Source organism: Ruegeria sp. BB10, assembly GCF_056535725.1.
Genome location: NZ_JBQFIW010000001.1, coordinates 1,861,104 through 1,918,223, shown reverse-complemented (window position 1 = coordinate 1,918,223; position 57,120 = coordinate 1,861,104). Strand labels below are relative to the sequence as shown.

Annotated in this window: 53 protein-coding genes and 1 riboswitch (1 of these 54 cut by a window edge); of the genes, 30 read left to right on the top strand and 23 right to left on the bottom strand. The window is 58.3% G+C overall.

What is annotated here, in order from left to right; all coding sequences use genetic code 11:
* Positions 1-2,230, top strand: the 3' portion of a protein-coding gene (locus ACR3EP_RS09700; RefSeq protein WP_480637522.1) for a mechanosensitive ion channel domain-containing protein. It extends 137 nt beyond the left edge of the window; the window shows 2,230 of its 2,367 coding nt (coding positions 138-2,367); its start codon lies off the left edge, out of view; it ends in the stop codon at positions 2,228-2,230.
* 88 nt (positions 2,231-2,318) lie between these two features.
* On the opposite strand, the gene ACR3EP_RS09695 is transcribed toward ACR3EP_RS09700, so the two are convergent.
* The 5 genes from ACR3EP_RS09695 to ACR3EP_RS09675 are packed head-to-tail and all read right to left on the bottom strand — an operon-like array spanning position 2,319 to position 9,540.
* Positions 2,319-3,674 (bottom strand): CoA transferase, encoded by a 1,356-nt coding sequence (locus ACR3EP_RS09695; RefSeq protein ID WP_480637520.1) that lies wholly within the window; start codon positions 3,672-3,674, stop codon positions 2,319-2,321.
* On the bottom strand, positions 3,671-4,825 hold the full coding sequence (locus ACR3EP_RS09690; RefSeq protein WP_170362473.1) for an ABC transporter permease: 1,155 nt from the start codon (positions 4,823-4,825) through the stop codon (positions 3,671-3,673). The genes ACR3EP_RS09695 and ACR3EP_RS09690 overlap by 4 nt, the downstream gene beginning before the upstream one ends.
* Entirely contained in the window at positions 4,822-5,850 is a 1,029-nt protein-coding gene (locus ACR3EP_RS09685; protein WP_170351800.1) for an ABC transporter permease, read from the bottom strand. Before ACR3EP_RS09685 ends, ACR3EP_RS09690 begins: the two co-directional genes overlap by 4 nt.
* Before the next feature lie 14 nt (positions 5,851-5,864).
* Entirely contained in the window at positions 5,865-7,775 is a 1,911-nt protein-coding gene (locus ACR3EP_RS09680; protein WP_480637518.1) for an ABC transporter substrate-binding protein, read from the bottom strand.
* Positions 7,768-9,540, bottom strand: a complete 1,773-nt coding sequence (locus ACR3EP_RS09675; protein ID WP_170351798.1) for an ABC transporter ATP-binding protein — start codon at positions 9,538-9,540, stop codon at positions 7,768-7,770. Before ACR3EP_RS09675 ends, ACR3EP_RS09680 begins: the two co-directional genes overlap by 8 nt.
* Before the next feature lie 275 nt (positions 9,541-9,815).
* On the opposite strand from ACR3EP_RS09675, the gene ACR3EP_RS09670 reads away from it, so the two are divergent.
* The 7 genes from ACR3EP_RS09670 to ACR3EP_RS09640 all read left to right on the top strand — a co-directional run bounded on the left by ACR3EP_RS09670 (position 9,816) and on the right by ACR3EP_RS09640 (position 17,743).
* Entirely contained in the window at positions 9,816-10,271 is a 456-nt protein-coding gene (locus tag ACR3EP_RS09670; protein ID WP_254428615.1) for a class I SAM-dependent methyltransferase, read from the top strand.
* A gap of 16 nt (positions 10,272-10,287) precedes the next feature.
* Positions 10,288-10,917 carry a glutathione S-transferase family protein gene (locus ACR3EP_RS09665; protein ID WP_480637516.1) on the top strand — a complete coding sequence of 210 codons (630 nt, stop codon included), beginning with the start codon at positions 10,288-10,290 and terminating at the stop codon, positions 10,915-10,917.
* 110 nt (positions 10,918-11,027) lie between these two features.
* Positions 11,028-13,430, top strand: a complete 2,403-nt coding sequence (locus tag ACR3EP_RS09660) for a GcvT family protein (RefSeq protein ID WP_226688933.1) — start codon at positions 11,028-11,030, stop codon at positions 13,428-13,430.
* A complete protein-coding gene (locus ACR3EP_RS09655) occupies positions 13,430-14,983 on the top strand; it encodes a trimethylamine methyltransferase family protein (protein WP_480637514.1) in 1,554 nt (517 codons plus the stop codon). Before ACR3EP_RS09660 ends, ACR3EP_RS09655 begins: the two co-directional genes overlap by 1 nt.
* Positions 14,984-15,658 (top strand): TetR/AcrR family transcriptional regulator, encoded by a 675-nt coding sequence (locus tag ACR3EP_RS09650; protein ID WP_170351793.1) that lies wholly within the window; start codon positions 14,984-14,986, stop codon positions 15,656-15,658.
* Positions 15,655-16,959 (top strand): NAD(P)/FAD-dependent oxidoreductase, encoded by a 1,305-nt coding sequence (locus tag ACR3EP_RS09645; RefSeq protein ID WP_480637512.1) that lies wholly within the window; start codon positions 15,655-15,657, stop codon positions 16,957-16,959. Before ACR3EP_RS09650 ends, ACR3EP_RS09645 begins: the two co-directional genes overlap by 4 nt.
* 52 nt (positions 16,960-17,011) lie before the next feature.
* Positions 17,012-17,743 (top strand): hypothetical protein, encoded by a 732-nt coding sequence (locus ACR3EP_RS09640; RefSeq protein ID WP_480637510.1) that lies wholly within the window; start codon positions 17,012-17,014, stop codon positions 17,741-17,743.
* Between the two features lie 13 nt (positions 17,744-17,756).
* Here ACR3EP_RS09640 and ACR3EP_RS09635 read toward each other — a convergent pair whose 3' ends face one another.
* The gene (locus tag ACR3EP_RS09635; protein WP_437436841.1) at positions 17,757-18,116 is read right to left on the bottom strand and encodes a DUF3307 domain-containing protein; all 360 of its coding nucleotides are present in this window, start codon (positions 18,114-18,116) and stop codon (positions 17,757-17,759) included.
* A gap of 244 nt (positions 18,117-18,360) precedes the next feature.
* Between ACR3EP_RS09635 and ACR3EP_RS09630 the strand changes: the two genes are divergently transcribed.
* Entirely contained in the window at positions 18,361-21,357 is a 2,997-nt protein-coding gene (locus ACR3EP_RS09630; protein ID WP_226688973.1) for an ABC transporter transmembrane domain-containing protein, read from the top strand.
* Here ACR3EP_RS09630 and ACR3EP_RS09625 read toward each other — a convergent pair.
* From ACR3EP_RS09625 to ACR3EP_RS09585, 9 genes are all read right to left on the bottom strand, one after another.
* Positions 21,354-21,641: an ArsR/SmtB family transcription factor gene (locus ACR3EP_RS09625; protein WP_480639011.1), complete on the bottom strand. Its 288-nt coding sequence runs from the start codon at positions 21,639-21,641 to the stop codon at positions 21,354-21,356. The two genes, ACR3EP_RS09630 and ACR3EP_RS09625, sit on opposite strands and share 4 nt — an antisense overlap.
* Before the next feature lie 113 nt (positions 21,642-21,754).
* Positions 21,755-22,987, bottom strand: coding sequence for a mandelate racemase/muconate lactonizing enzyme family protein (locus tag ACR3EP_RS09620; RefSeq protein WP_480637508.1), 1,233 nt, complete (start codon positions 22,985-22,987; stop codon positions 21,755-21,757).
* A gap of 24 nt (positions 22,988-23,011) precedes the next feature.
* Entirely contained in the window at positions 23,012-24,106 is a 1,095-nt protein-coding gene (locus ACR3EP_RS09615) for a Zn-dependent alcohol dehydrogenase (protein WP_170351788.1), read from the bottom strand.
* Positions 24,107-24,187: 81 nt separating this feature from the next.
* Positions 24,188-25,387: a TCR/Tet family MFS transporter gene (locus tag ACR3EP_RS09610; RefSeq protein WP_480637506.1), complete on the bottom strand. Its 1,200-nt coding sequence runs from the start codon at positions 25,385-25,387 to the stop codon at positions 24,188-24,190.
* A 71-nt stretch (positions 25,388-25,458) separates the two neighbouring features.
* Complete coding sequence (locus ACR3EP_RS09605; protein ID WP_480637504.1) at positions 25,459-26,181, bottom strand: alpha/beta fold hydrolase; 723 nt, start codon at positions 26,179-26,181, stop codon at positions 25,459-25,461.
* 12 nt (positions 26,182-26,193) lie between these two features.
* Positions 26,194-26,982 carry a 3-oxoadipate enol-lactonase gene (gene pcaD / locus ACR3EP_RS09600; protein ID WP_425081441.1) on the bottom strand — a complete coding sequence of 263 codons (789 nt, stop codon included), beginning with the start codon at positions 26,980-26,982 and terminating at the stop codon, positions 26,194-26,196.
* Between the two features lie 59 nt (positions 26,983-27,041).
* The gene (locus ACR3EP_RS09595) at positions 27,042-28,016 is read right to left on the bottom strand and encodes a threonine ammonia-lyase (protein ID WP_480637502.1); all 975 of its coding nucleotides are present in this window, start codon (positions 28,014-28,016) and stop codon (positions 27,042-27,044) included.
* Entirely contained in the window at positions 28,013-28,840 is an 828-nt protein-coding gene (locus tag ACR3EP_RS09590; protein WP_480637500.1) for an alpha/beta fold hydrolase, read from the bottom strand. The genes ACR3EP_RS09595 and ACR3EP_RS09590 overlap by 4 nt, the downstream gene beginning before the upstream one ends.
* Entirely contained in the window at positions 28,840-29,526 is a 687-nt protein-coding gene (locus tag ACR3EP_RS09585; RefSeq protein ID WP_170399112.1) for a haloacid dehalogenase type II, read from the bottom strand. Before ACR3EP_RS09585 ends, ACR3EP_RS09590 begins: the two co-directional genes overlap by 1 nt.
* A 127-nt stretch (positions 29,527-29,653) precedes the next feature.
* Between ACR3EP_RS09585 and ACR3EP_RS09580 the strand changes: the two genes are divergently transcribed.
* Entirely contained in the window at positions 29,654-30,082 is a 429-nt protein-coding gene (locus ACR3EP_RS09580) for an FKBP-type peptidyl-prolyl cis-trans isomerase (RefSeq protein ID WP_170378947.1), read from the top strand.
* 23 nt (positions 30,083-30,105) lie between these two features.
* Here the strand turns inward: ACR3EP_RS09580 and ACR3EP_RS09575 are convergent, their stop codons facing one another.
* Genes ACR3EP_RS09575 through fabA form a run of 4 tightly spaced genes read right to left on the bottom strand, consistent with a single transcriptional unit; the run spans position 30,106 to position 32,918 of the window.
* The gene (locus ACR3EP_RS09575; protein WP_170351780.1) at positions 30,106-30,291 is read right to left on the bottom strand and encodes a hypothetical protein; all 186 of its coding nucleotides are present in this window, start codon (positions 30,289-30,291) and stop codon (positions 30,106-30,108) included.
* A gap of 59 nt (positions 30,292-30,350) precedes the next feature.
* A complete protein-coding gene (locus ACR3EP_RS09570) occupies positions 30,351-31,142 on the bottom strand; it encodes an enoyl-ACP reductase FabI (RefSeq protein ID WP_170351779.1) in 792 nt (263 codons plus the stop codon).
* 5 nt (positions 31,143-31,147) lie between these two features.
* Positions 31,148-32,377, bottom strand: a complete 1,230-nt coding sequence (gene fabB, locus ACR3EP_RS09565; RefSeq protein WP_170351778.1) for a beta-ketoacyl-ACP synthase I — start codon at positions 32,375-32,377, stop codon at positions 31,148-31,150.
* Between the two features lie 31 nt (positions 32,378-32,408).
* Positions 32,409-32,918, bottom strand: a complete 510-nt coding sequence (gene fabA, locus ACR3EP_RS09560; protein WP_058283235.1) for a bifunctional 3-hydroxydecanoyl-ACP dehydratase/trans-2-decenoyl-ACP isomerase — start codon at positions 32,916-32,918, stop codon at positions 32,409-32,411.
* Between the two features lie 188 nt (positions 32,919-33,106).
* Here fabA and irrA point away from each other — a divergent pair, with 188 nt between their 5' ends.
* Positions 33,107-33,523 carry an iron response transcriptional regulator IrrA gene (gene irrA / locus ACR3EP_RS09555; protein WP_170351777.1) on the top strand — a complete coding sequence of 139 codons (417 nt, stop codon included), beginning with the start codon at positions 33,107-33,109 and terminating at the stop codon, positions 33,521-33,523.
* A 2-nt stretch (positions 33,524-33,525) separates the two neighbouring features.
* On the opposite strand, the gene ACR3EP_RS09550 is transcribed toward irrA, so the two are convergent.
* Positions 33,526-34,416 (bottom strand): LysR family transcriptional regulator, encoded by an 891-nt coding sequence (locus tag ACR3EP_RS09550; RefSeq protein ID WP_480637497.1) that lies wholly within the window; start codon positions 34,414-34,416, stop codon positions 33,526-33,528.
* An 87-nt stretch (positions 34,417-34,503) separates the two neighbouring features.
* On the opposite strand from ACR3EP_RS09550, the gene ACR3EP_RS09545 reads away from it, so the two are divergent.
* Positions 34,504-35,301, top strand: a complete 798-nt coding sequence (locus ACR3EP_RS09545; RefSeq protein WP_480637495.1) for a phytanoyl-CoA dioxygenase family protein — start codon at positions 34,504-34,506, stop codon at positions 35,299-35,301.
* Between the two features lie 7 nt (positions 35,302-35,308).
* On the opposite strand, the gene ACR3EP_RS09540 is transcribed toward ACR3EP_RS09545, so the two are convergent.
* Positions 35,309-36,172: a hypothetical protein gene (locus ACR3EP_RS09540; protein ID WP_170378957.1), complete on the bottom strand. Its 864-nt coding sequence runs from the start codon at positions 36,170-36,172 to the stop codon at positions 35,309-35,311.
* A gap of 120 nt (positions 36,173-36,292) precedes the next feature.
* On the opposite strand from ACR3EP_RS09540, the gene miaB reads away from it, so the two are divergent.
* The 10 genes from miaB to ACR3EP_RS09490 all read left to right on the top strand — a co-directional run bounded on the left by miaB (position 36,293) and on the right by ACR3EP_RS09490 (position 46,823).
* A complete protein-coding gene (gene miaB, locus ACR3EP_RS09535) occupies positions 36,293-37,612 on the top strand; it encodes a tRNA (N6-isopentenyl adenosine(37)-C2)-methylthiotransferase MiaB (RefSeq protein WP_480637493.1) in 1,320 nt (439 codons plus the stop codon).
* Positions 37,613-37,794: 182 nt separating this feature from the next.
* Positions 37,795-38,559, top strand: coding sequence for an outer membrane protein (locus tag ACR3EP_RS09530; RefSeq protein ID WP_480637491.1), 765 nt, complete (start codon positions 37,795-37,797; stop codon positions 38,557-38,559).
* 144 nt (positions 38,560-38,703) lie between these two features.
* Positions 38,704-39,726, top strand: coding sequence for a PhoH family protein (locus ACR3EP_RS09525; RefSeq protein ID WP_170351771.1), 1,023 nt, complete (start codon positions 38,704-38,706; stop codon positions 39,724-39,726).
* 33 nt (positions 39,727-39,759) lie between these two features.
* Entirely contained in the window at positions 39,760-40,254 is a 495-nt protein-coding gene (ybeY, locus tag ACR3EP_RS09520) for an rRNA maturation RNase YbeY (protein WP_480637489.1), read from the top strand.
* Between the two features lie 35 nt (positions 40,255-40,289).
* Entirely contained in the window at positions 40,290-41,180 is an 891-nt protein-coding gene (locus tag ACR3EP_RS09515; RefSeq protein ID WP_170399141.1) for a hemolysin family protein, read from the top strand.
* Positions 41,177-42,673: an apolipoprotein N-acyltransferase gene (lnt, locus tag ACR3EP_RS09510; RefSeq protein ID WP_480637487.1), complete on the top strand. Its 1,497-nt coding sequence runs from the start codon at positions 41,177-41,179 to the stop codon at positions 42,671-42,673. Before ACR3EP_RS09515 ends, lnt begins: the two co-directional genes overlap by 4 nt.
* 42 nt (positions 42,674-42,715) lie before the next feature.
* A riboswitch (SAM-SAH riboswitch) is annotated at positions 42,716-42,764 on the top strand.
* A 5-nt stretch (positions 42,765-42,769) separates the two neighbouring features.
* Positions 42,770-43,951: a methionine adenosyltransferase gene (metK, locus tag ACR3EP_RS09505; protein WP_480637485.1), complete on the top strand. Its 1,182-nt coding sequence runs from the start codon at positions 42,770-42,772 to the stop codon at positions 43,949-43,951.
* 132 nt (positions 43,952-44,083) lie between these two features.
* Positions 44,084-44,794, top strand: coding sequence for a tRNA (guanine(46)-N(7))-methyltransferase TrmB (gene trmB / locus ACR3EP_RS09500; RefSeq protein WP_480637483.1), 711 nt, complete (start codon positions 44,084-44,086; stop codon positions 44,792-44,794).
* A gap of 68 nt (positions 44,795-44,862) precedes the next feature.
* A complete protein-coding gene (aroA, locus tag ACR3EP_RS09495; protein WP_425081432.1) occupies positions 44,863-46,209 on the top strand; it encodes a 3-phosphoshikimate 1-carboxyvinyltransferase in 1,347 nt (448 codons plus the stop codon).
* Positions 46,206-46,823 carry a (d)CMP kinase gene (locus tag ACR3EP_RS09490; protein WP_480637481.1) on the top strand — a complete coding sequence of 206 codons (618 nt, stop codon included), beginning with the start codon at positions 46,206-46,208 and terminating at the stop codon, positions 46,821-46,823. Before aroA ends, ACR3EP_RS09490 begins: the two co-directional genes overlap by 4 nt.
* 18 nt (positions 46,824-46,841) lie before the next feature.
* Here the strand turns inward: ACR3EP_RS09490 and ACR3EP_RS09485 are convergent, their stop codons facing one another.
* Positions 46,842-47,321: a YHS domain-containing (seleno)protein gene (locus ACR3EP_RS09485; protein ID WP_170351763.1), complete on the bottom strand. Its 480-nt coding sequence runs from the start codon at positions 47,319-47,321 to the stop codon at positions 46,842-46,844.
* A gap of 218 nt (positions 47,322-47,539) precedes the next feature.
* Between ACR3EP_RS09485 and ACR3EP_RS09480 the strand changes: the two genes are divergently transcribed.
* Entirely contained in the window at positions 47,540-48,064 is a 525-nt protein-coding gene (locus ACR3EP_RS09480; protein ID WP_170378974.1) for a hypothetical protein, read from the top strand.
* Between the two features lie 220 nt (positions 48,065-48,284).
* Positions 48,285-49,970 (top strand): tryptophan halogenase family protein, encoded by a 1,686-nt coding sequence (locus tag ACR3EP_RS09475; RefSeq protein ID WP_170414147.1) that lies wholly within the window; start codon positions 48,285-48,287, stop codon positions 49,968-49,970.
* Between the two features lie 186 nt (positions 49,971-50,156).
* On the opposite strand, the gene ACR3EP_RS09470 is transcribed toward ACR3EP_RS09475, so the two are convergent.
* Positions 50,157-51,620, bottom strand: a complete 1,464-nt coding sequence (locus ACR3EP_RS09470; RefSeq protein WP_480637479.1) for a sulfatase family protein — start codon at positions 51,618-51,620, stop codon at positions 50,157-50,159.
* A gap of 308 nt (positions 51,621-51,928) precedes the next feature.
* Between ACR3EP_RS09470 and rpsA the strand changes: the two genes are divergently transcribed.
* The 6 genes from rpsA (at position 51,929) to trpB (ending at position 56,867) form a co-directional block, all read left to right on the top strand.
* Entirely contained in the window at positions 51,929-53,605 is a 1,677-nt protein-coding gene (gene rpsA / locus ACR3EP_RS09465) for a 30S ribosomal protein S1 (protein WP_010438032.1), read from the top strand.
* Between the two features lie 271 nt (positions 53,606-53,876).
* Positions 53,877-54,161, top strand: a complete 285-nt coding sequence (gene ihfB / locus ACR3EP_RS09460) for an integration host factor subunit beta (RefSeq protein ID WP_037310872.1) — start codon at positions 53,877-53,879, stop codon at positions 54,159-54,161.
* Positions 54,162-54,164: 3 nt separating this feature from the next.
* Positions 54,165-54,518 (top strand): lipopolysaccharide assembly protein LapA domain-containing protein, encoded by a 354-nt coding sequence (locus tag ACR3EP_RS09455; RefSeq protein ID WP_170351760.1) that lies wholly within the window; start codon positions 54,165-54,167, stop codon positions 54,516-54,518.
* 9 nt (positions 54,519-54,527) lie between these two features.
* Positions 54,528-55,169 (top strand): phosphoribosylanthranilate isomerase, encoded by a 642-nt coding sequence (locus ACR3EP_RS09450; RefSeq protein ID WP_170351759.1) that lies wholly within the window; start codon positions 54,528-54,530, stop codon positions 55,167-55,169.
* Positions 55,170-55,216: 47 nt separating this feature from the next.
* Positions 55,217-55,552, top strand: coding sequence for a hypothetical protein (locus ACR3EP_RS09445; RefSeq protein ID WP_170351758.1), 336 nt, complete (start codon positions 55,217-55,219; stop codon positions 55,550-55,552).
* 67 nt (positions 55,553-55,619) lie between these two features.
* Positions 55,620-56,867, top strand: a complete 1,248-nt coding sequence (gene trpB, locus ACR3EP_RS09440; protein ID WP_480637476.1) for a tryptophan synthase subunit beta — start codon at positions 55,620-55,622, stop codon at positions 56,865-56,867.
* Positions 56,868-57,120: the final 253 nt, after the last annotated feature.

Genomic DNA, 57,120 nt, shown 5'->3' with positions numbered 1-57,120 from the left:
TGATCTGGCTGCCGCGATCAAGGCGGCAACCGAGGCCGGCGCCAGCGTAATTGTCATCGACAGCGCGGGGCAGGTTGTGTCTTCGGGCGGTCAGCCAGGTGCTGATGCCTCGGCCGAGGACGCGCATGGGCCGATGGGCGACGGATCGCAACTGATGAAAGCGCAGGAAAGGTTCTCAAAGTTCCGCGAGTCCATGGAATCGCGCCTAGAGGCTTTGCCCTATTCTATTTTCGAAGTTCAGTACGTCCTGCGGCAGACCAGCCCGGATGGCCGCATTCAGACCTATGTCGAGGTTCTGGCGTGGAACATTCTGTTTCTGCTGCTGGGGCGCTGGCTGTCCACCGAGATTTACGGCAAGCGCATGGCCAAAAAGCTGGTTGTGGCACGGTCCAAGGAAAACCCGCAGGGCTATCGGGAGAAAATGCCGTTTTTGGTGTTCCGGTTTTTCATGGGGATCGGGGGCACGATCTTTGCGATGCTGATGGCGCTGATCGTGGGGTACCTGTTCTTTGGTGAAGCCGAAGATATCTCGATTCAGTTTACGGTCACTGCGATCTTTACGGCGTTTTTCCTGTCGCGCACGATATCCGACCTGTGGCGGATGGTTCTGTCCCCTTATCTGAGCCAATACCGTTTGCCGCCCTTCTCGGATCGGGACGCAAAGCGGCTTTATTTCTGGGCGTCGGCGCTGGCGACCTACGACATCTCGGTTGTGTTGTTCGCCACTTGGGTGGCGGATTTTGGGTTGAACTACAATGTCTATGCCTTGGTCTATGGTGGCCTGACCATGTTGGGCGCGCTGGGCAATTTGTTGATGATAATGTTTAATGCGCGCGCCATTTCGAATGCCATTCGCGGCGGGCGCGCACCGGACCAAGTGTCGTGGATTTTACGGTTCATCTCATTCGCGTGGGCGCCTGTGCTGGTTGTCTATATCGTATTCAGCTGGTTCAAGCTGGCGGTGGATCTGGTGCTTGAGAATGAGAATTCTCTGCCGATCGTGGCCAGCAGCTATTTGATTTTCATGTCTGTGGTCGTGGCCTACGGCGCAATGAATTACCTGCTGGAGCGTTACTTTGACCGTAACCGCCAAATGGAAGACATGAATGCGGCGGCCATGGAAGAGGATGATGAAGCCGTTGAGACACCCGAGGCGGAACTGCGCCAACATTCGATCCTGACATATGAGGATTTGGCCCGTCGCGTGGCAGGGATTTTGGCCTTTGTGGTCGGGCTTTATGCGTTGGTGGTGATCTGGAATCCCGAAGCCAGCTGGAGCGAGGACTTGCCGGTCGAGCGTGCGCTGGATGTGATGGTCATCCTGTTCATCGGCTATATTCTCTTCCACTTCTTCCGCATCTGGATCGACTCGAAAATTGCTGAAGAAACCGATGATGGCGGCGAAGAGGCCGAGTTGGGCGATGAAGGCGGCGAAGGCGGGCAAAGCCGTCTGGCGACCCTGCTGCCCCTGTTCCGTGGGGCGATCCTGGCCGTTGTTGTCGTTACCATCGTTTTGATCGTGTTGATGGAGTTGGGGATTAATGTCAGCCCGCTGTTTGCCGGTGCCGGGGTGGTAGGTCTGGCTGTTGGGTTCGGCTCGCAAACGCTGGTGCGCGATATCTTTTCGGGGGCGTTCTTCCTGATGGATGATGCCTTTCGTAAAGGAGAATACATCGACATCGGGGATGTGAAGGGGACGGTTGAAAAAATCTCGGTTCGTTCATTCCAGTTGCGTCACCATCTGGGCGCGCTGAACACTATTCCCTTTGGTGAGATCAAGGTGCTGACCAACTATTCCCGCGATTGGGTGATAATGAAATTGCCGTTGCGTGTGACCTATGACACCGATGTTGAAAAGGTGCGCAAGCTGATCAAGAAGCTGGGGCAGCAATTGCTGAGCGACCCGGTGATCGGCGACAACTTTATCCAGCCGCTGAAATCGCAGGGCGTGATTGAGATGCAGGATTCCGCGATGATCATCCGGGTCAAGTTCATGACCAAGCCCGGTGACCAGTGGCTGGTGCGCAAGAGAGTCTATCAAGATATTCGCGAGCTATTCGCACGCGAAGGGATCAAGTTTGCTCATCGCGAAGTCACCGTGCGGCTGGCCGAAGGCAAAGAACCCGAGGATCTGACGCCGAAGCAGCGTGAAGCTGTAACCGGCGCGGTGCAGGCGGCGATTGATGAGGATTATCTGGACGATATCGGCCCCGGCGGGGATGATCGCTAGGGAAGGCTCCCGCCCCCTTGGGATGCGTCTCTGACGAGACGCCCCCCAAAGTGTTGGGTCGGGCCGCGCGTACAGCGCGGCGGTTGGTTCAGGTGGTCCGCGAAGGCCAGATGGGTTGGGATGTGCCCAGCTTCGCGGCTGGCAGAGGCCATGACATATGGGCCTGGCCAACGGACAAAGCCGGTTTCAGGCGACGCCCGGGACCCCAACCGGATGCTTCAATCTCTTGAGCGTAATCGGATGTTGTGGGGGTTGTGATCTCTTCGTCCTGCTCGGATTTCGCCAACGCAGCCAGTAGTTCCGCTGTGCGGGCCAGTGACAGCTGCGCCAGCATGATGGAGTTTGCAGACGCGGCCTCGGCCAGTGCCGACAGGACCGTTGCAGCCATCAGATAGCCTGTCGCGTGATCCAGCGCCTGAACCGGCAGAGGGGTGGGTTTATCGGCCTTGGCCCAAGCGCGACCCGCGTCTGCGATGCCTGCGCTCATCTGTACGAGGCTGTCAAAACCACGTCTGTTGGACCACGGCCCCTGCCAGCCATAAGCGTTCAGAGTGACCTCAATTCGGTTGGGAGCCAGTTCATCACGTTTTATCTTGGTCAGTCCAAGCGCATCCAGCGCACCCGGGCGGTAGCCATGAATGAAGACATCTGCTTGCGCCAGCAGGTCTTCCAGCTTCTTCAGACCGGCTGGCGATTTCAGATCTAGATAGGCGCAGTGTTTGCCCAGTGAAATACCCGGAATGACACCCGGCTCATCCCATCCAGGCGGGTCGATGCGCAGAACTTCGGCACCGAACCCCGCAAGCGTGCGAGTCGAGACCGGTCCGGCCAGAACACGCGTCAGGTCCAGAACGCGCAAGCCTGCCAGCGGACGTCGAGCCGTTGCCTCGGGACGGTCGCGCGGCGTGATATGCCGCGGGCTGTGCCATCCGATCAGCGGATCGCGCGACACCGCCCGCCCTTGCGGGTGTTCCAGCCATTCGGTCCGACCGCGCATCGCGGCGGCCGCGCCGCCCTCGGCCACAACCGAGGTTTCCAAATCGGCGATGGACCAGTCTTTCACAGCCTGTGCAACTGCGTCCCGGTTGGCTTGCGCCTCCAGCACCTTCAGCGCCGCTGCCCGGTGGGAGGGCAGATTGGTGTGCAGCCTGATCCAGCCATCCGACGCCTGATAATCCCCGGCGATTGGGTCCCAGAGGCTGGGCATCTCCCACCCGTCTGGTTTGAACGAAGACCCGTACCACAGCGAAGCCAAACGATGATTGACCGATATCTCAGGCGTTGTGGGGGCAAGGTTCATTGCTGTGATCAGGCGCGCCAACTCTTGACCAACGGCAGCGAAACTGGCGGTTGCCAGTTCGGATACAGCAAACGCGCTGGACCATGCGCCCTTCCCGGTCGACTTGTAGCTGTCTGCGGCGGGGAGGGCGGAAATCAGGCTCATTGCTGGTACGGGTCCAGACTGTCGCGCAATCCGTCGCCCAGGAAGTTGAACGCCAGTACAACGACAATGATTGGCAGCATTGGAATTGCCGTCCACGGATATATCTCGATCGAGGCCAGGTTCTGCGCGTCATTCAGCATCACCCCCCAGCTGACCGCAGGAGCGCGCAGCCCAAGGCCAAGGAAGCTGAGCGCCGTTTCTCCAAGGATCATCGCCGGGATCGACAAAGTGGCCGATGCGATCAGGTGGGACATGAAGTTGGGCAGCAGGTGTTTGCGGATCACGCGGCCCGAGCTTGCGCCCATCATCTCGGCGGCGCGCACGTATTCCTCTTCGCGCAGCGACAGGAATTTGGCGCGCACGGATCGGGCCAGACCGGGCCAATCGAGGATGCCGAGGATGATCGAGATGATGAAAAACACCGCCACCGGGCTCCAATTCGAAGGCACCGCGGCGGACAGGGCCAGCCACAAGGGTAGTTCAGGCAAAGAGCGCAGGATTTCAATGACCCGGTTGATCACCCAGTCGATCTTGCCGCCGAAATAGCCGGCCATTGAACCGAAGATAATTCCAAGGGTGAAAGACACCGAGATGCCGATTAAACCTACGGTCAGCGACAGCTGCGCGCCGTAGAGAATGCGACTGAACACATCCCGGCCCAGACGGTCCGACCCCCACAGGAACAGCGTGGCCCCTTCGGGCGCGCAGAACAGGTGAGTGTCGGATTTGATCAGGCCAGCCAGTTTGTATTCCGACCCTTCACAGAAAAACTTGATCGGGCGCGGATCTTCGAGGTCGGGTACGAATTTCCATTGGAAGGTTTCCAGATCGGCCTCGGCAACGATGGGAAAGACATGGGGGCCGATGAATTTGCCCTCATAGAACCAGTTGACGCTTTGCGGCGGCGCATAAAGATGCTCTCCGTTGCGTTCATTCGGACCATAAGGCGCGATGAACCCTGCGAAAGGCAGCATCAGATAACACAGCAGCAGGAAAATGCCCGAGATCAAGCCCAGCTTGTGAGTTTTGAACTTGCGCCAAACCAGCACCCAGTTTGGCGCGTCCAGATCGGCACGCTCAAGCTGTTGCAGGGCGGCGTCCGGGTCATAGGGGGCGTCGTCGACATAGCGACCATCGGGATGTTGGGTCATGCTTCACGCCCCTCGTACCGGATGCGCGGGTCAAGCATGACCAGCAGAATGTCAGATATCATGGTGCCGATGAGGGTCAGCAGGGCCACGAACATCAGAATAAAGGCGGACAGGAACTGATCCTGCGTTTTCAGTGCCGTCAGAAGGGTCGGGCCGATGGTTTGCAGGCCAAGAACAACCGAGACCAAAACCGAGCCGGACACCATCGAGGGTAGCAGGTTGCCGATATCCGCCACGAAGGGGTTGAACGCCACGCGCAGCGGGTATTTCGCCAGCATCCGCGACGGGGCCATCCCTTTGGCGATTGCGGTTTCCACATAGGGTTTCCCCAACTCGTCCAGCATGTTGGCCCGCAAGCGTTGCATCATGGCCGAAGCCCCCGAGGTGCCGATCACAAAGGTCGGGACGATCAGGTGGACAAGAATGGACTTCAACTTGTCCCAGCTCATCGGCTGGCCTTCAAAGGATGGGTCCATCAAGCCGCCGATGGGTAGGTTGAAGTAACGGTGGCCGTAATAGAACAGGATCAGCGCAAGCAGAAAGTTCGGCGTGGCCAGACCCAGATACCCCACAAAAGCCGACGTGTAGTCGATCCACGTCCGGGACTTGGCAGCAGCAAGGACACCAAGCGGCAGCGCGACGGCGTAGACGAACAGGATGGCGGCCAGATTGACCACTACGGTCAACCACAGGGTATCGCCTACAATCTCGGCCACGGGGCGGTCGAATTCGAAGGACCAACCATAGTTGCCCTGCAGAAGCCCCTCGAACCCGTGCGGGCCGGGCCAGAATCCCATCCAGATCAGATATTGTTCCCAGACGGGCCGGTCCAGCGCATATTCCGCACGCAGAAATTCTGCCTTGGCCACGCCGGCAGACTGGCCGGAAGCCTGCAACTCGGCGATCTGATTGCTCAGGTAATCTCCAGGCGGAAGGTTGATGATCACGAAGATCAGCACCGACACCACCAACAGAGTCAGCAGCATCGTGAAAAAGCGATACACCGCATAGCGCAGCATGACCATTTAGCTGCTCCTGATCAGTCGGCGAAGAAGAATTCGTCCGGCCGGTGAATGCCGAAATGGGCGCCGGGCTCCCATGCCCACATGGCCTGTTCGGGCACGTTGCGCAGGCGGTTCGACACCACCACAGGCTGCGGTGCGCCGTTCAGAATGCCGATGGCAAATAGCTGTTCGGCATGAATGTTCAACATCTCGGTCCAGATTGCCTTGCGATCGTCGTCGTTGGTGGCGACCTCCCAATCATGGGCCAGCTGCATCAGGCGTTCTGCCTCGGGCATGTCGGGAGCTTCGCCTGCGTCGCCGCCGGTTTGATAAAATTGACCCCATTTGGGCCAGGCCAGAAAGACCTGATCAGTCGGAGCCAGATAAGCGGGCGAGGTGTGGGCCTGCGGAATACCGTCATCCCAGCCAAACCAGACCGAAGCCATTGTGTTCCCAGCAAAAACGCGGTTGCGCAAGATGTCCCTATCCAGCGGTCGCATGACCAGAGCGACGCCAATCTCGCGCCAGGTGTCGGTGACGATCTGCAGCGCGTTCTCGACCTCCTGCCGTTCACCGGCAGTTTCGATGATCAGTTCCATCGGGCGGCCATCGGGCAGCATGCGGATGCCGTTCTTGTCGCGTTCGGTCAATCCGGCCTCATCCAGTAGGGCATTGGCCATTTCGATGTCATATTGCGCCCATGCCTGAGCGTTTTCCTCATCATAGAACGGCGACGCGGGCAGAACCGACATCGCGCCGGGCTGGGCCAGTTTGAAATACAGCGCCTGATTGATCGTCTTGCGGTCGATGGCAAGTGACAGGGCACGGCGCACGCGGACATCGCGCAGAACGTCGCGCCAACCGTCATCAGCAAAGTTCAGATTCGGATAGATTGCGATCTGCGACGCGACACCGGTTTTCCACAGCCGTGTCTTGTAGTTCCCGACCTCTTCGCCCTTTTTCAGGATCGACGCATCGCGGAACGCCAGCCCACGCCCCTGCAGGTCGGTTTCACCAGCGTTGGTTTTTGCTGCGACCAGACCGGGGGCGACAATCTCCATCTCGACCACGTCGATATAAGGCAATTGCACACCGTTGCTGTCGATGCGGTGGTAATAGGGGTTGCGTACAAAGTTATGTCGGATTTTCTTGCCCGAGCTGGCATTCAGCCATGGCTGCAGCGTGGGTAGTTCGTGGTTGTCGAATTTATAAAGGTTATCCAGCTTGTTGTGCAGTGCCGCCCAGCTTTTGACCCGGTTGTCTTCGACCAGCGCGGCCATTTCTTCGGGATCTGCATATTTCTCGTGATACGGCTTCAGAAATGCGGCAGGTCGGTAAATGAAGGGCGGACGCGCCTGTGCCAGTGATTGCAGGAAATCCGGGTTCGGGTCCTCCCATTCGAAAACAACCGTGGTTTCGTCGGGGTAACTCACCGTTGGCGTTTTGCCTTCGACGATCAGAAAATCGGGCGGGCCGGACGGGCTGAGCAGCTCGTTATTTGCGACATCTTCCCACCAGTACCTGAAATCCTCGGATGTAAACGGCGATCCGTCTGACCATTTATGCCCCTCGCGCAGGTTCAGGGTAAACCTGCGGTTGTCTTCGTTTTCGTAGGACTCGAGCAGGTCGGGTACAAGTTCGTAATTCTCATTGAAACCCACCAGCCGGGCATAGCCATAGACAACCATCTGGCGGATGTCCTTGGACCGGGTGACCATAGTGCGCAAAGTGCCGCCTGGCGTTCCAAATTCACGCCCCTTTGCCGCCAGATCGACAACCAGCGGTTCATCGGGAAGGCGATCCTGAACAGGTGGCAGATTGCCCGCGCTCACCTCACTTTCCCAAAATCCGCTTTCCTTTGGGGTGGGTGTTTCCGCCGAGGCGGGCAGCATCCACGCAGCCGTCAGCGTGGCAGCCAGAAGCAGGGGGCGAGTGGTCTTAAACATGGCATCGTACCTTATGGCCGGGTTCCATCTCTACCAGCGAAGGTATCACGGAGTCAGTAAATCGGAAGGCGTCATCCCAACTGTCCGGCGAACCTGCGCCCAAAGCAACCAATTTCAGGTCGATTGGGCGGTTGATGTCAGGTTCTGGCTGGGCGGCAATCAGCGCCTTGGTGTACGGGTGGCGGGGATTGTAGAAAAGGGTCTCGGGCGGGGCCTGTTCAACGACCAGCCCGCGGCGCATCACGGCAACCTCGTCGGCAATGCGCGCCACAACGGCAAGGTCGTGAGAGATAAAGAAGTAGGACAGGTTCAGACTGTCCTGCAAATCTTCCAGCAGGGTCAGGATTTGTTCCTGAACCGAGACATCCAAAGCCGATGTAGGTTCGTCGCACACGATCAGCTGCGGGTCCAGCATCATGGCGCGGGCAATGGACAGACGCTGTCGCTGACCACCAGAAAAGGCATGAGGGTAGCGTTTCAGCATGTCGGCGTTCAGCCCAACCCGCAGCAGCATCTCGGCGGCTTTGTCACGCTGTTCAGATGCGGTGCCGATCTTGTGAATCTCCAACGGCTCGGTCATCGCATCCTGAATGCGCATGCGCGGGCTGAGCGAGCTGTAGGGGTCTTGAAACACCATCTGCGCCTTGCGCTGAAACGCAGTGCGCTGGGCGCGGGTCATGTGGTGGACGGTAATAGGGTCTTCGGTTGGCGAGGTGCGGAACAGAACCTCGCCGCCGGGATCGGGAAGTTCGGCGCCCAACGCGATACGCGCAGCCGTGGTCTTGCCCGAGCCGCTTTCGCCGACCACGGCCAGCGTCTTGCCGCGTGCGAGCTTCATGTCAACGCCACGGCAGGCATGGATCAGTTGTTCACCCTTCCAACCCTTGCTGGATCGCAAGGTGTAAGTTTTTGAGACGTTCTTGATCTGTAGGATCAGATCCTCGTCGGGCATCGGTATCCCAACTGAGTCTTCGTCCGGAATCTCGGGTGCGGCGTTGAACAATTGCTGCGTGTAAGGATGCGCGGGTGAGGTCAGGATCGGGGCGGCGGCCCCGGATTCCATCACACGGCCCTTGTGCATGACGACGACCTGTTCTGCCATATTGGCGACCACGCCCAGATCATGGGTGACAAGGATCAGTGCCATGCCGGTTTCGCGCTGCAATTCCTTGATCAGGCCCAGAACCTGCGCCTGTGTCGTCACGTCAAGCGCGGTTGTCGGCTCGTCCGCGATCAACAATTCCGGCTTGGACACCATCGCCATCGCAATCATGGCGCGTTGGCGCATGCCACCCGACAATTCAAACGGGTAAGAATCATATGCACGTTGGGGATCGGGAAAGCCAACGCGCTCGAACTGAGTCAAAACTTCTTTGCGGGCCTGCGCCTCGGACGCGCCACGGTGCAGCCAGAGAACCTCGCTGACCTGATTGCCGATCTTGTGCAGCGGCGACAGGGATCGCATCGGTTCCTGAAAGATCATCGAAACGCGGTTGCCGCGAATGCCGCGCATCTGCTTTTCGCTAATCTTGGTCAGATCTTCTGTGCCTTTGGAATCATTCAGAATGATTGTCCCGCTGCGAATTTGCGCGGTGCGTGGCAAAATCCGCAGCGCTGCCCTGCACGAGATAGTCTTGCCAGAACCGGATTCGCCGACCAGCGCAAGTGTCTGCCCTGCCTCGACGTCAAAATTGACGCCTTTGACAACGGGGTTGCCCGCACCAAAACCGATGCTCAAATCGCGGACAGACAACAAAGCTGTCATGCGGGTATTCCACCCGTTGGGCCGTAGGTCGGCATCGGCTTGATCAACTCCCCGTGTTTTTTGACGCAGTCTCGCGCGGTTGGGGCGGGGTAGTCAAACCCGTTCTTGGGGTGAAATGTCGCGAAAACGTGAAACTGACACCAATTTGTCTACACAAAGTCTTGAGGATTTGCGATCACGGGCCACGTCGACCCCATCTGGCAAATCGACTGATATCAAGGAGAGATTTCCCCGTGCCCGACGATCAAAGCCGACTCGATCTGTTCATTGACCGCATGGTGTCGCAACGCGCCTGTCTGGATTTTGCCATTGCCGAATCGCGTGGCATGGCGGGGCCTGTCTTTGAATTGGGTTTGGGCAATGGGCGCACCTATCATCACATGGCGCAATATGTGAAAGACCGCCCCGTGTACGTGTTTGAACGCGCGGTGGCGTCCCACCCAGATTCAACGCCCCCCGAGGATCGGGTGATTCTGGGCGATGTGCGCGAAACGCTGCCCGCCGCGCTGACGCGTTTCGGTGCCACTGCAAGCCTGATCCACGCGGACCTTGGCGGGCATAACCGAGAAAAGAACGACGCCTTTGCCAGATTTGTTTCACCGTTGATCCAACCTCTGCTCGCAGAAGGTGGTTTGATGGTCTCCAGTGATCGGATGTATTTCGACGAACTGACTGAATTGCCTTTGCCGCCCGGTGCGGTTCAGGGCCGGTGCTTCGTCTATCGCCGCTGAGACACAGGAGCATCCCATGCTGTTCTACGATTGCAAGACCGCCCCGAACCCACGCCGGGCTCGTATGTTCATCGCGGAAAAAGGGTTGGAGGTCGAAACCCGCGAGGTCTCGATCGGCAAAGGCGAACAGCTGAGCGATGCGTTCAAAGCGATCAACCCGAACGCGACCCTTCCTGTGCTGATCACGGATGAGGGCACAGCACTGACCGAGAACCTTGGCATCGCGGCCTATCTCGAGGCCCGATTTCCCGAACCGCCTTTGATGGGGCGCACCCCGGATGAAAAAGGGCTGGTTTTGATGTGGAACAGTATCGTTGAACAGCAAGGCGGGGCGCCCATTGGCGAAACTTTACGCAACACGCATCCCGCCTTTGCCGACAGGGCGATTCCCGGTCCGGTGAATCACGCTCAGATTCCTGAACTGGCGCAACGAGGTGCCGCGCGGGTTGGATATTTTTTCGATCTGTTGGAATGGCGATTGGCGGAAAGTCCCTATATCGCCGGGTCTGAGTTTACGCTGGCTGACATCTCAACATTTGTCTTTGTTGACTTTGCCCGAGTGATCAAGACGCGAATACCGCAGGAAAATTCGGCCACGCTGGCGTGGTTCGAAAAGGTCAGCACACGGCCCAGCGCGCAGCTTTAAACCAGAGAAATCCGTCCAACAATCTAGTGCAGGTAGAACTGTACAGAAATGTCTAGACAGAAGTGAACAGTGGGTCTAGCGTTCTGCCCAAGCCATGTTGGGAGGGCAGGATGAAATCTCAGTACCGTGTTGTGGTTATCGGGGGCGGCGTTGTGGGCGCCTCGGTTCTGTATCACCTGGCCAAGTTCGGCTGGTCGGATGTGGTGATGCTGGAACGGCGGCGGTTGGCATCGGGGTCTTCCTGGCACGCTGCCGGAGGGGTTCATGCGTTGAATGCTGACCCAAATATGGCCTCGCTGCAGGCGTATACCATCGATCTGCTTAGTGAGATTGAAAAGGAATCGGGTCAGAATATCGGTATGCACATGACCGGTGGCCTGACGTTGGCTGGAACGCCCGAACGGTGGGAGTGGTTGCAGGCGAACTACCGTATTTTTCAGTCTATCGGCATTGAGGATTGCGAGTTGCTGTCTCCGGAAGAGGCGCAGCGCCGTTGCCCGATCATGTCCACCGACGGCGTGCTGGGTGCAATGTGGGCGGACCGCGAGGGCTATATCGACACGACCGGCACGGTGCAGGCTTATGCAACGGCGGCCAGAAAACGTGGTGCCGAGTATTACGAGGAAACCAAGGTTGAGGAGCTGATCCAAACCGCGGATGGTTGGAAGGTGGTGACCGACAAGGGCACGATCACTTGCGAACATGTGGTCAATGCGGCTGGGCTTTGGGCCAAACAGGTGGGCCGCATGGCTGGCATCGAACTGCCGGTCTCGCCGCTGAAACACCACTATCTGATTACCGACACGGTGCCTGAAGTGGCGCAGGCGGATTTCGAGATGCCGATGACCGTCGACCTCGAAGGGTTCACCTATATGCGGCAGGACCAGAAGGGCGTCCTTGTTGGTATCTACGAGATTGATCACGAACACTGGGCCATGGACGGCGCACCGTGGAATTACGGCGAAGAGCTGTTCCAAGAACAGCTGGATCGGATTGAAAACGAACTGACGCTGGGCTTTGAGCGATACCCGTCGATTCAGAACGTGGGGATCAAGACGTGGGTAAACGGGGCGTTTACTTTCTCGCCAGATGGTAACCCGTTGGTCGGACCCGTTCCGGGCAAGCGCGGTTATTGGTCGGCCTGCGCGGTGATGGCCGGGTTCTTGCAGGGCGGCGGCGTTGGCAAAACATTGGCCGAGTGGATGATCCATGGCGAGCCTGAGGCGGATGCATGGCCGATGGACGTGGCGCGGTATGGTGATTTCGCGCAGAACAAACGCTATATCCGCGAAACCACCGGGCAGTTCTATTCCCGCCGTTTCGTAATGACCTACCCGAATGAGCAACTGCCCGCGGGCCGTCCGCTGAAGATGGCGCCCGCCCATGACGCAATGACAGAGGCCGGCTGCAAATGGGGTGTTAGCTGGGATCTGGAAGTGCCGCTGTATTTCGCGCCGAAAGGGTTTGAGGAAACACCGACGCTCAAACGATCAAACGCTCACGACATCGTGGCCGAGGAATGCAAGGTGATCCGCGAAGGCGTCGGCCTGTTGGATATCTCGGGCTTTTCGCGGTTTGAGGTCAGCGGCCCCAATGCTGAGGTTTGGCTCGATAAGGTCATGGCATCGAAACTCCCCGCGCCGGGCCGTGCCAAATTGGCCCCGATGCTGGGCGAGGACGGGCGGCTCAAAGGGGATCTGACCGTTCTTAACTGGGGCGACGACACCTGGTGGATCATGGGCAGCTATTATCTGCGCGCCTGGCATATGCGCTGGTTCGACGATCACATGATCGACGGCGTCAATATCCGTGATCTGGGCGAAGAGTATTGCGGTTTCGCTGTGGTAGGGCCGAAATCGCAGGCAGTGGTCGAGAAACTGGCGGAACAGGATATCTCGGGTCTTGGGTTCATGGGCTGCGATGAATTTGATATCGGCCTCGTTCGCGCCCGCGTCGCGCGTATGTCGGTGACAGGCGAAAAAGGCTATGAGATCAACTGCCGTTATGGCGATCATATTGCGCTGCGCCGGATGCTGCTTGAGGCCGGGGCGGATGAAGGTATTCGCGAATGCGGCTTCAACGCGATGCTGTCGACGCGGCTGGAAAAAAGCTTTGGTATCTGGTCGGCGGAGTTCACCCAGGCCTACACGCCGGGGATGACAGGAATGGATCGCTGGATCGACTGGGATAAGGATTTCGTCGGCAAAGACGCCGCATTGGCCGAGCGTGACGGAAACGGCCCGGCGCAAGTGCAAGTAACGCTGGAAATAGACGCGCTGGACGCTGACGCCAGCGGGTACGAGCCGATCTGGTCGGGCGAAGACCGAGTGGGTTTCGTAACTTCGGGCGGCTATGGGCACTATACCGGAAAATCTCTGGCTATGGCTCTGGTCGAACGTGACAAGGCCGAACCGGGTACCGAGTTGACGGTTCATGTGGTTGGTGTTGAACGCCCCGCGTGTGTGATCGCAACGTCCCCATACGATCCGAACGGTAAGGCGATGAGGGGCTGATGGTGATCTCGCAAACATCCGAGCGCGGCAGGCGGCGTCGTGGACGCGGTGCAGACGCCGTGCCTGTGCCAAGCCGCGATGTAAATTACCGCCAGCTGCGGAACCCGTTCCCGGTGATGGAGGTGTTCCCGGCGGATCAGATCGCCGATATGCACGAAACCGCCCTGCGGACGCTTCAGGAGCTGGGGATTAAGGTTCTGCTGCCTGAGGCGCGCCGAATATTCGACAAGGCAGGCGCACGGGTAGAGGAAGACAGTGAAATGGTCTTCATCGGTCGAGAGATCGTTGAGGCCGCCATAACGACAGCCCCCAAGTCCATCAATTGCCGTGCTGGCGCGCGCCGTCGTGATTTCACGCTGGAACTGGGCAGTCTTGTGTTTCAACCAGGGGCAGGGGCTCCGAATGCCACCGATCTGGAAAAGGGTCGTCGCCCCGCGACGGGGCAGGACTATCTGGATTTTTTAAAACTTACGCACCACTTTGATGTGTTCCAGATGATTTCGCCGCAGGTCGAACCACAGGACGTGCCGACCCACCTGCGCCACTATTTCACCACGCAGGCGCAGATGGAGCTGACTGACAAGTTCCCGTTCTTCTACTCTCGCGGAACGCCGCAGGTGATGGATTGTTTTGAGATGCTGACCACAGCGCGTGGCCTGCCGGACGATGAATTCCGCGCCACCCCGCACAGCTATACGATCATCAATACCAACAGTCCGCGGACGTTGGATATCCCCATGGCGCAAGGTCTAATCGACTTTGCCCGCCACGGTCAGATGTCGATTGTCACGCCGTTCACGCTAATGGGGGCGATGGCACCCATTACTGTGGCCGGGGCGATTACGCTGTCTCATGCCGAGGCTTTGGCAGCGGTTACCCTGACCCAGCTAACCAATCCCGGCGCGCCGGTGTGTTATGGGACCTTCACCAGCAACGTGGACATGAAATCGGGGGCTCCAGCGTTTGGGACGCCTTCGCATTTCCAGGCGTCTCTGGCGGCGGGGCAGTTGGCGCGACAACTGGGCCTTCCGTGGCGGTCCGCCGCCGGGTCGGCTTCGAATGTAAACGACGTTCAGGCCGCGAGTGAAAATCAGTTTGGCCTTTGGGGGTGTCTGATGGCCGGGGCCACGGTGATCATCCATTCGGCCGGGTGGCTTGAGGGTGGATTGACGGTCTCGTTCGAAAAGATGATCTGTGACGCCGAAGTGCTGAATATGGTGGCCGAGCTGTGTGCTGGCGCACAAGCGGGCACGGCCGAGATCGGTTATGACACTGCCCTGCGTGAGGTTGAACCCAGCGGCCATTTCTTTGCCTCCAGCCAGACGATGGAGCGCTACAATACCGAATTCTACGAGCCCCATGTGCATGACTATGCCAATTTCGGTACCTGGACCGAGCGCGGATCAATCGACGCCAATCACCGTGCAACGGACGTTTGGAAGACCATCCTGAACGATTTCAAAGCCCCTGCCGGGGACAGCGACAGGTTGGGTGACTTGCAGGACTTCATCGCACGCCGTACGGCTGAAGGCGGCGCACCGCCGGAGAGTTGAATGAACACAAAACCGATCCTGCATAGGGACGATCCCAAGGCCGAACCGCTGGTCGGCAACATCAAGGTCACGCGCGACGATTGGCTGAACGTGGCGATGGATGTGCTGATCTCGGACGGGGTGGACCAGATCAAGGTTCTGAACCTGGCCGAGCGGATGGCCGTGTCGCGATCATCTTTCTATTGGTATTTCAAGTCCCGGCAGGAATTGCTGGACGCGCTGCTGGCCCGCTGGCAGGCAACCAATACGGCGGCGCTGGTTGCGCAGGCCGAAGAACCTGCCGATACCATCACCGCTGCGGTTTGCAATGTGCATCGCTGCGTGGTGAACACGGACCTCTTCGATACGGCGCTGGATTTCGCCGTGCGCGACTGGGCACGCAAGTCAGGCAAGGTACGGCGGGCGCTGGACCAATCGGACGCGCGGCGGCTTGAGGCGTTGCACGCCATGTTTGCGCGGTATGGGTATCCCGAGATCGAGGCCGAAACCCGCGCGCGCGTGTTGTACTACATGCAAATCGGGTACGATCTGGCGCAGTTGAACGAGCCGATGGAAACGCGGCTGTCGCTGGTGTCGCATTACCTTTACGTCTTTACCGGAGTCGAACCCAGGCCCGAAGAAGTCGAAGAATTCAGCGCCTATTCAAAGCGCTATTGGGAGGGAGCAACAGAATGAGTCAACCAGACGCAATTATCATTGGCACGGGTGTCATCGGCGCGGCCATCGCGTTCGAGATGGCCAAGGCCGGGTGGAAAACTCTGTCGTTGGACCGCAATGCTCAGGTCGGTCACGGCTCGACTGCCGGGTCCTGCGCGATCATCCGGATGCATTATTCGACCTTTGATGGCACGGCCTTTGCGTGGGAAGGCTATCACTATTGGCGCGACTGGGCCGAATATCTGGGCCTGCCAGCAGATGCCAATCTGGCGCAGTTTCGTGAAACCGGATGTCTGGTGATGAAGACCGAAGCCAACGGGATGCTGGAAAAGCACATGAAAAACAGTGCGGATCTGGATTGCCCGTTCGAAGATTGGTCGCCTGAAAAAATCACGGAGCGTCTGCCGGTTTATTCATTGGACAGCTTCACCCCGCCCAAACGCATGGAGGACCCGGAATTTGGCCAGCCGAACGGGCGCAAGATGCAGGGCGGCGTGTTCTGGCCGCAGGCCGGATATGTCACCGACCCGGCCTTGTCGGCGCAGAACCTGATGGATGCCGCCAAACAGCATGGGGCAGAAGTGCGCACCGGGGCTGAAGTGATTGAAATTCTGGCGGAAGGTGGTCGCGTGGCCGGGGTCAAACTGGCCTCGGGCGAGGAAATCCGCGCCAAGGTCGTGGTAAATGTCGCTGGACCGGGATCAGCGATTATCAACAAGATGGCTGGCGTATTGGATGACATGACCATCGAAACCCGCCCTCTGCGACAGGAAGTGGTTCACGTCCCCGCGCCCGAGGGATTCGATTTCGAAAATGACGGTACTATTGTGTCGGACAGCGATATCGCGTGTTACTGCCGCCCTGAACATGGCAATCATATACTCGTGGGTTCAGAAGATCCCGAATGCGATCCGCATCAGTGGTGCGAGGATGACGTGCACTACAATCACGACTTCACCGACCAGTGGACCACACAGGCGATGCGCTATGCCCAGCGGGTGCCCAGCCTTGGCATCCCGTCCAAAACCCGTGGGGTGGTTGATCTGTATGATGCGTCGACCGATTGGATTCCGATCTATGACAAATCCAGCCTGCCGGGGTTCTACATGGCCTGCGGCACCAGTGGAAACCAGTACAAGAACGCGCCGATCGCAGGAAAGATGATGACGGCCCTGATCGACTATTGCGAGGGTGGGGCGGATCACGATGCGCAGCCACTGCAGTTCGAGCTGCCCTATATCAAGCGGATGATCGATGTTGGGTTCTACTCGCGTAAACGTCCGATCAACGAAGAAAGCAGTTTTTCGGTTCTGGGCTAGCCTGCCTGCAAAACAGCTCTAGTCTTTCCAGGAACCGTTTGTGGGGTCTTGGATGACTGAACCATCGAACCGAGTTCTGATACTGGGCAGCGCGCCCGGCGCCTTGGCCGCGCAAGGCTGGGCGCGCGATCCCTTTACCCATATTGTCGCGATCAATAACGCCTGGCGCATCCGGCCAGATTGGGACATTCTGATCCACCCCGAAGATTTCCCGATAACAAACCATCCAACTGGACTTGCCCCGCATCAGCGGATCATCACGGCGCAGGACTATGTACCGGCGCAAAATGGGTTTGGTGGGTTTGTCTACGCTGGCGGAACGATGGCGTTTACCGCGGGCTATTGGGCCTTGGCGGCGCTAAGGCCTGCGGTGCTGGCCTTTTTCGGCTGTGACATGATCTACCCGGATACCGGGAAGACGCATTTCTACGGAACCGGTCAGGCTGATCCTTTGCGTACGGATATCACTTTGCGGTCGCTCGAGGCTAAATCGGCGCGCCTGGCGCTGTTTGGTGCAGATCAGGGATGCCAGGTCGTCAGGCTGTCAAAAGGGGAGAGCCGCCTGCTGTTTCCGTCCGTCGGGATCGGTGATCTTGTAAGAGACGACTTACCCGAAACCGATGCGATGCAGGCCATTGTCCAGTCGGAAAATCAGCTGGGGTATCACGTGCCCTCGGGGCGGTATTGGGAAGTTGCGGACAGGTTCGACACTAGCAAGCTTGATGCGTTGGACCAGCAATGGCTGGCTGCCTATCGCGCGTCAGCCCTGAGAGATTTCGCCTGAAACGGTCAATAGATCAGGTGGCGAATTCGGCCCAGGCCCAGACCATCGCGATATAGGTCAGGTTGTGCATCAACTGGTCCAGACCCGCAGCGCGCCAAAAAGCAGCCTGTGTTGGCATCAGTTTTTTCTTGTCAGAATAACTGGCTTTGGCAAAATCGATGTTGAAATGTACGAACCATTCCAGGGCGGCAATTATAAGAATAAAAGCCCAAGGCGCACCGAACAGCACAAAGACAATAACGGATCCGATAACATGTACGCCGGCATGTTGCGCGCGACCCCAGTGAAGATACTCACCACGCCCCGATAGCATTTTGGGTGTCTGAAGGTAGAAATCCGCGAACATATGTTTGATCTGCAACAAGCAGAGCATCGACAACACTGCGCCCAAGCTGGCGGTCAAATTGTTTCTCCCGATATCGTCCTAAAGCGAACTCTAGGGGCTAAACTGGTGCGGCGCAAATAAACTAGATCACACATGGCGAATTTATGTGCAAACTGGAAACTATTTGCGTCAGTGGTCACGAATGCTGTAAATTCAGCGTGTTGGATGCGCCGCAATTTCTTTCAGATCGGATCGGTGATTCAAAACAGGGGCAGGATCCATAGAACGTTCGATTTTCCGGTTTATTTGGAAGTACTCAAAACGCGATCAGCTAATTCTGCTGGCCGTGACGTCTACGCTGTTCCCGCTGCTGTATCTGACACTGGAATTGCCCAAGCGCATTATCAACGATGCCATTGGTGCAGCCAGCCCGATTGTGGATGTTCTGGGGTATCAGGTACCGCAAACCACATTCCTGATTATTCTGTGCGGCGCGTTCTTACTGGCGGTGCTGGCGCATGGCCTGATGAAGATGCGTATCAACACCATGAAGGGTGTGCTGAGCGAACGGATGCTGCGCCGCTTCCGGTATCAGCTGATCAACCGCGCCCTGCGTTTCCCCCAACCGTATTTCGAGCGGGTCAGCCAGGGTGAAATGGTGTCGATGATCACCGCCGAAAGCGAGCCTATGGGTGGGCTTATGGGCGATGCGATCAGCCAGCCGGTCCTGCAAGCGGGACAGATGATCACGATCCTGTCGTTCCTGTTCCTGCAAAGCGTCTGGTTCGGGCTGGCCGCTGTGGCCTTGATACCGCTGCAGGCGTGGCTGATTCCCAAGCTGCAGCGTCAGATCAACTTACTGAACAAGAAACGCATTCAAGAAGTCCGCGTATTGGCCGCGCAAATTGGCGAGAATGCCGCCGGGGCCTCGACCCTGCGGGCCAATGGCGGCTGGCGTTATCGCCGGGCGATGATCTCGGAACAGTTGGGACGGCTATTCGGCATTCGGTTCGAGATCTACCAGAAAAAGTTCTTTATGAAGTTCATCAACAACTTCATCTCGCAGCTGACGCCGTTCATGTTCTATTTGATTGGCGGCCTTCTGGTATTGCAGGGGTCAGTCTCGCTGGGGGCGCTGGTGGCGGCGTTGGCGGCGTACAAGGACCTGAGTTCGCCGTGGAAAGAGCTGCTGACCTACTACAACCAGACGCAGGACATGTCGCTGCGCTGGGACGTGGTGATCGAACGTTTTGCCCCGCCGGGAATGCCCGATGAAAAACTGTTCGAAGGTGAGCCCGAAACGCGACCACATCTGAATGGGGATATCGCGCTGGATCGAGTCTCGGTTCGGGATATGGATGGCAATCAGGTTTTGGATGATCTGAACCTTACCTTTAAAGGCGGACAAACTGTTGGGATTGCGGCCCCCAGCGAAGAGGACCGGCGCGCCGTTGCTGAGTTGCTGACGCGGGAAATCCTGCCCAGCGCGGGTCGGGTCGAGATTGGTGGCGAAAACCTGTCGAACCTGCATCAGAGTGTGGTGGCCGCGCGCATCGGCTACGCCTCGTCACGCCCGGTCATGTTTCAGGGGACGTTGGGCGACAATGTGATGATGCCGATGCGTCAGAGGCCGCTGACAACGCAGTCCGACGACCCTGATTTTGCTGAGACACAGCGGGCAGGCAACAGCGCCGATCCATATGATGCCGAGTGGCTTGACCCGTCTCAGGCCGGGTTGGACAGCCCCGACGCGCTGCGCGATTGGTGGTTGCACCTGATCGATGGCATGGGGTCGGGGGCGGCTTTGTTCCAGCGTGGATCAGAGCAAGTGTTTGATCCGATTGAACACCCGGAATTGGCCAGCAAACTGGTCGAGCTGCGCCCCTTGGTCCAGCAGGCGGTGCAAAAGGCTGGGCTGGAGCAACAAGCTTTGGTGTTTGATCGCGACACTTACAACCCGGCCTTGCCGGTGGTGGAAAACCTGCTGTTCGCCACGCCGCGTGTGCCGGTCACGCAGGAATTGCTGGCGCGTCAAACCGTCTTTTTGGGACAACTGCGCGAGTTGGGGTTGGACGAAACACTGGTTGGTCTGACCCGCGATGTGATCGAGATGCTGCGTCAGATCTTTGGTCTGGACGGCACCGACCACCCGCTGTTCCGCAAGCTGGGACTTGAGGCGCAAACCTATGAGGCCGCGCTGGAACTGGTCGAGCGGACCAGGAATGAGGGCGTATCCGGTCTGGATGACGAACAACTGGCCAATCTGCTGGCGGTGCCATTCGTGATTTCGGCGGAACAGATTGGGCCTGCCTTTACCGATGAGTTAAAGAACCGAATCCTCGAACTACGTCACAGCCATTCCGAGAAATTGCTGGGGCGGTTGCATGACGTTTTCGTCTCGCTGGACAAAACGGCATTTGCGCCGGGTCTGACCGTTATGGAAAACGCCCTGTTCGGCAAAGTCAGTCAGATCGGGGGCGGTCGTTCGGACGAGGCGCGTAAGCTGATTGTCGATGTGCTGGACGAAAATGGCGCGCGCCCGCTGGTGGTCGAACTGATTTATGACGTCCCGGTCGCAATCGGTGGTCAGAACTTGCCTGCCGTTTTTGCCGAACCACTGGCCTTTACCCGCGCGACGATCAAAAAGCCGGACATCCTGATCCTGGAAAACGCGCTCGCCAGCTATGACATGGCGACACAAGTTGCTGTTTACAAAAACCTGCGTCAGTTGCTGCCCGACACGACAGTTATCTATCTGAACGACCAGTTCGAAAATCCGGATGTATTCGACATGTTTGTCGAAATCCGGCAAGGTCGTGTGGTCTCGGACGGAGGGTATGATGCCGTGGAAGAGGATAGCGCCGCCTCAGCCGATCTGGCGCGCAAGCTGCGCGCATTGGAACAGACGCCGCTGTTTTCCGGTCTTGACCGCAGGCAGTTGCGCCTGCTGGCCTTTGGTGCGCGCTGGTTCGATGCCAAGCCGGGCGAGGTTGTGTTTCTGAAAGATGACCAACCCACCGATGGGGCCTATGTGGTGCTTGAAGGCGAGGCCGGGCTGTACCTGCCGCAGATGGAAGGCCCGGATCAACTGATCACAAAAGTGGGGCCGGGGGCACTGGTGGGGGAACTGGGGCTGATCCGCAAGGAGCCCCGCGCCCTGAGCATGATTGCCGAGACGGAACTGTCCTGCTTGCGGATCGGGGAAGAGGAATTCCTGGCGGTGGTCGAAAACGATGCCGCTACCGCATTCAAGCTGATGCAGGTGATCGCTGGGTACGTTTCGAACTAGATCTTGGGCTTACAGAACAATTCGTAAAGCAGCTCGATGACCTGCGCGGTGTTGCCGTCCTGCAGCGAGTAATAGATGGTCTTGCCGTCTCTTCGCGTGGACACCAGCCGTTCCTGCCGCAACCGGGCCAGCATCTGGCTGACGGCGGCCTGCCGGATTTGCAGCAGGTCCTCTAACTCACCCACTGATTTTTCGCCGTCGCCCAGATGGCACAGGATCATGAGCCGACCTTCATGGGCCAGTGTTTTCAGAAACGCCGCAGCCCGCGCGGCGCTTTCTTTCATGTCCGCGGGGTTTTCAGAATGTGCGCCTTCGGTTTCTTGGGCTTTGGGGGTCACACGCAGCCTGTTTGTTCGCAATAGGGTTGGACCAATATGCCCTGAAACCGGTTTGGTTGTCACCCCTCGGTCGCTGGCGCACCCCCTTGAAAGGCGTTGCCGTTGACATAGTCGCAAGGTTCTTCCTGCATTTGCAAATGCAGCCCGTCGCCGGTGTAGGGATGCGTACGGGCCAGGTCCTCGTCCACCTCGATCCCAAGGCCGGGTGTGGTTGGGGCGGTCACGAAACCATCATCGACACGCAAAGTGCCTTTGATCAGCTGATCGTGGAAAGGCGTTTCGATAGTCTCCAGCAGCAACAGATTTGGGATCGACGCGGCCAGATGGATATTTGCGGCCCACTCGATTGGTCCGGCATATAGATGCGGTGCCATTTGGGCATTGAACACCTCGGCCATGGCGGCGACCTTCTTCATCTCCCATATGCCACCAGCGCGGCCAAGGGCGGGTTGCAGGATTTCGGCAGCCCCGGCACGAAGTACCGCGCCAAATTCGGCCTTGGTGGTCATACGTTCTCCGGTCGCGACAGGGATGCGGACGTTGCGGGCGACGCGGGCCATATCCTCGATCATGTCGGGGGGGGTGGGTTCTTCGAACCACAGCGGAGAGTAGGGTTCCAGCGCCTGACCCAACCGGATTGCGCCTGCGGTGTTGAACTGGCCATGGGTGCCGAACAGCAGGTCGGCCCTGTCCCCCACGGCCTCGCGGATCGCTTTGCAGAACGCGACCGACATTGAGATATCGGACATCGCAGGCATATGCCCGCCGCGGATCGTGTAAGGGCCTGCCGGGTCGAATTTCACCGCGGTGAATCCCCGCCGTACCATCTCGGCCGCGCACTCACCGGCCTGATCGGGTGAAGTCCAGAAATCGGACAGATCATGTTGCGGCAGGGGGTAAAGGTAGGTGTAGGCCCGGATGCGCTGGTTCATCACCCCACCCAGTAAGGCATAGACCGGGCGGTTACGATCCTTGCCCAGAATGTCCCAACAGGCAATTTCAAGCCCCGAAAACGCGCCCATGACAGTCAGATCGGGACGCTGAGTAAAGCCGCTGGAATAGGCACGGCGGAACATCAACTCGATGTTTTCGGGATTTTCGCCCAGCATATGCCGTTCGAACACGTCCCGGATCACGTGCTGCATCGCGCCGGGACCGACGGATGAAGCATAACATTCCCCCCAGCCGGTGATCCCGGTATCTGTCGTCACTTTGACTAAAATCCAGTACCGTCCACCCCAGCCCGGCGCAGGTGGGGCGGTAACGATGATGTCGAGGTCCTGCAGTTTCATCCGGTGTCCTCCCCTTGGATGGCGTCAGCCCCTGTCGAACAGGATCACGTTGCGCTTGGCGGATCCGGTTTTGGTGTCTTCAATTGCCTCGTTGATCTGATCCAGGGACCACCGGCCCGAGATCAGCTCGTCCAGTTTCAGCCTCCCCTGTTCATACAGGTCGATCATCCACGGGATATCGCGCTGAATGACCACGTCGCCCATTTTCGAACCCACCATGCCCTGACCCAGCGCGGCCAGAACCACTGGTTCATAGCTGGACATATCGCCCGAATGCGGCATGCCGATCATGATCGCCCGGCCGCCCCGACCCAAATAACGCGGGGCCTGATCATAGGCCGGAATTGCACCGACGGTGATCAGAACCGCATCCGCGCCGCGCCCACCCAGTGCCTTGAAGGCGGCTTTCCACGGTTGATCCTGACTGGCCAGCACGCCATGCGTCGCGCCAAATTCCATGGCGATGTCCAGCTTTTCCTCGGTCATGTCGACGGCCACAATCCGACGGGCCCCAGCGATACGGGCCCCCTGAATGGCGTTTAACCCGACACCACCCGCGCCGATGACCACCACGTCCTGACCTGGGCGTAGCTTCGCGGCATTCACCGCCGCACCGACCCCGGTGATTACGCCGCAGGACAGGAGGCTGGCCACGTCTTTCGGCATCTCAGCAGGAAGTTTCACGATTTGCCGGTGGCTGACGACAACCTTTTCGGCAAAGGCACCGCAAGCCATCGCCTGATCTAAGGGACCACCGTCCACTGTCTGCAACGGTCCTTTGACGGTGTCATAGGGCGTTTCGCAGATAGTTGGCTGCCCGCCTGCGCAAGACGGGCAGGACCCGCAGGCGCGGATTAGGGTAACAACTACTGGGTCGCCAACCTTGAAACCCCCGGCCTCGTCGCCAATCGCGGTGATCACTCCAGCGGCTTCGTGGCCATAGACGGCAGGCAAATGCCCACCCCATGCCCCGCTAGCAAAGGTGATATCGGAATGGCAGATCGCCACGGCCTCAAGTGTCACTTCGACCTCGCCCGCGCCCGGCGGTGCCAGCAAGACGTCTTCGATGACCAGAGGTTCGTCAAACGCCCGGCAGACGGCGGCTTTGATGGTTTGCATGTGGTCCCTCACTCCCTTTTGATCACGGTGGCGCGGGAAACTGCATGTCGCAAGACGGAAACCGTCATCCAGGCGTCGTTGTTACGCCACGACAGGGCGCGATCGCAAAAATAAGGCAAATCCGACGACCATCATAACCAGGGCCAGCAGGAATGGTGCGCCGGGCAGGTAGATTGCCGCGTCAGGTTTGGCAAAATGAGCGAACACGCTGGTCATCACCAGTGGCGAAATCACCATCGACAGCGCGTGCAGCGAGGTCAGCACACCCTGCAACTCACCTTGTTGCGAATCCGGGGTTGCGCGGGATGTCAGGGCCTGCAGGGCAGGGGTCACCACCGCACCGACTGCGGTGATCGGGATCAGCATCAGAGCGATGAAGCCATTGGTCAGGAAAGCCAACAGCAGAAAGCTGACCACTTCGAAAGCCATACCGTAGATGATCGTTACCCTCTCACCCAGGTACCGGGTCGCGGGGCGGATCAGGCCACCTTGTACAGCGGCCATGCCGATCCCGTACACGCCCAGTGACAGACCGATCATTTGAGGTGACCAGCCAAAGCGCTCGGTTGTGAAATAGGCCCAGATTGCGGGGTAAACGTAGATGGACACCGAGTAGAGGAAATAGACCCACAGCATCGGGCGGATGCCGGGTAAGGATGCGATGGCACGCAAAGAATTGACCGGATTGGCGCGGCGCAGGCTGAAGGCCCGGCGGGTTTTGTCGGTCACCGTTTCCGGCATGACCAGAAGGCCCGCCAGAAAAGTCAACGCGGACAAGGCGGCTGCCGCCCAAAAAGGCGCGCGGGTTCCGTATTCGCTCAGTAACCCACCGATAACTGGGCCCAGCACAAACCCCACCCCGAAGGCGGCACCCAGCAGGCCAAAATTCGCCGCCTTTTCGTGCGGTTTCGAGACATCCGCCATGAACGCCGCCGCCGTGGCATGGGTGGCCGCGGTGATGCCACCCACGATGCGCCCGACCAACAGCAACCAGATGCTGCCGGCAATCGCCATCACCACATAGTCCAGCGACATGACGAACAAGGACACCAACAGCACAGTGCGCCGGCCATAGGCGTCGGATAGGTTGCCCAGAATTGGCCCAAATACAAATTGCATCGCGGCAAAGGCGGTGCTGAGCACACCGCCCCAGATCGCTGCGTCGGACAAAGTGCCGCCCTGAACCTCGATGATCAGCTCTGGCATGATGGGCAACACCAGACCGATGCCCATGGCGTCGATCATCACCGTGCCGAGTACGAAGAGAAAAGGTAGACGCATAGAAACCGCTCGCGAGATTCGCCCGGACCCTATCACGCTTCGTTCACCTGTGAAGCACCTGTAACGTCAGGTCATGCCGCCGGTAATTTTTGTTCCAGATCGTCCAGAATTTCGGACAGAAGGCGGGGATGAGAGAAGAACGGAGAATGCGAGCTGTTGATTGTTGTCCGCAAATCTTCGGGCGCGACGTGGCTCATTTGTTCTTCGTATTCCCTTGGGATCGTATGGTCGTCCGTCGCGGTGATGTAAGCCTTGGGGACGCGCGCGAAATTATCTGCAACGGACAGCGGGGTTTCCTGCGGTGCGATGGGCTGAGGGCACATGCGCGCAAGGGCATAGGGTACGGTTTCAGGTGCGCAATCGTGATAAAACAAATCTTGCACCATGTCTGGCCTGAACGTGTAGGACAGGCAATCGGTGGATTTTTCGACGGCATCAACGACCAGTTGGCGCGGGGCCCTTTTGCGCATCTCAATCATCGAAAGGCCGTCTTGCGGAACATATGCGCACAGATAGATCAGGGCCCGCATTGCGTTCGGGGCGGCCTCGGCGGCGGCGCTGATGGGATAGCCGCCCCAGGAATGGCCAACGAGGATCGTTTTCGGAGTCGAAGCCGAAAGAACTGCATCGCGGCAACTGTCCAGCGTGACATCGACAATCGGTGTCGGGTCCGAGCCGTGGCTGGGCAGGTCAATTGCGCGCGCCGTGTGACCCAGTGCCGTCAGGGCGGGAATGACATCACGCCAGCACCATGCGCCATGACACGATCCATGGATCAACAGAAAATCTGCCAAAACAGTGCTCCTTCAAATATGTCCAATATCGGTCAGAAAATTACGCAGCAGGGCGGCGTATTCCGCCGGTTGTTCAACACAGGGCAGGTGACCGGCCCGGCGCATCAATTCGAATTTCGAGCCAGGGATAAGTTCAACGGTTTCGCGCACCAGATCCGGAGGGGTCGAGCCGTCCTCGCTGCCGGCAATGCCCAGCGTCGGCAGGCGCAAACCGCTGGTGGGGGTGTAGAAATCCGTGCCCGAAATCGCGGCGCAGCAACCCAGATAACCGTCAACGGGCTGTCGCACCATCATGTTGCGCCACAGCAAGTGTTCCGGCTCTGAGCGGAAACTTTTGGAAAACCACCGTTCCATCGTCGCATCGGCCAGCGCTTCGATACCGCCTTGGCGCACCGCATCCATACGGTCCTGCCAGATTGAAGGGATGCCGATCTTGGCGGCGGTGTTCGACAGGACCAGCGCGCGGATTTGATCCATACGCTTTACCGCCAACCCCTGCGCGATCAAACCGCCGATGGACAGGCCAACAAAGACGCAATCGCGAACGTCCAACAGATCCAGCAATGCCTCGGCATCGCGCACCAGCGCGCCCATGGAATACGGGGCAGGCGGTTGTGACGACAGGCCATGCCCGCGCTTGTCATAGCGAATGATCCGTAAACCGGCAGGCAGATGCGGCAGCATCGCGTCCCAAAGGCGCAGGTCGGTTCCTAGCGAGTTGGCAAAAACAATGGGCGCGCCGTTTGGATCACCATCCACGCGATAGTGCAGCTGCACTTCTCCAATATCTGCGATCTGCATGACACAATCCCCTGTCGTCATACTTTAAGGAATCAGGTTGACCCAAACATTGATCAATGTCAGGTCAGGAATTCCAGCGCTTTTCCAAAGACTTCCGGGTCCACATTGCCCCCCGAGGCCACGACGATTACCGCGTCGCCTTCGATTTTTTCCTTGCGGAAAAGGGCAGAAGCCAACGATACCGCGCCGCCTGGTTCTAGCACGATTTTCAAACGTAGAAAGGCCAGAGCCATCGCACGCATGGCTTCCTCTTCAGTGACCGATAGGCCCGGACCACACAAGCGGCTGAGAATTGGAAAGGTAATCTGTCCGGGCTGCGGCGTCAGGATCGCGTCACAGATATTGCCCGCAGTTTCAGCATTGGCCTGAATCTGACCGCTGGCCAATGAGCGTTTGACGTCGTCGAACCCTTCGGGCTCACAGGGGCGGGCGCGCAGACCGGGTGCGTGACCTTCCAACGCCAGAGCGATCCCTGAAGTCAGCCCGCCGCCACCGCAGCAGACCAAAACATCGCTTTGCTTAACGCCCATTTCGGCGGCTTGCCGAACAAGCTCCAGCCCGGTAGTGCCCTGACCGGCGATTACCTGCGGTTCATCATAAGGGCGGATCAGGGTCAGGCCGCGTTCGGTGGCCAGAGATTCGCCAATCTCTTCGCGGCTTTCGTTTGCGCGATCATACAGGACGACCTCGCCCCCCAGTGCGCGGGTGTTGTCGATCTTCAACTGGGGCGCGTCCGAGGGCATGATGATCACTGACGAAATGCCGTGCCGTGCTGCCGCCAAAGCCACGCCCTGCGCGTGATTGCCCGAGGAATAGGCGATCACGCCGCGCTGTCGGTCCTGTGCATTCAGCGCCGAGATCGCTGACCACGCGCCACGGAACTTGAAGCTGCCCGTATGTTGCAGGCATTCGGGCTTTACCAGCACCCGACGACCGGCCAGGTCATCCAGAAACGGCGAGGTGAGCAGCGGTGTTTCCCGAACGTGACCCCGCAGCCGATCGGCGGCGGCTTCGATCATCTCCAAGGTGCTCATACGGTATCCAATACTTTGCGGATAAGGGCCAAAGACTGCGGTTCGTCCAGAAACGGCACATGGCCGCGATCCGGTATTTCTGCCGAGATAAGATAGGGGTGACGTTTGTGCATCTCGACCAGCGTATCCTTGCCGAGAACATCCGAATTTGCGCCCCGAATGACACCTGTCGGAATATCGCGCAAGGCTTCGAAGAACATCCATAAATCCGGAAATTTGCCCGCAGCGGTTTGTTCCAGTAATGCAGTGCGCAAGGCCGGATCATAGCGCAACGTCAGCCCATCGTCGGTCAGTTCGTATTGGATTTCCGCCTGCTGCCGCCACCGGTCCAGCGAAACCCCGGGGAATTGCTGTTCCATCACCTGCTGTAAGATTTTCGCGGCCTCGTCATAGGTTTTTGAAGTCGGCTGTTTGCCTACATAATCCATGATCTTGGCAATACCTACAGGGTCGATCACAGGGCCGACATCATTCAGAATCACCCCGGACAGCCGTTCGGGATGACTGACGGCCAGCGCCATGGCAATCAACCCACCGCGCGAAGTGCCTAAGACAACCACACGGTCCAATCTGAGATGATCCAGCAATTCGATCACATCAAGGGATTCGCGAACGATGTTATAGTTCATGTAGTCCGGGTCATGATCCGATTGCCCGCGCCCCCGGTAATCCATCGTGATCATCCGCACATCGGTGATATGTGGCGCCAGGAACGCGAAATCCTGACTGTTGCGGGTCAGCCCAGCAAGGCACAGCACCGGAGTACCGGCACCGATGTCATCGAAGAAAAGGCGCCTGTCATCAGACGTGGTGAAAAAAGCCATTAAACTCCGGCCAGTTGAGGGATCGTTGTCAGGTCGGACAGAACATGTGCGGGCGTCCATGGCAAGCGGTCCATTGGCTCATCTGCACGATTAACCCAGGCGGTTACGAACCCGTACCCGCTGGCCCCGGCGGCGTCCCACCCGTTCGAGCTGACAAAAAGTACCTCGTCACGGGCACAGTCGAAACGCTGCTGCACCAGATCGTAGACACTGGAGTGAGGTTTGAAGACGCCAACACTTTCGACTGACAGCACGTCGTCCAGCACGCCGCCGATTCCTGCCGATTGCACCGCACCATCCAGCATGGGCGGCGACCCGTTGGACAGAATCGCGGTGTTCAGACCGCCCTCTTTCAGGGCGGTCAGCATCTGGGGTACTTCCGGATAGGCCTGCAATTCCCAATACAGGTCCAGCAGACGTTGGCGCAGGGTGGGATCGCCCTCAAGCCCGGTGGCGTCCAACGCCCAGTCCAGCCCGTCTTGCGTGACATCCCAGAAATCGGCATGGGCATCGGTGATCGCGCGCAGCCAAGTGTATTGCAACTGTTTCAGCCGCCAATGATTTGCCAATTCGGGCCATTTCTGTTGCAGCTTCTCGAACCCGGGCTCGGATGCGGCTTGCCGCGCGGCGGCGGCAACGTCGAACAGCGTGCCATAGGCATCGAATACGCAAGTGGTGATCGGCATCAATTCCCCTCCCTCATTCGCGCGCAGGTTGGCACAAGTGGTGCAGGCACAAAAGGGGGGAGGGTTTACAATAGCGCGTTACCCCCTAGGGTTGGCCGCTCAATTTCTTAACGGCCGGAGGCCACCTATGACCGAGATCAAACAAGGCGACACGGTTCGCATCCATTACAAGGGTACTTTGCTGGACGGAAACGTGTTCGACAGTTCCGAAGGGCGCGACCCGCTGGAATTTGTGGTTGGGTCCGGTCAAATCATTCCCGGTCTGGATACGGCTATGCCCGGCCTGACAACGGGTGAGAAAAAACGGGTCGAGATTGCCTGCGTGGATGCCTATGGCCCGATCAATCCGGCGATGCGGCAGCAGATCCCGCGCGAAGGGATACCGGATGACATCCCGCTTGAGCCTGGCACTCAGCTACAGATGCAGACACCGGATGGGCAAGCGCTGCCTGTGACGGTGGTGGAGGTGGATGACGCAACCGTCACGCTGGACGCCAATCACCCGTTGGCCGGGCAGGATCTGATTTTTGATATCGAGGTTGTTTCAATCAACTGACAACCGTGGGCCAGCGTGTTGGATCAGCCTGAAATCAGGCTGGTCCAGGATGTGAGAGTGGTGCGGACTTCTGCCTGTGTGAAGAACACAAACAGCATCAGCAGCGTGGTCAGGGCCAGCAATGCGATCCGGCCGCGTTGCCCCAGAAAACCCGATTTGCGCCGGGATGCCCGTGTGGTGGTGGCGATGATTTGTTCTGCTTTGCTCATGCCGCTATCACTGCCCGAAAAAGATGGTTAAATCTTGGCGCGGACAGGGAAAGATCGGGTCACATGTGATCGGGTTGCGGCATTCCCAGAACGTGGAACCCTCCGTCTACCCGAATGATCTCACCCGAAGTGCAGGCCCCAGCGTCCGAAGTCAGGTAAACTGCGGTGCCACCGACGGCTTCGAGCGTTGCGTTTGCACGCATCGGTGCATTCTGATCGCAGAACTTGTAGGTCTTGCGTGCGCCGCCGATGGCCGCACCTGCCAGCGTTTTCATCGGGCCGGGCGAGATGGCGTTCACTCGGATGCCTTCGGGGCCCAGATCATTGGCCAGATAGCGGGTCGCCGATTCCAGCGCCGCCTTGGCCACGCCCATGACGTTGTAGTTCGGCACAACGCGGTTCGAACCCTGATAGGTCAGCGTCAGCAGTGAACCGCCATTGTCCTTCATCAACGGGTAAGCGCGGCGCGCAACCTCGATAAACGAATAGGCAGACACATCCATGGAGTGTTTGAAATTCGCCCGCGTGGTGTTGAGGAACCGGCCCGTCAGCTCGGATTTGTCCGAGTAGGCAATCGCGTGAACTACGAAGTCGATGCTAGGCCAGCGCGCGCCCAGCTCATCGAAAGCACGGTCCAAAGATTCGTCGTCGGTGACATCCGCATCCACCATGAAATCGCTGCCCAGGCTTTGCGCCAATGGCTCCAGCCGCTTACCGAACGCTTCGCCCTGATAGGTGAACGCCAGTTCTGCGCCGGCTTCGTGCATGGCCTTGGCGATGCCCCATGCAATCGAGCGGTCATTTGCCACGCCCATGATCAGGCCGCGTTTGCCCTTGAGAGTATCCGACATCGTATTCACCCGTTATACTTTGACAGAACCATGGACCCGTTGGTGCCACCAAAGCCGAAGCTGTTGGTCATCACGCTGTCCAAGCCTGCGTTTTCAACTACTTGAGTTGCAATTTCACCGGGCAGGATGCCTTCGGCAAGTGTGTCGACATTGATCGACGGAGTAATGAAATCATGGTGCAGCATCAGCAGGCAGAACACCGCCTCAAGCGCGCCTGCGGCACCCTGTGCGTGGCCCGTCATCGACTTGGTCGATGAAATCGGGGGCACATTGCCTTCGCCAAAGATACGGCGCACGGCCTCAACCTCACCCACGTCGCCGACCGGGGTCGAGGTACCGTGGGCGTTGATGTAGCCGACCTTGCGGCCTTCGGGCAGTGTCGACAGGGCCAAGCGCATCGCGCGCTCGCCACCCTCACCAGACGGGGCTACCATGTCGTGGCCGTCCGAGGTCGCGGCATAGCCGGTCACTTCGGCATAAATCTTAGCGCCGCGGGCCAGCGCGTGCTCCAGATCCTCAAGCACGACGATGCCGCCGCCACCCGAGATCACGAACCCGTCGCGATTCTGGTCGAACGCGCGCGAGGCTTTGTCGGGCGAGTCGTTGTATTTCGAGGACATCGCGCCCATCGCGTCGAACAGGCAAGACAGGGTCCAGTCCAGTTCTTCACCGCCGCCGGCGAACATAACGTCCTGTTTGCCCAGCATGATCTGTTCGGCCGCGTTGCCGATGCAATGCAGCGAGGTCGAACAGGCCGAGGTGATCGAATAGTTGATGCCCTTGATCTTAAACGCGGTTGCCAAGTTCGCGGAAATCGTCGAGCACATGCATTTTGGAACCGCAAAGGGACCGATGCGCTTGGTTGCACCGGTTTTCAGCACCGTCTGATGCGCGGTCAGCATGGCGCTGGTCGACGGGCCGCCCGATCCGGCGACTAGCCCGGTGCGTGGGTTTTGAACCTGATCCTCGGTCAGGCCTGAATCTGCAATTGCCTGGGTCATGGCAATATGGGCATAGGCCGCGCCGGGCCCCATGAAGCGCAGGGTGCGCTTGTCTACATGCTCGGATACATCAATATCCAGCGATCCGGCGATTTGGCTGCGAAAGCCATGTTCGACCATCTGCTCATTGGCCACGATGCCGGATTTACCGGCCTTGAGTGAGGCCAGAACCTCTTCGGCATTGTTCCCGATGGAAGAGACAACCCCCAGACCGGTGACAACTACTCGACGCATGTGCGTGCTCCTTATTTCAAGCCAGTCCGGCTTAGGCTTCGGACAGAACGACTTTCATATCTTTGACGTCGTAAATCATTTCGCCGTCCGCTTCGACGATACCATCTGCCACGCCCATCGTCAGGCGGCGAGTCTGGATCGCTTTCTTGAAATCAATCTTGTAGGTCAGCATTTTACGGTCCGGGCGCACCATGCCGGTCAGTTTGACCTCGCCCACGCCCACGGCCATGCCGCGCCCCTGCCAGCCACGCCAGCCCAGGTTGAAGCCGGTAAGCTGCCACAAACCGTCCAGCCCAAGACAGCCAGGCATGATTGGGTTGCCGGGGAAGTGGCAGTCAAAGAACCACAGGTCCGGGGTAATATCGAATTCGGCCAGCACATGGCCTTTTCCGTGCGCACCGCCATCTTCCGAAATGTCGGTGATGCGGTCCATCATCAGCATCGGCGGAGCAGGTAGCTGCGCGTTACCGGGGCCGAATAACTCGCCACGGGCGCATTTCAGCAGATCGTCTTTGTCAAAGCTGCTCGGGAATTGGGCCATTCTGCCGCCTCTCCTGCCAGGGGTCCGTTTATCTAATCTGGCCTCACCTAGCACCCGTATGCAAGGTCCTGCAAGAGCGGTCGCCCACATCATGTTGTGTTCAGGGCATTCTTTGCGAATGAATTTCATTTGAAATTGCCTGGCCGGAACACTTATATATAGTTCAGAAAAGAACAGGTATCGGATTCATGACACCTCAGAGCCAAAACATAGCGACTTCCTGGTTGGTTGACGCAGGATTACGCCCGACGCGTCAGCGCGTTGCCTTGGCCGAATTGCTGGTGGGCGACGGTAAACATCGTCATGTCACAGCCGAAAGCCTGTTTGATGCGGCCAAGAAAAACGGCGATGCTGTTTCACTGGCGACCGTGTACAACACCCTGCGCGCGTTTTGCGACGCCGGGGTGCTGCAGGAAATCACGGTGGATGGGTCTAAAAGCTATTTCGACACCAACACCCATGATCACCCCCACTTTTTCTGGGAGGATGAAAGCCGCCTAAGCGATGCGCCCTCGGATCAATTGGTGATTCAGCGCTTGCCCGAGGCACCCGAAGGGGTTGAAATCGCATCGGTCGACGTCGTGATCCGCCTGCGAAAAAAATAATCTTACGGTTTTAGATCAGATAGGGCCTGCTCGGCGGTCGCAATCTGCGTGTCCGAGGGGCCAGTGCCATGTCGTGCCAGCACCACGGGTTCTGCCGTAAATGGTTCCGAAACGGGCAGGCTTAGCAAGGGCATCCCATCATAACTGGTATGGGCGGGGGGGTTGGCATAGCTGATCGCAACCCCTTCGCCATGTGCCGCAAGGCTGCGCTGAATTTCCAACGAGGCCGCGCGATGTGCGACCGTTGGGTTTTCCCCGATATGGCGAAACAGCCCCAATACATGCTGTGCCGACAACCCTTCCTCTGACAGGATCAGCGGGTAGGCCGCCAGGTCCTGAAGGGAAACGTCGCTGTGTGCGGCCAAGGGATGATCCGGCGCCAGCAGAGCATGCGGCGTGCTTGTGAACAGCGTCTGCTGGGTAAAACCTGCATCCATGCTGAGCCCATAGGTCAGGGCAAGGTCAATCCGCCCGTCAATCAGGCCCGAGATCAGCCCTTCGAAACTGTCCACCCTGTAGGTGATTGCAACGTCCGGCATCTGCACACGCAACTGGCGCAAGGCGCGTGAAAGCAGGAAGGGCGCCAGATCAACAAAACACCCCAGCCGCAACCGGGTCTTACCCACGTCTCTATCAGTGGCATTTTCCAACCGGGCGGCACTGGCCAGCAGCGCCTCGGCCTCATCAATGAAACTGCGGCCCTGTGGTGTCAGCGCCATGGCTGCTCCGCGCCTGCGGGCGAACAGGGGATAACCCAGCTGTTCCTCGACCCGCGTCAATGCGTTGGACAGCGCAGGTTGCGAGACATTCAGGTGCAGTGCGGCGGCGGACAGGCTGCCATGCCGCCCGATGGCGCAGACATATTCATATTGGCGCAGGGAAATATATAACATGAAGTTAAGTCTACCTTTGAAAGATATTACTTGAACAGGGGACTTTGTCATGTGCAGATCACACAACCCTACGGCACGGAGACTGACATGACGCACCCTCTGGTCACGCAAGAGATGATCGACACTTTCCAGCAGGACGGCGTGATCCTGATCAAGGGGCTTTATACCGGTCACGTCGAAGCGCTGCGCGAAGGCGTTGCCGCGAATATGGCAGAACCCGGCCCGTACGCGTCAGAAAACAAGAAACAGGGCGAGACCGGTCTGTTCTTTGACGATTACTGCAACTGGTCGCGGATTGATCAGTTCCGGGATGTAATCGAAAACTCTCCGGTGGCCGAGGTTGCAGCGGATCTGATGCAGTCCCAAACCGTGCAGATGTTTCACGATCACGTTCTGGTCAAAGAGCCCGGTACCTCAATGGCGACACCGTGGCATCAGGATGGTCCATATTACTTTGTCGAGGGGCAGCAGACCATCAGCTTCTGGTCGCCGCTCGACCCGGTTAAAAAAGCGACGTTGCGCTGCGTGGCGGGGTCACACCGTTGGGAGAAAGAGGTGTTGCCGACCCGCTGGGTATCGGAAGAAGGGTTCTTCCCCGACGAAGGCCAGTACATCCCCGTTCCGGACCCGGATGCCGAGGGCATGAAGGTCGTGGAATTCGAAATGGAGCCGGGTGATGCAGTGGCGTTCAACTATCGCACGCTGCACGGCGCGCGCGGTAATCAATCAGACAGCCGCCGTCGGGCGTTTTCGCTGCGTTTGGTCGGGGATGATGCACGGTATGTGGAGCGTCCAGGCCGGACTTCACCGCCGTACCCTGGCCATGACATGACGCCCGGTCAACGCCTGCGCGAGGACTGGTTCCCGGTGCTGCTACGACGCTAGAACGGGCTCAAAACCACTGGCCCGATTCGATCAGTCCGAGTTCGAGCAATTGGCCGGATTTCCACTGAAATGGCACCGAGTTGTGCCAACAGAAACTTGGAATGTCGAAGGTGGACCCGGCGTTAGTCTTCAACGCTTTGGCCGCGCGGAACGAACACACGGCTGCCGTCATATTGTGATGCCAAGGGCAGGAATAGGTGTTGTATTCCGGCTCGTTAAAGGTGTGGTCGGGCCGCAATTCCAGCCCCTTGCGCGATTTGAACAGAGCAATCCGGTCGATGCGGCGGCGTTCATAGGGGATGTGATCTTCGAACCGCCAGCGCAGGCCGCCGGACATGTCGAGCTGCCTCTCGACCGGGTGGCCTTCGGCGTCGTGGCGGGCGTGGGCGTAGTATCCTGTGCTGTCCAGCATGGCGTGATCCGGGGCGACGCCGTTTGGAAACGTGTTCAGGTCATCAGCATAAAGGTCGACGACATGGCTGAGCATCGCGTCGCGGCGTTCCTCGGCGTGGAAGGCCAGCAATTCGCCCACCGTGCGGGTCTCGCAAAACGGAAAGAACAGGTACTCGGCGTTATAGCAATAATACATCCAGATACCCGGCGCGGCCTGAATGATCCTGTTGATTGTGTCGAATGCAACTGTGCTGGGTACGCAGGTCAGGGTGACCCTGTGGATGCGGTCAGACAATTCAGAACCCAGCGCGAAATCCTGCGGCATGAAGGCAATCACGGACTTAAAGCCCAGATGCAGATGGTGCCGGAGCGTGCTGTCGACCTCGACATTGTCTTCAACAAAGATCAGCGCGACAGGGCCCTTGGCCAGGGCGGATTTGCCTGAGGTGAGGAAATCGTCGAGAGAGTCGTATTGCATTGCCTGTCCGGTTCCACTTTGCTGGAATCTGCTGTCAAAATCGGGTATCCGCCCCGGCATTGCAAGCGGCGTTCGTAGGGTATAGATGACGCCGATCCCGTCAGCGCAAAGGCCATACCCATGTCGGAACCCAAAAAGCTGTATATCAAAACCTACGGTTGCCAGATGAACGTCTACGACAGTGAACGCATGTCCGAGACGCTGGGTGGGCAGGGCTATGTGGAAACGCAAAGCCCCGATGATGCCGACATGATCTTGCTGAACACCTGCCATATCCGGGAAAAGGCCGCCGAAAAGGTCTATTCCGAGCTTGGTCGGTTCAAGGGTCTGAAGGCGGAAAAGCCTGACCTCAAGATCGGCGTGGCGGGGTGTGTGGCACAGGCCGAGGGCGAAGAGATCATGCGCCGTCAGCCGCTGGTTGATCTGGTCGTAGGGCCGCAAAGCTATCATCGCCTGCCCGAGATGGAGGCGAAGACGCGCACCGGTGCCAAGGCGCTGGACACGGATTTCCCCGAAGAGGATAAGTTCGAAAAGCTCAAAAACCGTCCCAAGGCCAAGCGTGGCCCGACGGCGTTTCTGACCGTGCAGGAAGGCTGTGACAAGTTCTGTGCCTTCTGCGTGGTGCCATATACCCGCGGTGCCGAAGTCAGCCGACCCGCAGATCGTATTATCCGCGAGGCGCAAGACCTGGTTGAACGCGGCGTGCGTGAGATCACTCTGTTGGGTCAGAACGTCAACGCCTATCACGGGGCTGGTGCAAACGGAGACATGACACTGGCCGGGCTGATTTGGGAGTTGAACAAGGTTGATGGGTTGGAGCGCATCCGCTTTACCACCTCGCACCCCAATGACATGGCCGACGACCTGATCGAGGCGCACGGAACTTGCGAGAAGTTGATGCCGTATCTGCATCTGCCGGTGCAGTCAGGCTCGGACCGAATCCTCAAACGTATGAACCGCAGCCACACCGCCGAAAGCTATCTGCGCCTGATCGAACGTATCCGCGCTGCGCGGCCCGATATCGTGATGTCTGGGGACTTTATCGTTGGCTTCCCTGAAGAGACCGAAGGGGATTTCCAGGCCACCATGGATTTGGTGGAAGAGGTCAAATACGGCTATGCCTATTCCTTCAAATACTCGACACGTCCGGGAACGCCTGCAGCCGAGCGGCCTCAGGTTGATCCTGATGCGGCGGATGACCGTCTTCAGCGCCTGCAGGCCCTGATCACGCGGCATCAGCGGGAAATTCAGGACGCAATGGTAGGGCGCAAGGTCAAGGTTCTGTTTGAAAAATCTGGACGGCTGCCAGGCCAGATGGTCGGGAAATCCGAGTATTTACATTCGGTTCACGTGTCTGACGCCGATGTCGCGGTCGGAGAATTGCGAGGTGTTGAAATCACCGCCTCAGGGGCAAATTCGCTGGCCGGTGAGCTGATCTGATGCCCCCCCAAAGTGCTGTTTGAAAGCCATAGTGGGTAATTGTTCCAAAAATTAACCCTTGATTTATCGCCGGTAACTATGTTCGGACAAAAGCCGGACGTATTTGGGGAAAAGGGTTTCTGTTTCCTAAAATTCAGGTCGGTGCTGACCCTGTTTTCGGGCCAGGACGATGGAGGGTACGAGTGAAATTCCTAACACGTTTCTTTGGGCCAAACGGCCGGTTTGTTTTTCCGGCGGTGCTGGTGCTTTCACTTTTTTCCAGCGCAACGGTGGCGGGTAACCTTGAACAGGGGGTGACGGATCCCCCGGTTGTCAGTCCCAAGCGTTTGGGCAGCGACGTTAGCGCGTTCTATCTGGGCCTGAGCGGGGCCTACGCATCGGGTGGCACGGACCGATTCGGACTGCGTACCCAGACGGATCTTTTCGAAATCGGAGAGCTGGACCTGAGTGGCGGCTACGGTGGTATCCGTGGCGGTTGGCGTGGTGTTCTGCCGGCAATCGGCGGCCGGGATTATGTTTATGGGTTCGAACTCGGCTATGACTTCGGAAAGATCGACGATGAGGTGTCGACGGATATTGGCACTGTAGCTGTTACTGGCGGATCTGAGGTTTCGGACATTATTTCCCTGCGTTTTCGCAACGGTTTGACCAACAAGAGCGGCACCGTTCTGTATTTTGTCTCGGTCGGGTACGTGCAGGGTGACATCACAACGTCAAGCAGCCTGCCCACGGGCGGCACTGTTCAATCCTTTGAAGACAGTGACTCTCGAAATGGGTTTTCAGCCAGTATCGGTGCAGAACACAGTCTGAACGACAACTGGTCGATCACGGGTGAGTTTGAATACGTGCAATTCGACTCGCGCGAGGTTGAATTCGACAACGGGTTCTCAACAAAATCCACCCCTCGCTACCGTGGTTTGCGTTTTGGATTGAATTACACCTTCTGAAGCTGTCCGCGATTGGGGTGGTGCTCGGCTGCGTCTGATTTCGGCGGTTTTACCATCTGTTTGGGAAAAAATGAAACTGTGGCTTGCGCCCACCGAGAAATGTTGTCTACGCTCAGGGTATAAACGCCAAGACAGGAGAACGGATTGGCCATCGGTGCCCTTACCCCACCGCAAGATGACATGCCCCAAAGTGAGGCGTTTGTTGAATTCCCTGACAATCGGTTGTTGATTGATTTGTGCGGCGAGTATGACCGCAACCTGACCGAAATCGAAACGAAGCTGTCTGTCCAGATCGTGCGCCGTGGCAATCAGTTGGTTGTCATGGGTGACGAAGACGCTCAGAAGCAGGCGATAGAGGTGCTGCAGGCCCTTTACACCCGTCTGGAAGGTGGGCGCGATGTTGAAGCCGCCGATGTGGATCGCGAATTGCGGATGGGCGGATCGGAACAGGAAACCGGCAGCCGCGACGGTGATCAGCTTGAGATGTTCAAAGGCGGCACGGTAGAGATCAAGACCCGCAAAAAGCTGGTCGAGCCGCGCACAGACGCGCAAAAGGCCTATGTTCAGTCGCTGTTCCAAAATGAACTTGCGTTTGGGATCGGTCCCGCAGGCACGGGTAAGACCTACCTGGCTGTTGCCGCTGGCGTGTCGATGTTTATCGGTGGGCATGTGGATCGGATTATCCTCAGCCGCCCCGCGGTCGAGGCCGGTGAAAAGCTGGGCTATCTGCCCGGTGACATGAAGGACAAGGTCGATCCGTACATGCAGCCGTTGTATGACGCGCTGAATGACTTTTTGCCCGGCAAACAACTGGCCAAGCTGATCGAGGAAAAACGAATCGAAATTGCTCCTCTGGCCTTTATGCGCGGGCGAACCCTGGCCAATGCATTTGTAGTGCTGGATGAGGCGCAAAACGCCACGACCATGCAGATGAAAATGTTTCTGACCCGTCTGGGTGAGGGCAGCCGCATGGTGATCACAGGTGACCGCTCGCAAGTCGACCTGCCGCGCGGGGTTCAGTCGGGGCTGAAAGATGCGGAACGTTTGCTGAAAACGATCCCGAATATCAGCTTTAACTACTTCACCTCGAAAGATGTGGTCCGCCACCCGCTTGTCGCCGCCATTATCGAAGCGTATGAGGCCGACTCGGGCCGTGAGACGGGGTAATCGTCCGCAGCCGCAGGCTTTGGACGTGGTGACATGAACCTTGAACTGACAATTGAAGACGCACGTTGGCAGGGGCTGGAACCCTTGGCCGCGCGTGCCATTCAGGCGGTTTTGGACTATTGCAGTCTGGACTCTGACCTGTGTGAAGTCAGCCTTTTGGCCTGTGATGATGCGCGCATCGCCGAACTGAATTCGGAGTTTCGGGAAAAGCCCACACCGACCAATGTGCTCAGCTGGCCCGCCGAGGATTTGGCAGCCGAGGAACCGGGGCAGAGCCCGACGCCGCCTGAGCCGGACTTCACCGGTGAAATCCCGTTGGGGGACATTGCGATTGCCTACGACACCTGCGCGCGCGAGGCGGATGAGGCAGGGAAATCAATGAATGATCACGTCATGCACCTGATCATTCACGGGACCTTGCATCTGCTGGGCTATGATCACATTCGTGACACCGACGCCACTTTGATGGAAACGGTTGAGGTCGCTATACTTGGCAAAATGGGTATCGATGACCCATATAATGTGTAGACGGGCCATCAAGGCCGATTATTTGGAATAGGATTATGGGCGAGACAGACGGCAGTTCTATGGCGGCGCAGGGCGCGCAATCCAGGAACAGCGGTGAAGATAGTAAAGAGAAAGCCGGTTTCTTTTCTCGAATTGTGGATGCGTTTTCGCCGCAGGGCGAGGATGAGGAAAGCCAGGTGACCAACGGTCACGAGGTCGACAAGGCACAGCCGCGCGGCATGATCAACCTGCGGCGGATGCGGGTTGAGGACGTGGCCATCCCAACGGCCGAGATCATCTCGGTCCCTTCAACAATCACCAAGGATGAGCTGGCGCAGGTGTTCCGCGAAAGCGGTCTGTCGCGGATTCCGGTGTATGAGGGCACGCTGGACACGCCTTTGGGGTTCGTCCACCTAAAGGACTTTGCCCTAACCCACGGATTCAACGGTGGGTCCAGTGAATTCGATCTGGTCAAGATGCTGCGGACGTTGCTGTTCGTTCCGCCTTCGATGCCGATTGGGGTTCTGCTGACCAAGATGCAGACGGAACGTCGCCATATGGCGTTGGTGATCGACGAATATGGTGGTGTCGACGGGTTGCTGACGATTGAGGATCTGATCGAACAGGTCGTGGGTGAAATCGCGGATGAACATGACGCGGATGAAGATCAGCTTTGGGTTCAGGACAAGCCGGGTTGTTACATCGTTCAGGCCCGCGTCCCGTTGGAAGAGTTCGAGGCCGAGATCGGGCGCTCGCTGACCAGTCACGAGGACGTGGATGAGGAAGAGATCGACACTCTGGGCGGTCTGGTCTTCATGCTGTCGGGCCGGGTGCCAGCGCGGGGTGAGGTTGTCTTGCATCCCGAAGGCCCTGAATTCGAGGTGATCGACGCCGATCCACGCCGGATCAAGCGTCTGCGCGTCATGTTGCCGGATCTCGTTGTATGAACCCTGCACAGGGTTGGTCCATTTGGCTGAAATGTGCTTTGGCGGCGCTGCTGGGTGCGCTGGCGGCGTTTGGCCTTGCCCCGTTTGGTGTGTGGGCGGCAACGCTGGTTGCTCTGGTGCTGCTGGCGCCGTTGTTTCTGTCAACCGAGACTCGGGGCAGGGCCGCCTGGCTGGGCTGGGCTTTTGCCACCGGGTATTTCGCACATGGTCTCAGCTGGATTGTCGAGCCGTTCTTGGTGGACGCAGAACGTCACGCTTGGATGGCACCCTTTGCCCTGATCTTCATGGCCGGAGGGTTGGCGTTGTTCTGGGCGCTGGCCTTCTGGGTCGCGCGGCGGCCTGCGGGTGGCGCAATCACACAAGCTGTTTTTCTGGTTGTGACCGTGTCGCTGGCGGAAATCGCCCGCGGCTATGTGCTGACAGGATTTCCATGGGCGGGGCTGGCGCAGGTTTGGGTCGGCTCTCCGGTGGCCCAGCTGTTGTCATTGGTCGGACCCTATGGTTTGGGCGCATTGACCCTGTTGGCGACGTTGCCCTTGGGGGCGGCACTGGCGCAACGCGGTGGATTTGCATTACCGCTTGGACTGACAGTAGGCGCGGCCTGTTTGGCGCTGGGCTATGCCTCCGCGCGCCCGGCGGTTACGGAAACCGATCATGTCGTGCGCCTGATCCAACCGAACGCGCCGCAACATCAAAAATGGGACCCCGAATACGCGCCTTTGTTCTTTGCACGCCAGATAGAGTTTACTGCGGCGCAGCCTCGGCCCGATCTGATTGTTTGGCCCGAAACCTCGGTACCTGCCTGGCTGAGCAGCGCGCAACCCTATCTGGATGCCATTGCCGATGCGGCGCAGGGCACGCCGGTTTTTTTGGGCATTCAGCGTGGTGACGGACCGCGTATCTATAACTCGATGATCTATCTGGATGAGAAGGGCCAGCAGCAGGGTCTGTACGACAAGCACCACCTGGCCCCTTTTGGGGAATATGTACCGTTCGGCGAGGTGATGGCAAAATTTGGTATCTTTGGCATGGCGGCGACCACCGGCCATGGGTTCAGCGCTGGGCCCGGGGCAGCTTTGATGGATGCGGGCAAGCTGGGCAAGGCGCTGCCGTTGATCTGTTATGAGGCCGTGTTCACGCAGGATGTTTTGTCCGCGCCGGGGCGCGCGGATTTTCTGTTGCAGATCACCAACGATGCGTGGTTCGGCACACGGTCTGGACCCTATCAGCATCTGGCCCAGGCTCAGATGCGCGCGATTGAGCAAGGCCTGCCGATGATGCGGTCAGCCAATACCGGCGTGTCGGCGATGATTGACCCCTTGGGGCGCATCACGCAGGCGCTTCCTTTGGGTCAGGCTGGATTTTTCGATGCAAAACTGCCTGCTCCGCTTGTCTCAACGGTGTATTCTAGGAATGGGGATGTTCCGGTCTTTGTCCTACTGGCGGCTTTCTTCGCGCTGTTTTGGCGCAACGCCCAGCGGGCGCATGCATAATTACCGATTGACCCTGTGTTTGTGTGGGCGTATCCCCTCGCTTGCTCGTCACAACGGCTTCCTGGCGTGATGGGGAAATCTTAATGGAGCACTTTCATGTCCCGACAGAACTACACTTTTACTTCGGAATCCGTATCCGAAGGGCATCCGGATAAGGTTTGTGACCGAATCTCGGATGCTGTACTTGACGCATTTCTGAACGAAGAACCCGAAGCCCGCGTGGCGTGCGAAACCTTTGCGACCACCGACCGTGTCGTCATTGGCGGTGAAGTAGGTCTGTCTGATCAGGAAAAACTGCACGACTATATGGGCCGTATCGACGAGATCGCGCGCGCCTGTATCAAGGATATCGGTTACGAGCAGGACAAATTTCACCATGAAACCGTCGAGGTGACGAACCTGCTGCATGAACAATCCGCCCATATCGCACAGGGTGTGGATGCCTCGGACAACAAGGACGAGGGCGCCGGTGACCAAGGCATCATGTTCGGCTATGCCACCACCGAGACCCCCACGCTGATGCCTGCGCCGATCCAGTATTCCCATGCGATCCTGCGGCGCTTGGCCGAGGTGCGCAAGAACGGGTCTGAGCCCGCGCTGGGCCCGGATGCAAAATCGCAGCTGTCCGTGATCTATCGGGATGGCAAGCCGGTCGGCGTCAGCTCGATCGTGCTGTCGACTCAGCATCTGGATGAGGCGCTGAGCTCGGACGACATCCGCGCCATTGTCGAACCTTATATCACTGAAACCCTGCCCGACGGCTGGCTGAACGCTGATACCGAATGGCACGTAAACCCCACCGGCAAGTTCGTGATTGGCGGACCTGATGGTGACGCCGGTCTGACCGGGCGCAAGATCATCGTGGACACCTATGGCGGTGCCGCACCGCATGGGGGCGGCGCGTTTTCGGGCAAAGACCCGACCAAGGTGGATCGCTCGGCGGCCTACGCTGCGCGCTATCTGGCCAAGAACGTGGTTGCTGCGGGCATGGCAGAGCGCTGCACCATTCAGCTGAGCTATGCGATTGGTGTGTCCAAGCCGCTGTCGATCTACGCGGATACGCATGGAACGGGTCAGGTGGAGAATGCGGATATCGAGAAAGCCGTTGATAAGGTGATGGATCTGACACCGCGCGGTATTCGTGAGCATCTGCAACTGAACAAGCCGATCTACCAGCGTACGGCGGCCTATGGCCACTTTGGTCGTCAGCCTGATGCGGATGGCGGTTTCAGCTGGGAGCGTACGGATCTGACCGACGCTCTGAAGTCGGCAGTCTGACCGTTCCACAATGAAACGGTGCGCCCTTGCGGGCGCGCTCTATTGTAGGAAATGCAATTTGGGGCGGCGTGTCGGCAGAACTGACGCGACCGCCCCTTGCTTTGACCCCGCCTGCGCAGTATGGGCACCGCCATGAGCACCCAGACACCCCAACGCCCCCGCAGAAACTTCTATGGCCGCTTTAAGGGCAAGGCCCTGAAGCAGAGTCAAAAGACGTATCTGAACGAAGACCTCGATGCTTTGTCGCCTGGTGCAGTGGACTGGGACGCGAATCCTGAACGTCATCCGCTGGACCTAAAGGCACTGTTCGGCAGTAAAGATGTCTGGCTTGAGGTCGGCTTTGGCGGTGGTGAGCACCTAGTCCATCAGGCCGCCAGCAACCCCGATATCGGTATCATTGGGGCCGAGCCGTATATCAACGGCGTCGCCATGTTGCTGGGCAAGATCCGCAAGGCCGGGGTCGAAAACCTGGCCGTTCATCCCGGCGATGCGCGGGATTTGTTCGATGTGCTGCCCGAGGCCAGCATTTCACGGGCGTTTCTTTTGTATCCTGACCCATGGCCCAAAACGCGTCATCACCGTCGGCGTTTTGTGACGCAGGAACATCTGGAGCCACTTGCCCGCACGCTAAAGCCCGGTTCGATTTTTCGCGTTGCCACCGACATTCCCGACTACGTCCGCCAGACGTTGGAGGAGGTTCCACGTGCCGGGTTTGAATGGCTGGCCGAACGCCCCGCTGATTGGCGCGAGCCCTGGGATGACTGGATTTCCACCCGCTATGAACAAAAGGCTTTGCGTGAAGGCCGGACGCCACATTACCTGACCTTCCGGCGCAAAGACTGATTGCCGCTGGACCAACCGGCTCCAATTCGCTAATCCGCCTTGAACTGATAGCGAAAACAGGAGCCCCCATGTCCGGACACGGCACGCCCATCCCGATGACCTCGCATCCCTGCGGCCCGCTGACCGGCATGGCAGAAGTGCCCGGTGACAAGTCGATCTCGCACCGGTCGCTGATCCTGGGCGCAATGGCGGTGGGTGAGACCAGAATCTCGGGCCTGCTGGAAGGTGAGGATGTTCTGGACACCGCCAAGGCCATGCGTGCCTTCGGGGCTGAGGTCACGGATCACGGTAACGGTGAATGGAGTGTGCATGGCGTGGGCGTTGGTGGATTTGCCGAGCCCGATCAAGTGATTGACTGCGGCAACTCGGGTACCGGTGTGCGGCTGATCATGGGCGCGATGGCGACCTGCCCGATTTCCGCGACCTTCACGGGTGATGCAAGCCTGAACAAGCGACCGATGGCCCGCGTCACCGATCCACTGGCACTGTTCGGAACGCAATCGGTTGGGCGCTCGGGCGGGCGGCTGCCGATGACCATCGTGGGTGCGGCAGAGCCTGTACCGGTGCGGTATGAGGTGCCGGTGCCGTCGGCGCAGGTGAAATCCGCGGTGCTGCTGGCCGGTCTAAACGCGCCGGGCAAGACCGTTGTGATTGAGAAAGAGGCCACCCGTGACCACTCGGAACGGATGCTGGCCGGTTTCGGGGCCGAAATCACCGTCGAGGATACGGATGAGGGCCGAGTGATCACGCTGACCGGCCGCCCTGAGTTGAAACCGCAGGTCATCGCTGTTCCGCGCGACCCGTCCAGCGCGGCCTTTCCGGTATGTGCGGCACTGATCACGCCGGGCTCGGACGTTTTGGTGCCGGGCATCGGCCTGAACCCGACTCGCGCGGGACTGTTCACCACATTGCGCGAAATGGGCGCGGATCTGACGTACGAAAATGAGCGGGAAGAGGGCGGCGAACCCGTCGCTGATCTGCGCGCGAAATACTCTCCGAATATGAAGGGAATCAATGTGCCGCCCGAACGCGCGGCCTCGATGATCGACGAATATCCTGTGTTGTCTGTGGTTGCGGCCAATGCCAACGGCACCACGATGATGGGCGGCGTGAAAGAGCTGCGCGTCAAGGAAAGCGACCGGATTGACGCCATGGCGCGCGGGTTGCGGGCCAATGGTGTGACCGTGGACGAGGGCGAAGAATGGTGGTCGGTCGAAGGGTTGGGCATCGGTAACGTCCCCGGTGGCGGCACCTGCGAAAGCTATCTTGATCACCGCATTGCCATGTCGTTCATGGTCATGGGGATGGGTGCGAAGTCTCCGGTTTCCGTGGATGACGGTGGGCCAATCGCGACCTCGTTCCCGATTTTCGAGCCGCTGATGGCCGCCCTGGGTGCCAAGGTCGAACGCGCATGAGTTTCACCGTCGCCATCGACGGCCCTGCGGCGGCGGGCAAGGGGACGATCTCGAAAGGGGTGGCGGCGCTGTTCGGTTTTGCGCATCTGGATACGGGGCTGCTGTATCGCGCGGTCGGGCGCCGAACGCTGGACGGGACTGACCCCATCGAGGCGGCGCAGGCATTGACTGCGGAAGAACTGAAACAAGGCGATTTGCGTATGGCCGAGATTGCGCAGGCGGCCTCGAAAGTGGCAGTGATCCCCGAGGTGCGCGCGGCGTTGGTGGATTTCCAGCGCGCCTTTGCCCGTCGGGCAGGGGGGGCTGTGCTGGATGGGCGCGATATCGGAACGGTGATTTGCCCCGAGGCCGAAGTGAAACTGTTTGTTACCGCCAGTGCCGAAGTGCGGGCAGAGCGCCGCTTTTTGGAACTGCGCGCAAAGGGCGCTGATGTGACCCGAGAGTTTGTGCTTGCAGATGTGCGCGAACGCGACGTGCGGGATGCCGAACGCAGTGCTGCGCCGATGAAGCCTGCCGCAGATGCTGTGCTGTTGGATACGTCTGATCTGAGTATCGAAGCTGCTTTGGCCCAGGCCGTAGCTCTTGTCGAAAGCAAACGCCCCGCAACGTCCTAACGCCGCGGGGAGAGGTAATTACAGCTCGCCTACGGCGACGGATTTGATCTGCGCCCACTGATCATCAGCGGTTTTTGCTGTGGCTGGCACGTCTTTCAGAAACGCAGCCCGAGTTTCAGCGTTCAGGAACAGATACAGCTTGCCGTCTGTGACCAGATACTGGTCCGGGTCGCCATCAAATTTCTTGCCGACAGACACGCCGAAGGAACAGAACCCGCCGTGCTGTGGCAGATAGGCGGTGGGGTTGGCCTCGAACGCCTCGAGATTGGCGGCGCTGGTGAAGTAGTACGATGCCCCGTCGTAGGTCGAGGAATGGGTGGCAAACCCTTCGACCGGGTTACCTTCGTTGACCAGGGCCACCAGATCGACGCCATGTGCTGCCAAGGGCGCGCCAGCAGCCGAGATGCCGTTCGAGACATTGATCTCATCCGCTGCAAAGGCCGGTGCGGCGATCAGGGGCAAGGTGGCGATCAGGGTTGTCAGAACCAGAGATTTCATTGTGTTTTCCTTTCCTGTTCAGGTTCGGGTCGGCGGGGGAGCCAACCGCTGAAACAAAGTTAGGGGCAGTGTTTTGAACGGGCTATCGCAGTAAGATCGGCAAACCTTGCAGATCGTTCAAACTTGTGGCGGCGCACGACATACTCTTCACTAAGCTTTGTTTGGTCAGGGTGCAGGCAGGTACCTATTGTAAGGGAGTAGCCTGCAGGAGAGATGCCATGATCCGACTAGCCCTAGTGTTGATTTTTCTGGCCGGAGGTCTGGCGGCCCAAGATGCGCCTGAGACCGAGCCACCGATGGACTATGAACGTCTGGGCAAGATCCTCTTTGCGCTTGATCCCGAGGCACAGCCGCAGGGGCCGGGCTTTGCTTTGACACTGTCGGATGTGCCTGTTCTGGTCGTCACGGATATCAGCACTGATCGCATGCGTGCGATGGTGGCAGTCCGCAGTGCTGATGAACTGTCAAAGGAGGAATTGCACCGAATGATGCAGGCCAATTTCGACACCGCTTTGGATGCGCGCTATGCGATTGCCAACGGAATCGTTTGGGCAACATTCATTCATCCGCTTTCGTCTTTGAAGAAGGATCAACTGATCTCTGGCTTGGCGCAGACAGTGAATATCGCTGCAACTTACGGCACGTCCTACACCGGAGGGGCGATTCAATTTGGTGGCGGTGACAGCAACGAATTGCAGCGACAATTGATCGAAGATCTTCTGAAGAAAGGTGAGGAGATTTGACGAGCGTTCAGGATTCGAGCCTGTGATGATACCTGCCCACCCCTCAGGTCTCAATCCTGTAGGATAGGTCTGAGTTTCCCAGTGTTATAGGCCCTAGCTGGACGCAATAAAGCTGTTATAGTCTTCGATACGCCATAAGGGAAAGCTGCGATCTAAGTCCAAAACACAAAAAATGGGCACGTAGCTATAATATCCCTTGAGCCAACAGGGACAAAAAAACATGAATAATCGTTTGCGCAAGATCACCATCGTCGGTGGCGGCACAGCAGGGTGGATGACCGCGCTGATACTGGAAATGGTGCTTTCACGCACGTCAGCGGAAAAGGATCGCCCTCGCATATGCCTGATCGAGAGCCCCAATATCGCGACAGTGGGTGTGGGCGAGGCGACAGTGCCGCGCATGCCGGTCACGCTCCGTCAGGCGGGTATTTCCGAGCGGGACTTTTTTCGCGAAACCAACGCGTCGTTCAAGCTGGGTGTGAAGTTTTGCAACTGGAACAAGGACCGCAAAGGCAATCGCATCGATTATGTGAACCCCTTTGCGCATGGCCAGTTGTTGGAAGGGTTGGAAACAGCCGAGTATTTCTTGCGCTTTGGCAATGGGGATCGGGATTTTACGCGGTCCATCTCACCACATGATGATCTGGCTCGTCTGTGCAAAGGCGCACGGCAGTTGGGGCAGCCTGAATACGAACAGCGGTTTGGCTATGCTTATCATCTGGATGCTGTGAAATTTGCCGGCATGCTCACCAAAGTCTGCACCAAGCGCGGTGTGGAGCATATTCAAGATGAGGTGAAATCGGTCGAACTGGATGAACAGGGCAATGTCAGCCATCTGATGTTGGAACGCCAGGGCCGCCATGACATCGAGATGGTCATAGACTGCACAGGGTTCCGCGGCTTGATCATCAACCAGGCGCTTGGCGAACCGTTTATGGATTACTCGGACTATTTGCCAAATGATCGTGCCATGGCGTTGCAGATCGAGCATCCCAACCCAAAGAAGATTGAAAGCGTCACGCGCTCGACCGCTCTTGGCGCAGGTTGGACCTGGCGGGTGCCTCTCTATAACCGTGTGGGAACGGGTTATGTGTTCTCATCCGCGCATCGCACGGATGATCAGGCGGCGGATGAATACCTCAAATGGCTGGGTGACAGCGGCAAGGGCGCGACGCCGCGCGTGATCCCCATGCGCATTGGGCGTGTGCGCAATGCCTGGGTTAAGAACTGTTTGGCGATCGGCCTGTCCGGCGGGTTTATTGAACCGCTAGAGAGTACGGCGATACATATGGTCGATCATGCGGTGCGGTGGTTTGCGGAACACTTGCCCACGCGAGACATCGAGCCATCCTTGCGGACGCGGTATAACCGGCAGATGAATAAGCTTTATGATGAGGTTCTGGAGTTCATCTGTCTCCACTATCGATTGGGTAACCGCACTGACGATCAGTATTGGATCGACGCGCGGACAGAGATGAAAATACCGGATCGGTTAGCCGAAAACCTGGAGCTATGGCAGCATCGTCTGCCAATGGAACATGACATCGAATTTGCGACGTTGTTCAACTTTCGCGTTTACCAAACGGTTCTATTGGGTAAACAGGTTTATGATACCGGTTACGGGACCGGCATCCGTGATCGTCTGCGGCCACTAAAGCGACAGATTTGGTTCCAGGGTATGAAGACTGCGAAAGCGCATCTTGCGCAGATCCTCACAAAAATGCCGGATCACAAAATGCTGTTGCATGATATCCGAGGGGAGTTGCAGCGACCAGCATTCGGCAAGACAATGGCGACGAAGCCGACAGTTGCGATGCCGGGCGCGGCGCCATCATCTGTACCGATCCAAAACATGCCGAACTTTGCCGAAATCCAAAGCGGCGCGAAGGATTTGCAACTGTTCTAGACCTTCTTTGCGTTCGCTACAGAGGGCGCTTGAGGTGAAACTGAGGGTGGAGTGTTATATCTCTACCCTCAGAATGGCTCTTTGACGCTCTGGGCGCGCGATTGCGGCGGCACACGTCAGTTCGGGCGCGGTGACCTTCAGCGTGAGCTGATACGAGCTTCTCAAAAGAAGGCGAGGAATTCTGAACTAGAGCGCGGATCCTTCGCGCTGCTTTTCTTGCTCGGACGGGGTTGGAGTGTGGTTGAAGACGAATGCCGTTCGACAGGCTTCTTCTCCGCCCAGCTCGGCAATCTTCTTACGCTGATCCTCAAAGGCACGCGCGTTGACCTCTTCGGGGTCACATATTTCGCGCAGACGGCGTTCGCCTTCGACCAACGCCGCTTGAACTTCGGGGTCGTTAACTCTGTCCGTGGCGCGATTGGTCTGTTCATTCGGGTCCGATGCAAGATCAAATAGTTGGGGGTCATGCCCAACGTAATAGACGTATTTCCACTTATCCCAGCGCACCATAAAGCTGCCGGTTTTTGACCCCCCGTCATGATATTCACTGAACCCGGTTCGGTTGGGATCATCCGGTGCCGTGGCCAGATCGATAAGCGAAACGCCCGGTTGATTGGCATTGCCTGCATCATCGGGAACACCGTAGACGTCCCGTGCGGTTGCTGCAATGTCTGTCAGGTTTGTACAGGTTGAGACTTGCTTGCCGTTGGGAATACCGGGTCCGGCGAGGATCATCGGAACCCCGGCGCTGGCCTCATACATCACCTGTTTGGTCCAGAACCCCTGATCGCCCATCATGTCGCCATGGTCTGAAACATAGACAATGACCGTATTTTCGGCCTGACCACTTTGGGCCAGAGCTGTCAGGATGCGCCCCACGCAATCGTCCATGAAGGATGTTAGCCCGTAGTATGCGGCCTTGGCTTCGCGCATCTTTTGTTCATCAAAATAGTCATCGTAGTTGAAGAACGACGCAATGTTTTGCAGCTCTGCGTGATCAGGTAGGCCGTGGCCATAACCCACCGGCAGGTCCATATCCGCGGGATCATAATGGTCGTACCATTTCTCGGGGCAAGTCAGCGGATAATGCGGGCTGACCAGGGACACAAAGGCGGCCCATGGTGCATCGTGACGTTTCGGATCGGTCAGCCATACCTCAGATGCGGCGGTAATATCCAGATCATAGTCGGTATAGGTGCTGGGCCCGGTGCCGACATCACCCGCCAGTTCGGCGGCTGAAGCATACGCGGGCGGGTTCTCGCGCAGCAGGCCGACGGCCCAACCAATTCCTCCGACGACATGCATGGGAAGTATTTCCTGCGAGAAACCGTTGTCATCCTCGGCCGAGCGAAAATGCAGCTTGCCGATCGAGACGACCTCGCGCCCCGTGTCTCGCAGTTGACGCATCCAACTGCGCGGATGCCCGGCATAGGGTGTCGCGCTGTCCCAGTGACCAGTGGTATGCACCCACTCTCCGGTAGCCAACGCGGCGCGGGTGGGAACGCACATTGGCGACGGTGTATAAGCCGAGGTGAACATCGTACCCCGCGCCGCCAAGGCGTCCAGATTGGGGGTTTTGACGATCGGGTGGCCAGCGCATCCCATCGCGTCCTTACGGTGTTCGTCTGAAATTATGACCAGAAAATTCAAATCGTCTGCTCCTTGATCGCTGGATTGAGCCTAGCATCGTTTCGCCGACGGAGGACTTCAACTTGCGACAACTGGGTCGCTTTCCGGCTTTGACTTGCAGTGCTTCAGCAGACTCGCTATAGAGCACGCGTCTGAACAAGGGCGGTCAACGTCCGGATGACGTATCTGAGCAGGGCCGGGTTACCTCGGCCCTTTGTGTTTGTGTAGTCAGATGCGCCCCGGATCACGCCTGAAGGCATCATGAAACAAGACCGGCGGAAACAACCGCTCGGCCAGTAAAAACGTTATGTAAAGGAAAACAACGCCACATGGCTAACGCATCCATGGAGGAATTCGAAGCCCTCCTGAACGAAAGCTTCGAAATGGACACGCCCGAAGAGGGTTCTGTTGTCAAAGGTAAGGTTCTGGCGATCGAAGCCGGCCAAGCCATCATCGACGTAGGCTACAAAATGGAAGGCCGCGTTGATCTGAAAGAATTCGCAAATCCCGGCGAAGCCCCTGAAATCGCTGTTGGTGACGAGGTAGAAGTTTACCTGCGTGCCGCAGAAAACGCCCGTGGCGAAGCCGTCATCTCGCGCGAGATGGCCCGCCGTGAAGAGGCATGGGACCGTCTGGAAAAAGCATATGCCGACGACCAGCGCGTCGAAGGTGCAATCTTTGGTCGCGTCAAAGGTGGCTTCACCGTCGATCTGGGTGGCGCAGTTGCGTTCCTGCCCGGCTCGCAGGTTGACGTTCGCCCCGTGCGCGACGCTGGCCCGCTGATGGGTCTGAAACAGCCGTTCCAGATTCTAAAAATGGACCGCCGCCGTGGCAACATCGTTGTTTCGCGCCGCGCAATCCTGGAAGAATCGCGTGCCGAGCAGCGTGCCGAAGTCATCGGCAACCTGTCCGAAGGTCAGACCGTCGAGGGTGTCGTCAAGAACATCACCGAATACGGTGCATTTGTTGACCTGGGCGGCGTTGACGGCCTGCTGCACGTCACCGACATGGCATGGCGCCGTGTGAACCACCCGTCCGAGATCCTGACGATCGGCGAAACCATCAAGGTTCAGGTCATCAAGATCAACAAAGAGACCCACCGCATCAGCCTGGGCATGAAACAGCTGCAGGAAGATCCGTGGGATCTGGTTGCTGCCAAGTATCCGCTGGGCTCGGTCCATCAGGGTCGCGTCACCAACATCACCGACTACGGCGCGTTCGTCGAGCTGGAAGCCGGTGTCGAAGGTCTGGTGCACGTGTCCGAGATGTCCTGGACCAAGAAAAACGTCCACCCCGGCAAGATCGTTTCGACCAGCCAGGAAGTCGACGTCATGGTTCTGGAAATCGACGGCGCCAAGCGTCGCGTGTCTCTGGGCCTGAAACAGACTCAGCGCAACCCATGGGAAGTGTTTGCAGAAACACACCCCGAGGGCACCGAGGTCGAAGGCGAAGTCAAGAACATCACCGAATTCGGTCTGTTCATTGGCCTCGAAGGCGACATCGACGGCATGGTTCACCTGTCGGACCTGTCCTGGGACGAGCGTGGCGAGGATGCGATCCAGAACTACCGCAAAGGCGACATGGTTTCAGCCGTTGTCTCGGAAGTTGACGTGGAAAAAGAGCGTATCTCGCTGTCGATCAAAGCCCTGGGCGGTGACAAGTTTGCCGAAGCCGTGGGCGGCGTGAAGCGTGGCTCGATCGTGACCGTCGAAGTGACCGCAATCGAAGATGGCGGCATCGAGGTGGAATACGAAGGCATGAAGTCCTTCATCCGCCGTTCGGACCTGAGCCGTGACCGTGCCGAACAGCGCCCCGAGCGTTTCTCGGTTGGTGACAAGGTCGACGTCCGCGTCACCAACGTCGACAGCAAGACCCGCCGTCTGGGCCTGTCGATCAAAGCACGCGAGATAGCCGAAGAGAAAGAGGCCGTGGAACAGTATGGTTCCTCCGACTCGGGCGCATCGCTGGGCGATATCCTGGGTGCAGCGCTGAAATCGGGCGACTAAGCCCGGGCCTCAGCCTTAGCCGAATTTACGGCCCCGCGTATCCGCGCGGGGCCGTTTTTGTTGCGAATCAATATGTTCCAAAATTTGGGCTTATTCCGGCTGTCGTTCACGCTTTTGCGGTGAATTTCACGCTCGCAAGCAAAAAAACGCGTGACTTGGCGCGAAAATGAAGGCTTTGCACACAGAGTTTACGTTCCCCCGATCACGGTTTTTTCCTATACTGTCCAAATAAATAGAGATGGCTAACCGGTCGCCTGGGAGGGTAACGCTTATGATCCGTTCAGAACTGATTCAGAAAATCGCCGACGAAAACCCGCATCTGTATCAACGCGACGTCGAGCGGATCGTGAATACCGTGTTCGAGGAAGTGACGGATGCCATGGCACGCGGTGACCGCGTAGAGCTACGTGGCTTTGGTGCCTTTTCGGTAAAACAGCGCGACGCGCGCGTTGGCCGCAATCCGCGCACCGGGGAAACTGTTCAGGTCGAAGAAAAATGTGTTCCATTTTTCAAAACTGGCAAGTTGCTAAGGGACCGATTGAACGGTAAAGCCTAGGGCATGATACGCTACCTTCGATATGCTTTTCTGGCGATCCTCGGGATCGTTCTTATCTCCGTCTCGCTGGCCAATCGCGAAACGGTTGAACTGACCCTGATGCCCGAAGCTTTTGCCGAGCTTTTGGGCTTTAACCTCAGCACGTCGCTGCCGCTGTTTGTCGTGGTGCTGGGCGGTGTGGTTGCGGGCCTGATCATCGGTTTCCTGTGGGAATGGCTGCGCGAGCATAAGCATCGCCGTGATGCGACTGCAAAGAAGAGCGAAGTGCGCAAGCTTGAGCGTGAGGTTAAGAAGCTCAAGAAAAAGCAGAACGAAGGTCAGGACGAAGTTCTGGCGCTGTTGGACGAGGCCAGCTGAGGCCCTTTTATGTCTGATGTCTCCGTCAAAATCTGCGGTCTGACCGCCCCTGATCACGTGCGCGCAGCGGTGGATGCTGGCGCACGCTATATCGGGTTTGTCTTCTTTCCCAAATCGCCCCGCCATCTTGAGGTCCCGGCCGCCGCAGAACTGGCCCATTTGGTGCCCGCCGGGGTTGCCAAGGTCGCCCTGACGGTGAATGCGACGGATGAGGAATTAGACCGGATCGTCGCCAATGTACCGCTGGACATGTTGCAACTGCACGGCAAGGAAAGCCCGGATCGGGTGGCCGAGGTTCGCGACCGATTTGGTTTGCCGGTGATGAAGGCTATCGGCGTGGCCGAGGCAGAAGACCTTGCTGCGATTGATCTCTATTCCGAAGTTGCCGACCAGCTGCTGATCGACGCCAAGCCGCCACGTAACGCGGAACTGCCGGGTGGCAATGGTCTGGCGTTTGACTGGCGTCTGTTAGCGGGACGCAAATACTGGCAACGTCCGTGGATGCTGGCCGGGGGGCTGACGCCCAAGAACGTCGCCGAGGCGATCCGCATGACCGGCGCGCGACAGGTGGATGTCTCGTCAGGAGTCGAAGGCGCACCCGGCGTCAAGGATTCGGCATTGGTCCGGGCCTTTATCGACGCGACCCGGTGATCTGATCGGCAAACACCTGCGTATCCCCGATAGGGGAGGACGTAATCATGCTGGCGGCGATCGGCGGAGTTTCATTGAAACGATGGTACTATGGGCCAGAGTTCTTCTGGCGCGCCCGTCAGGCATTGCTACAAGCGCGCGGTGACCCCTTGTGCATGCATGCTGGCGTGTTCCCACACCAGGGGCTGTATTTCTCGCTAAGCGTCTGGCACGACCTCGAAGCCATGTTAACCTTTGCTCAGTCGGGTCCCCACCGCCAGGTCGTTCTAGCGGCCAATCGACTGGCAGATGTGAATCAGTTCTATCACTTTCCCTGTATTGCCGTGCCCAGCAACCAGCAGGCGTTACAGGTTTGGGCACAGCATGTTCAAGCGGCGGAATGATACGTTTTGCCATGGCAAATCCTGTCGTCACCTCCTATGAACAACGGGTACGACGAGGGAGACACCCATGGCCAACGATCTTTTCAATTCCTTCATGTCCGGACCTGACGAAAAGGGCCGTTTCGGCATATTCGGCGGGCGGTTCGTCAGCGAAACGCTGATGCCTCTGATCCTGTCGCTGGAAGAGGAATATGAAAAGGCCAAGGACGATCCCACCTTCTGGGCTGAGATGGACGACCTGTGGGCGAATTATGTGGGCCGCCCGTCACCGCTGTATTTCGCGGAACGCCTGACCGAGCATCTGGGCGGTGCGAAAATCTACCTGAAACGCGATGAGCTGAACCACACCGGCGCGCACAAGATTAACAACGTTCTGGGCCAGATCATTCTGGCGCGACGCATGGGCAAGACCCGGATCATTGCGGAAACCGGGGCAGGGCAGCACGGCGTAGCCACCGCGACTGTCTGCGCCAAATTCGGCCTGAAATGTGTGGTCTACATGGGCGCGCATGACGTGCAGCGTCAGGCTCCGAATGTGTTCCGCATGCGCTTGCTGGGCGCCGAGGTGATTCCGGTGACCTCTGGCCGTGGCACACTGAAAGACGCGATGAACGACGCGCTGCGCGACTGGGTAACCAATGTCCGCGACACGTTCTATTGCATCGGCACCGTCGCTGGTCCGCACCCGTACCCGGCGATGGTCCGGGACTTCCAGTCGATCATTGGCAAGGAAGCCAAGGAACAGATGATGAAGGCCGAAGGTCGTCTGCCCGACACGATCATTGCCGCCATTGGTGGTGGATCGAACGCAATGGGCCTGTTTTACCCGTTCCTCGACGACAAAGACGTCAACATCATTGGCGTTGAGGCCGGCGGCAAAGGTGTGAACGAGAAGATGGAGCACTGCGCCTCGCTGACCGGCGGGCGTCCGGGCGTTTTGCACGGCAATCGCACCTATTTGCTGCAGGATGATGACGGGCAGATTCTGGAAGGCTATTCAATCTCGGCCGGTTTAGATTACCCCGGTATCGGACCCGAGCATTCTTGGCTGCACGACATTGGCCGGGCGAACTATGTATCGATCACTGACAAAGAGGCACTGGAAGCGTTCCAGCTGTGCTGCGCGACCGAGGGCATCATCCCGGCGTTGGAACCCTGCCACGCGCTGGCGCATGTGATGAAAATTGCGCCCGAGCTGCCCAAGGATCACCTGATCTGCATGAACATGTGTGGGCGTGGCGACAAGGACGTACAGACCGTGGCCAAATATCTGAACTTCGACATGTCGGATACCGAAGGCCGCAGCGCAGACTGACCAAGCGGTAAAATTTGAAATTTTTGACAAGAGCGGCGCGCCTGAAACGGGTGTGCCGCTTTGTTTTTGGATACAGGCCTTTTCAAATATTGCGCAACTGGGTAACTTTGTTGCGTGACCGCCACAGGTACGATTTTGACCTTCAGAAATTTATTGAGCGAATCCAGACCTTTCGCCTAAACCCGCCGTTACCGGTCACATCGGGCCGGACCCTAGCGGGCAGAGGTGACCACTCTCTCGGTGCGGACGGCGC

Bases quoted from the DNA above. Each gene is read 5' to 3' on its own strand.
- ACR3EP_RS09690 (WP_170362473.1), bottom strand. From the start codon at position 4,825: ATGACCCAACATCCCGATGGTCGCTATGTCGACGACGCCCCCTATGAC.
- fabB (WP_170351778.1), bottom strand. From the start codon at position 32,377: ATGCGTCGAGTAGTTGTCACCGGTCTGGGGGTTGTCTCTTCCATCGGG.
- ACR3EP_RS09610 (WP_480637506.1), bottom strand. From the start codon at position 25,387: ATGCGTCTACCTTTTCTCTTCGTACTCGGCACGGTGATGATCGACGCC.
- metK (WP_480637485.1), top strand. From the start codon at position 42,770: ATGTCCCGACAGAACTACACTTTTACTTCGGAATCCGTATCCGAAGGG.
- miaB (WP_480637493.1), top strand. From the start codon at position 36,293: ATGTCGGAACCCAAAAAGCTGTATATCAAAACCTACGGTTGCCAGATG.
- trmB (WP_480637483.1), top strand. From the start codon at position 44,084: ATGAGCACCCAGACACCCCAACGCCCCCGCAGAAACTTCTATGGCCGC.
- ACR3EP_RS09490 (WP_480637481.1), top strand. From the start codon at position 46,206: ATGAGTTTCACCGTCGCCATCGACGGCCCTGCGGCGGCGGGCAAGGGG.
- ACR3EP_RS09685 (WP_170351800.1), bottom strand. From the start codon at position 5,850: ATGGTCATGCTGCGCTATGCGGTGTATCGCTTTTTCACGATGCTGCTG.
- ihfB (WP_037310872.1), top strand. From the start codon at position 53,877: ATGATCCGTTCAGAACTGATTCAGAAAATCGCCGACGAAAACCCGCAT.
- ACR3EP_RS09545 (WP_480637495.1), top strand. From the start codon at position 34,504: ATGACGCACCCTCTGGTCACGCAAGAGATGATCGACACTTTCCAGCAG.
- ACR3EP_RS09695 (WP_480637520.1), bottom strand. From the start codon at position 3,674: ATGAGCCTGATTTCCGCCCTCCCCGCCGCAGACAGCTACAAGTCGACC.
- ACR3EP_RS09570 (WP_170351779.1), bottom strand. From the start codon at position 31,142: ATGTCGGATACTCTCAAGGGCAAACGCGGCCTGATCATGGGCGTGGCA.
- ACR3EP_RS09645 (WP_480637512.1), top strand. From the start codon at position 15,655: ATGAGTCAACCAGACGCAATTATCATTGGCACGGGTGTCATCGGCGCG.
- ACR3EP_RS09665 (WP_480637516.1), top strand. From the start codon at position 10,288: ATGCTGTTCTACGATTGCAAGACCGCCCCGAACCCACGCCGGGCTCGT.
- ACR3EP_RS09485 (WP_170351763.1), bottom strand. From the start codon at position 47,321: ATGAAATCTCTGGTTCTGACAACCCTGATCGCCACCTTGCCCCTGATC.
- ACR3EP_RS09590 (WP_480637500.1), bottom strand. From the start codon at position 28,840: ATGGCTTTTTTCACCACGTCTGATGACAGGCGCCTTTTCTTCGATGAC.
- ACR3EP_RS09680 (WP_480637518.1), bottom strand. From the start codon at position 7,775: ATGTTTAAGACCACTCGCCCCCTGCTTCTGGCTGCCACGCTGACGGCT.
- ACR3EP_RS09615 (WP_170351788.1), bottom strand. From the start codon at position 24,106: ATGCAAACCATCAAAGCCGCCGTCTGCCGGGCGTTTGACGAACCTCTG.
- ACR3EP_RS09655 (WP_480637514.1), top strand. From the start codon at position 13,430: ATGGTGATCTCGCAAACATCCGAGCGCGGCAGGCGGCGTCGTGGACGC.
- ACR3EP_RS09445 (WP_170351758.1), top strand. From the start codon at position 55,217: ATGCTGGCGGCGATCGGCGGAGTTTCATTGAAACGATGGTACTATGGG.
- ACR3EP_RS09595 (WP_480637502.1), bottom strand. From the start codon at position 28,016: ATGAGCACCTTGGAGATGATCGAAGCCGCCGCCGATCGGCTGCGGGGT.
- ACR3EP_RS09620 (WP_480637508.1), bottom strand. From the start codon at position 22,987: ATGAAACTGCAGGACCTCGACATCATCGTTACCGCCCCACCTGCGCCG.
- aroA (WP_425081432.1), top strand. From the start codon at position 44,863: ATGTCCGGACACGGCACGCCCATCCCGATGACCTCGCATCCCTGCGGC.
- ACR3EP_RS09475 (WP_170414147.1), top strand. From the start codon at position 48,285: ATGAATAATCGTTTGCGCAAGATCACCATCGTCGGTGGCGGCACAGCA.
- ACR3EP_RS09455 (WP_170351760.1), top strand. From the start codon at position 54,165: ATGATACGCTACCTTCGATATGCTTTTCTGGCGATCCTCGGGATCGTT.
- ACR3EP_RS09675 (WP_170351798.1), bottom strand. From the start codon at position 9,540: ATGACAGCTTTGTTGTCTGTCCGCGATTTGAGCATCGGTTTTGGTGCG.
- ACR3EP_RS09585 (WP_170399112.1), bottom strand. From the start codon at position 29,526: ATGCCGATCACCACTTGCGTATTCGATGCCTATGGCACGCTGTTCGAC.
- ACR3EP_RS09640 (WP_480637510.1), top strand. From the start codon at position 17,012: ATGACTGAACCATCGAACCGAGTTCTGATACTGGGCAGCGCGCCCGGC.
- ACR3EP_RS09480 (WP_170378974.1), top strand. From the start codon at position 47,540: ATGATCCGACTAGCCCTAGTGTTGATTTTTCTGGCCGGAGGTCTGGCG.
- ACR3EP_RS09635 (WP_437436841.1), bottom strand. From the start codon at position 18,116: ATGCTCTGCTTGTTGCAGATCAAACATATGTTCGCGGATTTCTACCTT.
- ACR3EP_RS09625 (WP_480639011.1), bottom strand. From the start codon at position 21,641: ATGAAAGAAAGCGCCGCGCGGGCTGCGGCGTTTCTGAAAACACTGGCC.
- ACR3EP_RS09515 (WP_170399141.1), top strand. From the start codon at position 40,290: ATGGGCGAGACAGACGGCAGTTCTATGGCGGCGCAGGGCGCGCAATCC.
- ACR3EP_RS09550 (WP_480637497.1), bottom strand. From the start codon at position 34,416: ATGTTATATATTTCCCTGCGCCAATATGAATATGTCTGCGCCATCGGG.
- trpB (WP_480637476.1), top strand. From the start codon at position 55,620: ATGGCCAACGATCTTTTCAATTCCTTCATGTCCGGACCTGACGAAAAG.
- ACR3EP_RS09650 (WP_170351793.1), top strand. From the start codon at position 14,984: ATGAACACAAAACCGATCCTGCATAGGGACGATCCCAAGGCCGAACCG.
- irrA (WP_170351777.1), top strand. From the start codon at position 33,107: ATGACACCTCAGAGCCAAAACATAGCGACTTCCTGGTTGGTTGACGCA.
- ACR3EP_RS09580 (WP_170378947.1), top strand. From the start codon at position 29,654: ATGACCGAGATCAAACAAGGCGACACGGTTCGCATCCATTACAAGGGT.
- ACR3EP_RS09660 (WP_226688933.1), top strand. From the start codon at position 11,028: ATGAAATCTCAGTACCGTGTTGTGGTTATCGGGGGCGGCGTTGTGGGC.
- ACR3EP_RS09450 (WP_170351759.1), top strand. From the start codon at position 54,528: ATGTCTGATGTCTCCGTCAAAATCTGCGGTCTGACCGCCCCTGATCAC.
- ACR3EP_RS09575 (WP_170351780.1), bottom strand. From the start codon at position 30,291: ATGAGCAAAGCAGAACAAATCATCGCCACCACCACACGGGCATCCCGG.
- ACR3EP_RS09670 (WP_254428615.1), top strand. From the start codon at position 9,816: ATGGTGTCGCAACGCGCCTGTCTGGATTTTGCCATTGCCGAATCGCGT.
- pcaD (WP_425081441.1), bottom strand. From the start codon at position 26,982: ATGCAGATCGCAGATATTGGAGAAGTGCAGCTGCACTATCGCGTGGAT.
- fabA (WP_058283235.1), bottom strand. From the start codon at position 32,918: ATGGCCCAATTCCCGAGCAGCTTTGACAAAGACGATCTGCTGAAATGC.
- ACR3EP_RS09540 (WP_170378957.1), bottom strand. From the start codon at position 36,172: ATGCAATACGACTCTCTCGACGATTTCCTCACCTCAGGCAAATCCGCC.
- lnt (WP_480637487.1), top strand. From the start codon at position 41,177: ATGAACCCTGCACAGGGTTGGTCCATTTGGCTGAAATGTGCTTTGGCG.
- rpsA (WP_010438032.1), top strand. From the start codon at position 51,929: ATGGCTAACGCATCCATGGAGGAATTCGAAGCCCTCCTGAACGAAAGC.
- ybeY (WP_480637489.1), top strand. From the start codon at position 39,760: ATGAACCTTGAACTGACAATTGAAGACGCACGTTGGCAGGGGCTGGAA.